This window comes from Laceyella sacchari (assembly GCF_024927925.1).
In the GTDB taxonomy this organism is placed as follows: Bacteria; Bacillota; Bacilli; order Thermoactinomycetales; family Thermoactinomycetaceae; genus Laceyella; species Laceyella sacchari.
In genome coordinates this window covers 352501-410171 of record NZ_CP103866.1, presented here as the reverse complement: position 1 = coordinate 410171, position 57671 = coordinate 352501, and the positions used below count along the sequence as shown (strand labels likewise).

Annotated in this window: 50 protein-coding genes, 2 rRNA genes and 2 pseudogenes (2 of these 54 only partly in view); 10 read left to right on the top strand and 44 right to left on the bottom strand. The window is 49.8% G+C overall.

The window, feature by feature from the left end:
- Nucleotides 1-280 carry the beginning of a coiled-coil domain-containing protein gene (locus tag NYR52_RS02205; RefSeq protein ID WP_259436191.1) on the bottom strand. 1538 nt of this gene lie to the left of the window's left edge, so 280 of the gene's 1818 nt are visible here — the first part of the coding sequence; the start codon lies at nt 278-280; its stop codon lies off the left edge, out of view.
- Between the two features lie 193 nt (nt 281-473).
- On the opposite strand from NYR52_RS02205, the gene NYR52_RS02200 reads away from it, so the two are divergent.
- The 4 genes from NYR52_RS02200 (at nt 474) to NYR52_RS02185 (ending at nt 4253) form a co-directional block, all read left to right on the top strand.
- On the top strand, nt 474-1778 hold the full coding sequence (locus NYR52_RS02200) for a glutamate-1-semialdehyde 2,1-aminomutase (protein ID WP_211341941.1): 1305 nt from the start codon (nt 474-476) through the stop codon (nt 1776-1778).
- Between the two features lie 86 nt (nt 1779-1864).
- On the top strand, nt 1865-2251 hold the full coding sequence (locus NYR52_RS02195; protein WP_029071690.1) for a globin domain-containing protein: 387 nt from the start codon (nt 1865-1867) through the stop codon (nt 2249-2251).
- A 245-nt stretch (nt 2252-2496) separates the two neighbouring features.
- Nucleotides 2497-3546 carry an alpha/beta fold hydrolase gene (locus NYR52_RS02190; protein ID WP_259436190.1) on the top strand — a complete coding sequence of 350 codons (1050 nt, stop codon included), beginning with the start codon at nt 2497-2499 and terminating at the stop codon, nt 3544-3546.
- A 479-nt stretch (nt 3547-4025) separates the two neighbouring features.
- Entirely contained in the window at nt 4026-4253 is a 228-nt protein-coding gene (locus NYR52_RS02185) for a hypothetical protein (protein ID WP_259436189.1), read from the top strand.
- Nucleotides 4254-4303: 50 nt separating this feature from the next.
- On the opposite strand, the gene NYR52_RS02180 is transcribed toward NYR52_RS02185, so the two are convergent.
- The 16 genes from NYR52_RS02180 to pabB form a co-directional block, all read right to left on the bottom strand.
- Nucleotides 4304-5017 (bottom strand): hypothetical protein, encoded by a 714-nt coding sequence (locus tag NYR52_RS02180; protein ID WP_259436188.1) that lies wholly within the window; start codon nt 5015-5017, stop codon nt 4304-4306.
- Nucleotides 5018-5365: 348 nt separating this feature from the next.
- Nucleotides 5366-5671 carry a cytochrome C oxidase subunit IV family protein gene (locus tag NYR52_RS02175; RefSeq protein ID WP_022735668.1) on the bottom strand — a complete coding sequence of 102 codons (306 nt, stop codon included), beginning with the start codon at nt 5669-5671 and terminating at the stop codon, nt 5366-5368.
- Nucleotides 5672-5674: 3 nt separating this feature from the next.
- Nucleotides 5675-6298, bottom strand: a complete 624-nt coding sequence (locus NYR52_RS02170) for a cytochrome (ubi)quinol oxidase subunit III (RefSeq protein ID WP_259436187.1) — start codon at nt 6296-6298, stop codon at nt 5675-5677.
- Nucleotides 6298-8217, bottom strand: a complete 1920-nt coding sequence (gene ctaD, locus NYR52_RS02165) for a cytochrome c oxidase subunit I (RefSeq protein WP_259436186.1) — start codon at nt 8215-8217, stop codon at nt 6298-6300. Before ctaD ends, NYR52_RS02170 begins: the two co-directional genes overlap by 1 nt.
- A gap of 65 nt (nt 8218-8282) precedes the next feature.
- Nucleotides 8283-9284, bottom strand: a complete 1002-nt coding sequence (gene coxB, locus NYR52_RS02160) for a cytochrome c oxidase subunit II (RefSeq protein ID WP_310795328.1) — start codon at nt 9282-9284, stop codon at nt 8283-8285.
- Nucleotides 9285-9394: 110 nt separating this feature from the next.
- Nucleotides 9395-10354 (bottom strand): heme o synthase, encoded by a 960-nt coding sequence (gene cyoE, locus NYR52_RS02155; RefSeq protein WP_132223376.1) that lies wholly within the window; start codon nt 10352-10354, stop codon nt 9395-9397.
- Between the two features lie 544 nt (nt 10355-10898).
- On the bottom strand, nt 10899-11300 hold the full coding sequence (locus tag NYR52_RS02150) for an ATP-binding protein (RefSeq protein WP_022735663.1): 402 nt from the start codon (nt 11298-11300) through the stop codon (nt 10899-10901).
- Entirely contained in the window at nt 11293-13101 is a 1809-nt protein-coding gene (locus NYR52_RS02145) for an ABC transporter ATP-binding protein (RefSeq protein WP_259436185.1), read from the bottom strand. The genes NYR52_RS02150 and NYR52_RS02145 overlap by 8 nt, the downstream gene beginning before the upstream one ends.
- Nucleotides 13102-13622: 521 nt before the next feature.
- Nucleotides 13623-14402: a GTP-sensing pleiotropic transcriptional regulator CodY gene (gene codY / locus NYR52_RS02140; protein WP_022735660.1), complete on the bottom strand. Its 780-nt coding sequence runs from the start codon at nt 14400-14402 to the stop codon at nt 13623-13625.
- Nucleotides 14403-14621: 219 nt separating this feature from the next.
- Nucleotides 14622-15146 (bottom strand): signal peptidase I, encoded by a 525-nt coding sequence (gene lepB, locus NYR52_RS02135; protein ID WP_158283402.1) that lies wholly within the window; start codon nt 15144-15146, stop codon nt 14622-14624.
- A gap of 64 nt (nt 15147-15210) precedes the next feature.
- Entirely contained in the window at nt 15211-15486 is a 276-nt protein-coding gene (locus tag NYR52_RS02130) for a hypothetical protein (protein WP_259436184.1), read from the bottom strand.
- Between the two features lie 407 nt (nt 15487-15893).
- Complete coding sequence (proC, locus tag NYR52_RS02125; RefSeq protein ID WP_132223364.1) at nt 15894-16721, bottom strand: pyrroline-5-carboxylate reductase; 828 nt, start codon at nt 16719-16721, stop codon at nt 15894-15896.
- 722 nt (nt 16722-17443) lie between these two features.
- On the bottom strand, nt 17444-17890 hold the full coding sequence (locus tag NYR52_RS02120; RefSeq protein WP_132223361.1) for a GNAT family N-acetyltransferase: 447 nt from the start codon (nt 17888-17890) through the stop codon (nt 17444-17446).
- Between the two features lie 96 nt (nt 17891-17986).
- Nucleotides 17987-18703, bottom strand: coding sequence for a hypothetical protein (locus tag NYR52_RS02115; protein ID WP_132223358.1), 717 nt, complete (start codon nt 18701-18703; stop codon nt 17987-17989).
- A gap of 99 nt (nt 18704-18802) precedes the next feature.
- The gene (uvsE, locus tag NYR52_RS02110; protein WP_132223355.1) at nt 18803-19762 is read right to left on the bottom strand and encodes a UV DNA damage repair endonuclease UvsE; all 960 of its coding nucleotides are present in this window, start codon (nt 19760-19762) and stop codon (nt 18803-18805) included.
- Between the two features lie 66 nt (nt 19763-19828).
- Nucleotides 19829-21271, bottom strand: coding sequence for an aminodeoxychorismate synthase component I (gene pabB, locus NYR52_RS02105; RefSeq protein ID WP_132223352.1), 1443 nt, complete (start codon nt 21269-21271; stop codon nt 19829-19831).
- 81 nt (nt 21272-21352) lie between these two features.
- Here pabB and yfhS point away from each other — a divergent pair, with 81 nt between their 5' ends.
- Nucleotides 21353-21559, top strand: coding sequence for a mother cell protein YfhS (gene yfhS / locus NYR52_RS02100; RefSeq protein WP_022735652.1), 207 nt, complete (start codon nt 21353-21355; stop codon nt 21557-21559).
- A gap of 62 nt (nt 21560-21621) precedes the next feature.
- On the opposite strand, the gene NYR52_RS02095 is transcribed toward yfhS, so the two are convergent.
- From NYR52_RS02095 to NYR52_RS02085, 3 genes are all read right to left on the bottom strand, one after another.
- Nucleotides 21622-23334, bottom strand: a complete 1713-nt coding sequence (locus NYR52_RS02095; protein ID WP_259436183.1) for a VanW family protein — start codon at nt 23332-23334, stop codon at nt 21622-21624.
- An 84-nt stretch (nt 23335-23418) separates the two neighbouring features.
- On the bottom strand, nt 23419-24501 hold the full coding sequence (gene mutY, locus NYR52_RS02090) for an A/G-specific adenine glycosylase (RefSeq protein WP_259436182.1): 1083 nt from the start codon (nt 24499-24501) through the stop codon (nt 23419-23421).
- Between the two features lie 284 nt (nt 24502-24785).
- Complete coding sequence (locus tag NYR52_RS02085) at nt 24786-25127, bottom strand: hypothetical protein (protein ID WP_259436181.1); 342 nt, start codon at nt 25125-25127, stop codon at nt 24786-24788.
- Between the two features lie 359 nt (nt 25128-25486).
- On the opposite strand from NYR52_RS02085, the gene NYR52_RS02080 reads away from it, so the two are divergent.
- Both NYR52_RS02080 and NYR52_RS02075 read left to right on the top strand, forming a co-directional pair.
- On the top strand, nt 25487-26470 hold the full coding sequence (locus NYR52_RS02080; protein WP_259436180.1) for a metal-dependent hydrolase: 984 nt from the start codon (nt 25487-25489) through the stop codon (nt 26468-26470).
- A gap of 104 nt (nt 26471-26574) precedes the next feature.
- Entirely contained in the window at nt 26575-27516 is a 942-nt protein-coding gene (locus NYR52_RS02075) for a mechanosensitive ion channel family protein (RefSeq protein WP_132223337.1), read from the top strand.
- A gap of 87 nt (nt 27517-27603) precedes the next feature.
- Here the strand turns inward: NYR52_RS02075 and NYR52_RS02070 are convergent, their stop codons facing one another.
- The 4 genes from NYR52_RS02070 to NYR52_RS02055 all read right to left on the bottom strand — a co-directional run bounded on the left by NYR52_RS02070 (nt 27604) and on the right by NYR52_RS02055 (nt 31200).
- The gene (locus tag NYR52_RS02070) at nt 27604-27753 is read right to left on the bottom strand and encodes a hypothetical protein (protein WP_022735646.1); all 150 of its coding nucleotides are present in this window, start codon (nt 27751-27753) and stop codon (nt 27604-27606) included.
- Nucleotides 27754-27815: 62 nt separating this feature from the next.
- On the bottom strand, nt 27816-28706 hold the full coding sequence (locus NYR52_RS02065; RefSeq protein WP_158283400.1) for a DNA-3-methyladenine glycosylase family protein: 891 nt from the start codon (nt 28704-28706) through the stop codon (nt 27816-27818).
- Between the two features lie 434 nt (nt 28707-29140).
- The gene (locus NYR52_RS02060; protein ID WP_132223330.1) at nt 29141-29770 is read right to left on the bottom strand and encodes a 3D domain-containing protein; all 630 of its coding nucleotides are present in this window, start codon (nt 29768-29770) and stop codon (nt 29141-29143) included.
- A 92-nt stretch (nt 29771-29862) separates the two neighbouring features.
- Nucleotides 29863-31200 (bottom strand): O-antigen ligase family protein, encoded by a 1338-nt coding sequence (locus tag NYR52_RS02055; RefSeq protein WP_246026968.1) that lies wholly within the window; start codon nt 31198-31200, stop codon nt 29863-29865.
- 393 nt (nt 31201-31593) lie between these two features.
- Here NYR52_RS02055 and NYR52_RS02050 point away from each other — a divergent pair, with 393 nt between their 5' ends.
- Entirely contained in the window at nt 31594-32433 is an 840-nt protein-coding gene (locus tag NYR52_RS02050; protein WP_029071684.1) for an ABC transporter ATP-binding protein, read from the top strand.
- Nucleotides 32434-32510: 77 nt separating this feature from the next.
- On the opposite strand, the pseudogene NYR52_RS02045 reads toward NYR52_RS02050, so the two are convergent.
- Nucleotides 32511-32651: pseudogene (locus NYR52_RS02045) on the bottom strand (peptidase E); the annotation flags it as partial.
- On the bottom strand, nt 32652-34415 hold the full coding sequence (locus tag NYR52_RS02040) for an adenine deaminase C-terminal domain-containing protein (protein ID WP_132223327.1): 1764 nt from the start codon (nt 34413-34415) through the stop codon (nt 32652-32654).
- Between the two features lie 134 nt (nt 34416-34549).
- Between NYR52_RS02040 and NYR52_RS02035 the strand changes: the two genes are divergently transcribed.
- Nucleotides 34550-34741 (top strand): YgaP family membrane protein, encoded by a 192-nt coding sequence (locus NYR52_RS02035; RefSeq protein WP_022735639.1) that lies wholly within the window; start codon nt 34550-34552, stop codon nt 34739-34741.
- 1021 nt (nt 34742-35762) lie between these two features.
- Nucleotides 35763-35975 carry a hypothetical protein gene (locus NYR52_RS02030; protein WP_132223324.1) on the top strand — a complete coding sequence of 71 codons (213 nt, stop codon included), beginning with the start codon at nt 35763-35765 and terminating at the stop codon, nt 35973-35975.
- Between the two features lie 101 nt (nt 35976-36076).
- Here NYR52_RS02030 and purD read toward each other — a convergent pair whose 3' ends face one another.
- From purD to NYR52_RS01945, 18 genes and pseudogenes are all read right to left on the bottom strand, one after another.
- A complete protein-coding gene (gene purD, locus NYR52_RS02025) occupies nt 36077-37336 on the bottom strand; it encodes a phosphoribosylamine--glycine ligase (RefSeq protein WP_259436179.1) in 1260 nt (419 codons plus the stop codon).
- 62 nt (nt 37337-37398) lie between these two features.
- Entirely contained in the window at nt 37399-37677 is a 279-nt protein-coding gene (locus NYR52_RS02020) for a hypothetical protein (protein ID WP_132223318.1), read from the bottom strand.
- 75 nt (nt 37678-37752) lie between these two features.
- Nucleotides 37753-39297: a bifunctional phosphoribosylaminoimidazolecarboxamide formyltransferase/IMP cyclohydrolase gene (gene purH / locus NYR52_RS02015; RefSeq protein WP_259436178.1), complete on the bottom strand. Its 1545-nt coding sequence runs from the start codon at nt 39295-39297 to the stop codon at nt 37753-37755.
- Between the two features lie 48 nt (nt 39298-39345).
- Nucleotides 39346-39936, bottom strand: a complete 591-nt coding sequence (gene purN, locus NYR52_RS02010; RefSeq protein WP_132223312.1) for a phosphoribosylglycinamide formyltransferase — start codon at nt 39934-39936, stop codon at nt 39346-39348.
- Entirely contained in the window at nt 39933-40955 is a 1023-nt protein-coding gene (gene purM / locus NYR52_RS02005) for a phosphoribosylformylglycinamidine cyclo-ligase (RefSeq protein ID WP_132223309.1), read from the bottom strand. Before purM ends, purN begins: the two co-directional genes overlap by 4 nt.
- Nucleotides 40952-42373: an amidophosphoribosyltransferase gene (gene purF, locus NYR52_RS02000; protein WP_132223306.1), complete on the bottom strand. Its 1422-nt coding sequence runs from the start codon at nt 42371-42373 to the stop codon at nt 40952-40954. Before purF ends, purM begins: the two co-directional genes overlap by 4 nt.
- Nucleotides 42337-44622, bottom strand: a complete 2286-nt coding sequence (gene purL, locus NYR52_RS01995; RefSeq protein WP_259436177.1) for a phosphoribosylformylglycinamidine synthase subunit PurL — start codon at nt 44620-44622, stop codon at nt 42337-42339. Before purL ends, purF begins: the two co-directional genes overlap by 37 nt.
- On the bottom strand, nt 44612-45295 hold the full coding sequence (gene purQ, locus NYR52_RS01990; RefSeq protein WP_132223301.1) for a phosphoribosylformylglycinamidine synthase subunit PurQ: 684 nt from the start codon (nt 45293-45295) through the stop codon (nt 44612-44614). Before purQ ends, purL begins: the two co-directional genes overlap by 11 nt.
- Entirely contained in the window at nt 45296-45547 is a 252-nt protein-coding gene (gene purS, locus NYR52_RS01985) for a phosphoribosylformylglycinamidine synthase subunit PurS (protein WP_022735629.1), read from the bottom strand.
- A gap of 1 nt (nt 45548) precedes the next feature.
- Nucleotides 45549-46259, bottom strand: coding sequence for a phosphoribosylaminoimidazolesuccinocarboxamide synthase (gene purC, locus NYR52_RS01980; RefSeq protein WP_259436176.1), 711 nt, complete (start codon nt 46257-46259; stop codon nt 45549-45551).
- A gap of 129 nt (nt 46260-46388) precedes the next feature.
- Nucleotides 46389-47684 (bottom strand): adenylosuccinate lyase, encoded by a 1296-nt coding sequence (purB, locus tag NYR52_RS01975; protein WP_132223294.1) that lies wholly within the window; start codon nt 47682-47684, stop codon nt 46389-46391.
- Nucleotides 47685-47768: 84 nt separating this feature from the next.
- On the bottom strand, nt 47769-48959 hold the full coding sequence (gene purK / locus NYR52_RS01970; protein ID WP_259436175.1) for a 5-(carboxyamino)imidazole ribonucleotide synthase: 1191 nt from the start codon (nt 48957-48959) through the stop codon (nt 47769-47771).
- Nucleotides 48956-49444, bottom strand: a complete 489-nt coding sequence (gene purE / locus NYR52_RS01965; RefSeq protein WP_054095606.1) for a 5-(carboxyamino)imidazole ribonucleotide mutase — start codon at nt 49442-49444, stop codon at nt 48956-48958. The genes purK and purE overlap by 4 nt, the downstream gene beginning before the upstream one ends.
- Before the next feature lie 447 nt (nt 49445-49891).
- Nucleotides 49892-51586, bottom strand: a complete 1695-nt coding sequence (gene ggt, locus NYR52_RS01960) for a gamma-glutamyltransferase (RefSeq protein ID WP_259436712.1) — start codon at nt 51584-51586, stop codon at nt 49892-49894.
- Between the two features lie 721 nt (nt 51587-52307).
- A protein-coding gene (locus NYR52_RS01955; protein WP_375163159.1) for an IS5 family transposase occupies nt 52308-53148 on the bottom strand; the annotation gives its coding sequence in 2 pieces (ribosomal slippage) (nt 52308-52811 and nt 52813-53148; 840 coding nt in all).
- A gap of 401 nt (nt 53149-53549) precedes the next feature.
- A pseudogene (locus tag NYR52_RS16690) lies at nt 53550-53783 on the bottom strand (hypothetical protein); the annotation flags it as partial.
- An 867-nt stretch (nt 53784-54650) separates the two neighbouring features.
- Nucleotides 54651-54765 (bottom strand): 5S ribosomal RNA (rrf, locus tag NYR52_RS01950).
- A gap of 82 nt (nt 54766-54847) precedes the next feature.
- Nucleotides 54848-57671: ribosomal RNA gene (locus NYR52_RS01945) — 23S ribosomal RNA — on the bottom strand (it continues 214 nt past the right edge of the window).

The window sequence follows — 57671 nt, the reverse complement described above, 5'->3', positions numbered from 1 at the left end:
TCACTTCACGTAGCGGGTGAATCGCCTCATAAGGTCGAATGAATACGATGGAGCGCTCTTCTGTATAAACTTCTTCATACGGAAGCACAAGCGGATGGTGCAAAGTGCGGTATTGTTGAATCGCCCGTGAAGGGGCTTGCTTCTGTAACATTGCGGATTGCAAATAATACCGTTGGTCGTCTTTGCGAGCCACCGCGAGTTCCCCATCAAAAAATTTTACGACATGTTCTACCCGATAACCATTTCGGTATATTTCACCCACTCCAAAAAACGACAACATTCTTCGCCTCCAAACATTTCTTCCCAATTCCAACAACCAAGTTATATTCTTACAATCCGTAAAAAGCGTATATATTCCCAATCTGAGAATATCACAGGTGCAAACGTTGAGACAACAACAAGTCTTGCGCCTCGAAGCCTAGGCAGTACGAGAAAACAGCGTTACAATTGACAAAGATGGAATAAAGGAGGAAGTGCTATTGAAAATCGACCGTTCTATTCAATTATATAATGAAGCGTGCGATGTGATCGTGGGCGGTGTGAACAGTCCATCACGGTCTTTTCGTGCTGTGGGCAACGGCACGCCCATTTTTATGAAAAAAGCGCAAGGACCCTACTTCTGGGATGAGGATGGAAACCGATACATCGATTATTTGGCCGCATTCGGTCCGATCATCTTGGGTCACGCTCATCCTGTCGTGACTGCCGCCATCATCGAAACGGCTTCTGCCGGCGTATTGTATGGCACACCTACAGAAAAAGAAGTGCGGTTTGCCACCATGCTCCGTGAAGCGATCCCGACCATGGAACAGATTCGTTTTGTCAACAGTGGCACTGAAGCGGTGATGACCACTATCCGCTTGGCCCGCGCCTACACCGGCCGCACCAAGATCCTGAAGTTCGCCGGTTGCTATCACGGGCACTCCGACTTGGTACTGGTTGCTGCCGGTTCGGGTCCTTCCACACTCGGTACACCCGACAGTGCAGGGGTTCCCGCCAGCATTGCGCAAGAAGTGATTACCGTCCCGTACAATCGAATCGACACCTTGCAAGAAGCGCTCGACCATTGGGGCGATGAAATCGCGGCGGTTTTGGTAGAACCTTTGGTTGGCAACTTCGGCATCGTTCCGCCTAACCCTGGCTTTTTGCAAACAGTGAACAAGCTGGCTCATGAGGCGGGCGCGCTTGTGATCTATGATGAAGTGATCACTGGCTTCCGCTTCCACTACGGCGGCGTCCAAACCATGTTCGGTGTCGAGCCCGACTTGACCGCTCTCGGCAAAATCATCGGCGGCGGCCTGCCCATCGGCGCCTATGGCGGCAAACGGCACATCATGGAAAAAGTCTCACCGATGGGACCGATGTACCAAGCAGGAACCATGGCTGGCAATCCCCTCTCCATTGCCGCCGGAATCGCCTGTGTTGAAACCCTCAGACAACCCGGGACTTACGAACGGTTGGATCAAATGGGCAAAACCTTGGCAGATGAGATTAAGCGTTTGGCCAAGAAACATGGCATCACGATCAGCCTAAACCGGGTAGGGGGCGCGTTCACCGTCTACTTCACCGAAGAGCAAGTGACGGATTATGAAGGCGCGAAGCGGGCTGATGGTGAGCTGTTCGGCCAGTTTTTCCGATTGATGCTTGAAGAAGGCGTCTATTTGGCCCCATCCAAATATGAAGCTTGGTTCCTCACTACCGCCCATAGCGAAGAAGACATCCAATTCACCGTGCGCGCTGTAGAACGGGCTTTCAAAAAGATGAAACCCTCTCAATGAGAGGAGTTGCGGTGATGCAAACACACTAGCAAATAATGCAATCTAGGTTTAGGGCCAGCTCTGGAGCGCCCTGTTAGGAGGTGTACATAATGGATCAAACGAAAACACCCTACGAAGCCATCGGCGGCGCAAAAACGGTGCGCGCGATTGTAGAGGCATTCTACCCACGAGTGCAGGCACATCCCTTGCTGAAGCCGATTTTCCCTGAGGACATCACACCCGTGATGGAAAAACAGCGATTATTTCTCACGCAGTTTTTAGGTGGCCCTCCCCTGTATTCGGAGAAATACGGCCATCCAATGCTTAGAGCACGGCACCTCCCCTTCCCTATCACCCCCGCCCGTGCAGAAGCTTGGTTAGCTTGCATGAGCGAAGCATTGGACGAAGCTGGAGTTCAGGGAGCTGTCCGCGAGTCACTATGGGCACGGCTGGTTATGGCAGCGCATCATATGGTCAACACAGAAGATCAATAACCCTTGGGGACACGCACGCAGCCATCCGCGGCGTGTTCCCTTTTTATTTTCCCGCTGTTCGGCGTACGCACACCACCATGCGACGTTTTTTCTCCTATTATCCTCCCTCTGCGCTATTGCTTTTCGCACATTTCTCGGCAAGCAGGCAAAATTTATCCAGTTCTTGAAGGAAATAAGTAGAAAACAGAGAATATCTTATCCCCAAACCAAACTTCTGCAAAATCGCTCAAAAAGGTGGGAAATTCATGTTTAAAAGTAGAACCCCCCAATTTTTCGACTTGAAGAAAAGAAAAATTGAGGGCAGTGTTGCTACAATTGAAAAAATCATACTGGGTGGGCAGGAGCAAACCATCATGGTTCGCGGACGGGATCAAAGCCATCCGTTGCTGTTGTTTCTGCACGGGGGTCCCGGGTTTGCCCAGATTGGTTTTGCCCGCCATTATCAACAAGAGCTGGAAAAACATTTTTTGGTTGTGAACTGGGACATGCGCGGCACGGGAAAATCATTCTCCCCACGGCTGTTAAAAGCGGACATGACCATTCAGCAACATATTGACGATATATATGAATTGATTCAATACTTGCTGACTCGCTTCAACCAGAAACGCGTCTTTTTGGCTGGCCATTCTTGGGGTAGCATCCTCGGGATCTTGTTTGCCCAAATACATCCAGAACTTCTCCACGCCTATATCGGCATTGGCCAGTTGAGCAATGTGGAAAAAGGGGAACTCATCTCCTATCAGCATGTGCTGATCCACGCGCGGCAATTGGAAAAACGGCGGGCCATATCCGCATTGCAACGGCTGGGGTACCCTCCTTACAAGCGCACACGTGACCTGTATGCACACCACAAATGGGTCTCCCGTTTCGGTGGAGATGTGAGAAAAGGGAGCATTTTCCGTTTCTTGTTACGCGGCTTCTTTTCCACGGAGTACACACTTCTCGATTGGTGGCGCTATTATAAAGGGATGCGCCTGCACATGCGCAGTATCGGCCGAGAGATTATGCGCATCAACCTCTTTGACGACGTGCAAACGGTTGCAATCCCTGTCTATTTATGCGTGGGCAAATATGACTATCTCTCTCCCCATGAATTACAACAGCGTTTTTTTGACCACCTATCCGCGCCTGCCAAGGACTTAATTTGGTTTGAAAACTCAGCGCACTGCCCCCATCTGGAGGAACCATCGTCATTTTTGATCACCATGTTGCGGATCAAGGAAGAATTGCTTATCCATAAGCAAAAGGATCTGTTGCGGCTGAAGAGCCCCCTTGGCATTGCCCAGTCAGGATAACTCGTTTCAACACTCGCTCGCCGCAATAGAGAGAATATTCAAATCATTGCGGCGAGCCGGGTGAAACGGCTCGAGCACCACATCCTGAGAGTTCCATCATCACCATAATGTTCCCGTCACGCTCTCTCCATGTACTGCTTCCACCCCATTTTCACCACTTCCAAACATCTCCCTGTCTGCTTCTTTTTTTATGACTGAAAACCATCTTTCATCATCCTAATTAATCTCAAAAAGGTACTCGTGATGGTTCCAGGGATTCATCCAAAAGGACAAATATGGAAAAAACCAGCGCAAACCCCTGCCATTTCAACGTCTGTACAACCATTTTTTTAAAAACGAAGCATAATTAGATGGAAATAGACTTTAGAAATGCAAGATTTTATGAGAAAATAGTTAGTAGAAACATGAACATATTCACGTTTCTCCTCTTTTGCAGGTTATGGATGACTGCACCACCATACTGGAAAGGAGAGAATGATTTGGAACCAATCAAATCTTTGCAAACAGAAGACTTGCTCGTTCCTGCAGTCGAGACCGCTCCTTGTTCCATCTGTGGCAATGAAGCACGATATGTGGAGATCAGTTTTGAATCGCCGATCTGTTCGACCGACTGCGCCAAACGGATGTGGAAGCAATATGTTGACACCCAAGTGTCTCGCAAATATCGAACCATCGAAAGCTCGGCTTTTTTCCCTGAAACCAAATAAAACAGCGGACAGCCGATTTTGCGCAAATCCAGGCTGTGCGCTGTATTTTTTCATTGCTCGAGTGTCAATGGACCGATTCTCTTCTTTTGCAATTGCATGGCCGCTTGTAGCTCCGTCTTGTGATCGATAAAAAGATACTCTGGCTTGACGGTGCGTTTTTTGAGATCAACTGGCATCAACACCAGCGACTCTTTATACACATCCACCACCGCGTAGGTGGCGTTTCCTTTGCGCACAACCAAATATTCCACTTGGTTGGAAGCTACCAAATATCCGCTGGCGCTGGAGACGGTCATCACGATTACAATGAATAAAGCCCCTGCCGAAACCCACTGTTTGTACACTGCCAAGATAAACAACGCCGCCATAAAAAGAATGAACAAGAGCAGATAAAAAACGATCAGCAACAAAGATTGTTCCACTCGGAAATCCAGTTTTAATCCCAACATGAACCCGACAGAAAGCGGTAGCAATACCGGCAACAAATACTGGCCGGTTCGTCGCAAGTGATCATGTTGTGTGAACACCCAAAACAACAAACCCACCACCACAATGCAAGACATCGCTAAAACAATAGCATTCAAGCTGATGTCGGCATAAAGCGAAGGTAACCCGAAATAAGCTTTGTAGGCACTTTCCGACAAATAAGCCGCAAAGTATCCCAATCCGGTTACCGCACCCAGCCCCAGACCTTCAGACAATTCAAACTTCCTAACCAAAGAAACGTCATTTCGCTCTCTCTTACCAAACCAGGTTGACAACATGGTGTACATCCCTCAATTGTTGGATCAAAGTGATAAGATTCACCATTTATGATAACGGGTAAATCATACAAAATAAACGAGATTACAAAACAGATTGCAATTATTTTTAAATATAAGTATTCCTATGCCTCTACTCAAAGACGTAGGTTGGTTGATTACTAGGCTAACGCACAACCGCATATCAAGAATGCGTAACACAAGGGGCTGTTTTGACAAGTAAAGCAGCAGATACTAAAGCGTCCCTCCATCCCGTCACGCAAGATAAACGAAGTGACACGAAAAACACCGACTGCCACAATCAAAACAAAAAGCCCTTCTCGTCCGCTTTGGACGGAAGGGCCTTGATCGCTACATCAAGATGATTCCCACAGCAGAAACCACCGCAATCAAAATGCCTGTAACCATAAAGATCGTGTAAAACGCGGTTCCTTTTTGATTCAAGTGCATAAAGGTGAAAAGTTGCAAGAACACTTGAATCGTAGCCAAGACAAGGATCAGCGGCAGAATCATGTTCGTTGGAACAATATCATACATCACAAGAGCAAACGCTACTACCGTCAGGGCAATCATCAGCAAAAACGACAAGACGTGTTTTGTCGCGCTCTCAGAACTACCCGATGCAGCATGGTTGGATGTGTTAGGTTGCTGTGCCACCGCTTAACCCACCTTTCCGAGCAAGTATACCAAACTGAAAATGAAAACCCAGACTACGTCGATAAAGTGCCAATACAGGCTGGAGACAAACAGCTTGGGAGCTGTCTCCTTGGTGATGCCCCGTTTGGCCGCTTGAATCATCAGCGTGGAGATCCAAACGATCCCGAAGGTAACGTGCGCACCGTGCGTGCCGACCAGCGCATAGAACGAAGAACCGAACGCGCTGCTCATAAACGTGTGCCCTTCATGGACATAGTGAATAAACTCGTAAATCTCCAGACCCAAGAACGAAGCACCGAGCAACACGGTGATGCCCAACCACAATTGCATCGCTTTGTAATTCAGCTGGTTCATCTTCATCATGGCCAACACGCTGGTCAAGCTACTGGTCAACAGAATGGCCGTTGCTGCGGCAACCAATTTCAAGTCAAACAACTCTTGTCCGTTCGGGCCGCCCAGCGTTTGATTGCGCAGAGCGAGATACGTCCCGAACAAGCAAGCGAACAACACGGTCTCTGCTCCCAAGAAGAGCCAAAAACCAAGTACTTTATTCTTGCCGTCCAAGGTTGCCGTTTCCAGATGGTTAGGCATATTGGGGTTTGCCTTCACTTCGGTTTGTGCTGCCATTATGCCTTAACCCCCTTATTCGCTTCTTCGATTTCATGCGGTTCGATATGATAGCCGTGATCTTGATCAAACGAGCGCATAAACATAGCGATGAACACAATGATCAAGCCCAGAATCCCCATCGAATAGTCGCCGCGGGCCACGAAACCAAACCCAGCCACAAAGAATCCGATCGACATCAATAGCGGAATGAAAGATGGAGATGGCATATGAATCGAACCGAGTGGTTCAGCCGCCGGCATTTCTTTATTGCCCGCTTGCTTCTCCATAAACCATGCGTCATAACCACGAACCAATGGCAATTGTGCGAAGTTGTACTCTGGAGCTGGCGAAGAGATCGACCATTCCAACGTACGTCCATCCCATGGATCAGCCGGAGCTTTCGTACCTTTCTTGAAGGTGATCACAATGTTGAAGATGAACGCCAACGTACCAATTACCATACCGATCGTCCCGATGGTGCTAAGCAGGTTCAACTGTTCCAGACCCACATTGGCTTGGTAGGTGAACACCCGACGTGGCATCCCGAACAATCCCAAGAAGTGTTGCGGGAAGAAGGTGAGATGGAAGCCGATCAGGAACGTCCAGAAATGGATTTTACCCAACGTCTCATTCAACATCTTACCGAACATTTTCGGCCACCAGTAATAGGCACCTGCAAAGATACCCATGACCGTACCACCAACGAGCACGTAGTGGAAGTGCGCAACAACGAAGTAACTGTCTTGATACTGGAAGTCAGCAGGTGGCAACGCCAGCATGACCCCTGTCATCCCACCCATTACGAAGGTGGGGATAAACCCTACGGCAAACAGCATGGCTGTCTTAAACCGGATCTGTCCGCCCCACATGGTAAACAGCCAGTTGAACACCTTGATCCCCGTTGGCACGGCGATGGTCATCGTCGCTACCGCGAACACCGAGTTGGACCATGGACCCAAGCCCACTGTGAACATATGGTGTACCCAAACCATGAAGCCCAAGAAGCCGATTACCACAGTTGCGAAAACCATGGAGGTGTAACCGAACAAACGCTTTTTGGAGAACGTGCTGATAACTTCCGACATGATACCGAAAGCCGGCAAAATCACGATATATACTTCCGGGTGACCGAAGATCCAGAACAAGTGCTCCCAGATCACGGAGCTACCGCCCATGGCGTGATCAAAGAAGTTGGCTCCGAACAACCGGTCGAACATCAACAGCAACAGACCCACTGTCAGCGCCGGGAAGGCGAACAGGATCAGTGCTGAAGAAATAAACGAAGTCCATGTGAACATCGGCATTCTCAAGAAAGTCATACCCGGTGCACGCATGTTGATGACGGTGACAATGAAGTTCAAACCACCAATCAACGTACCAATACCGGAAATCTGCAAGCCCAACACATAATAGTCTATCCCAGGTCCAGGGCTATAATCATTCAATGCGAGTGTGGTATAAGACGTCCACCCAGCATCAGGCGCTCCGCCAAAGATCCAGCTCAGGTTGAGAAGAAGTCCCCCTGCTGTAAACAGCCAGAAACCAAGTGAGTTCAAAAACGGAAACGCAACGTCGCGCGCCCCGATTTGCAACGGAATCACGGCATTCATCAGACCGAAAAGCAACGGCATCGCTGCCAAGAAAATCATGGTTGTGCCGTGCATGGTCAACAGCTGGTTAAAGGTATCCCCCACAAACAGGTCGTTATGCGGAACAATCAACTGCATCCGCATGAAGATTGCTTCGATACCACCGATGAGGAAGAAGAAGAAACCCGAGATGAAATACATTATCCCAATCTTTTTATGGTCCACCGTGGTGAGCCAATCCCATGCTTTGCTCTTCTTGAATTTTTCGATGGCCTCCTTGTTATAGCCACCCGTTAAAATCGCCGTGATGAACAAAGCAAAGACGATTAGCACGATAAGCGTCCCCATGGTGTTCCCTCCTTCTTAAACGAGATGTTCAAAATGATTTGTTGTCATGGCCATAAGTCAAAAAATTACTTACGGTTCATCAGGTAATCAACCAACGCGTCCATTTCTTTTGGCTCCAAGTAGTCAATTTTCGGCATGAGTGTGCCAGGTTTGACACTTGTCGGATCTTTGAGCCATTTTTTCAAGTTCTGCTCATCATGCGGCAAAATACCAGCAATGGTCGTGCGTGTACCAAACTTGTTCAAGTCCGGGCCGATGATGCGTGGGTTGTTGCCAGCGTGGCAACCCAAACAGTTTTGCATGAAGATTTTTTCGCCTTCTTTTTGGGATGCCGTTTGCGCTACGGCAGGCTTTTGCATTTGCGCTACCCATTTGTCGAAGTCAGCCTGTTCTTCGGCAATGACTTTGAAATCCATCAGAGCATGTCCTGCACCACACAACTCCGCACATTTTCCTTGGTATACACCCGGTTTTTTCGCGTCCAGCCACATCGTGTTAACACGACCGGGAATTACGTCCATTTTACCGCCAAGTGCAGGCACCCAGAAAGAGTGCAATACATCTTTACCGTGAATTTCCAAATGAACTTTTTTGCCCACAGGAATATGTAATTCCTGAGCGGTTTTGATGTTCATTCCTTCATATTGGAACTCCCACCAATATTGATAGCCAGTCACTTTTACCTTGATGGAATCATCTTCGCGAGGCATATCCGCCAAATCAAAGGTGTATGTCACCGTTGGTACCGCCAACACCGCCAACAAGATGATCGGTATGACAGTCCAAATGATCTCAAGGGTGTTGCTACCATGAGTCTGTTCCGGTATCACATCTATGCCTTTGCGTTTTCTGAAGCGGATAAGAACATAAATAAAGATCGTAATTACCACTGCAAAAACCCCACACATGAGGAAGAAACTCCACTTGATGAGGTCAAGTTGCTTTTGTCCCGCAGAACCGGATGGGTCCAAAACGTTTAAACTGTCATGGCCTTGGCATCCAGAGAGGACCAAAGTCGCGAGCAACAGCACTGTCAATACTCGCCACATTCCTTGTCGACTCACCACGATCAAACCTCACTTTCTGTTAACTTGACCCGCCCCAATGTAACCAGCGGGACGGATCACTGAATTCACAGTGCAAAAGATCTATATCAAGCTATTTATAAGCACTGTTTCTATTTTGTCAGCATTGCGATGCCTTCTGTAATGACCACATCCAACATCATGACCAACAGAATCGTTGTTAAATAAATCAAGGAGTAGAAAAACATCTGCTTTGACCATTTTACTTGATCATCTGTATAAAACCCCTTGACAGCCAAAGCGACATACACACCACCCAGCACCAGGGAACAGATCAGATAGAACCAACTGCCGGCACCGGTCACAAAGAGCAATACGGATGATGGGATCAATAATAGCGTAAAGATCAGCGTCTGTTTCTTGGTCTCCTTCAACCCTTTAACAACAGGAAGCATCGGAATGCCCGCTCGGCGATAGTCATCTTCTTTTAGTATCGCCAGCGCATAAAAGTGCGGAGGCTGCCACATAAACAGAATCAAAAAGAGCGCCCAGGCATTCAAATCAAGCGAATTGGTCACTGCGACCCAACCTAGCATCGGAGGGACGGAGCCGCACACACCACCAATGACTGTATTCCATGTGCTTGTGCGCTTCAACCACATGGTGTAGATGAATACATAAACCCCAAACCCGACCAATGCCAAGGCAGCGCTTAAGAGATTCACTCCAAAGGCGAGCGCGAGCGTCCCTAACACAGTTAATAGGGTTCCATACCACAGGACCGTCTTCGGTTTTAGCCTTCCATCCGGTACGGGCCTAGACTTGGTACGCTCCATTAATGGGTCGATGTCACGGTCGTAATAGTTATTGATCGCGCATCCGCCCGCTATGACCAATGCCGTGCCCAAGAGAGTGAACACCAGCGTGCTCCAGTCGAACAATGCAAACCTCGCCGCTAGCAAATAACCGGCAAAAGTAGCAAACAAATTGCTTTTATTGATGCCCGGTTTGGTCACTTCCACAAAGTCGCGCCAAGTTGCCCTTGAAGCCGCTTCGATCGATTCGAGGATCGGTTCAGCAGCTGATTGCTGAGGCACAGATCGTTCCACCATACAGACCTCCTTTCCCACCAAGAAACCTCGAAGCCAAGTTAAACGTTTTCACACGGACAAAAATGGTTTAAGCGCACCACTCCATGTTGTTCGTGCAGAATATAATTGGCTTTAACACACAAAAAAATGTAACCCCATAGGCTTATCGACCCTATGATATTACATTCCATTTCTCAATTATTGGGTTTGAGAAATGTCAATAGCCATGCTTAATACCATCATCATTTTAGTTGATCGCAAAGTGGGATGCAAGCGTGGGTAACAACGCGTTGAAGGCAACAAATCAATATTTACCAGTATTATTGCCTTCTTCTTGCGATTCTCTTCACAAACTTCCTTATTCAATAGTCTAATCGAAGCTCCCGGTAGAAAGTTGACATATATGTGAACAATTTTTGAGAAGCCGTCAAACGGGAGAGAAACCCGCCCTTCACTGCCGATTTCGACCCATTTTTTTCATATCCATCCAAGTTAAGCCAGTCCATTTGGTGAAAAAAGCTGCTCTCCATCAAAGAAAGCAGCCTGGATACATCTATTTTTCATTTTAATGCTTACATGTATTCAGCCATTTGATCACTTCCACACAAGTGCCTGAATCTACGGGAATCTGCTTCATTTCATCCATCAGCATGCCCACATGTTGCAACCCCGATGTCTCACCGAAGGTTTGCTTCTTCCCTTTGGTGATTTCATCGAAGTTGGCGATGCCGGGCCCCGCGTCCTGCACCTGCACCTTGATTCCCCGTCGCTCTTCCTCTTCTACAGCCTCAACCCAAATATTACCATGGTCGGCATATTGAATCACATTGCGCGCCAGCTCCGAAACCGATTGGACGATGCGCGCTTGATCCAATTCATCAAAACCCATTTCACGTGCCATTTCTCGTACTTCGCTACGAATGTGCACAATATCCCACTCATAATTGATCTGGAATGTTTTACGCATGTTTTCCCTCCATCAAACCGCTTACGTCCTGTTCTGCATTGCCATTCTCCTCCGGTTTGTTTCCCAAATGCTGTACATTGAACAGCTGGGCATAGAGGCCGTTTTCTCTCAGTAGTTCTTCATGCGTCCCTCGTTCAACCACACGCCCTTGATCGACAACCAGAATTTGGTCGGCGTGGGTAATGGTTGAGAGGCGATGAGCCACAATGATGGTTGTTCGGTCTTTCACCAGTCGATCGAGCGACTCCTGCACAAGGTGTTCAGATTGTAAATCAAGAGCCGATGTCGCTTCGTCTAGAATCAGTATGGCAGGATTTTTTAAAAAGACCCTTGCCAAGGCGATCCGCTGTTTTTGCCCCCCAGACAACTTCACACCTCGTTCGCCAATCTCTGTCTGGTACCCTTCCGGCAACCCTTCTATAAATTCATGGGCATTGGCGGCGCGGGCGGCGGCCCGAATTTCCTCCTCCGTGGCGTTGATGTTGCCCATGCGGATGTTTTCAGCGACGGAACCACTAAACAATATGTTCTCCTGCAACACCAACCCTATTTGCCCCCGCAAACTTTTTAAAGTGACATCGCGAATATTGTGGCCGTCAATTAGAATCTCGCCCTCAGCGGTATCATAAAACCGAGGAATGAGCGAGATGAGGGAGGATTTTCCACCCCCACTTGGCCCGACAAGCGCCACTGTCTGTCCTGGTTCGATCGTCAAATCGATCCCATCCAAGATCCAATCCTGCTCTTTGTGATATCGAAACCGCACCCCGCGAAACTCAATTCTCCCCTTCACCCTGGAGATCGGTTTTGCTCCCGGTTGATCCGTGATTTCATATGGTTCATCCATGAATTCAAATACACGGTCCATCGAGGCGAAAGCTTGTGTCAATGTGGTTGATGAATTGACTAGGCGCCGAATCGGATTATAAATCAGCCCCATATATCCATAAAAAGCGGTCATTTCACCAATCGTCATCGTTCCTTGAACCACAAAATAAGCGGACAGCGCGATCACGACAATCGGTGCCAAATCCGTCAAGGTGTTGATGGAAGCAAACGTTTTGGCCACCCATTTCGTATGCGTCATCGCCTTGTCGAGAAAATGCCTGTTCCTTTTTTCAAACTGCCCCTGTTCGTATTCTTCCAAATGAAAAGCTCGAATCACAGAAACGCCTTGGAGCCGCTCATGCAAATGGCCTTGCAAGTCCGCCAGCGCTTGGGAACGCTCTTTTGTAAACCGGCGCAAATTCTGGAAAAAATACTTTACGGCTACCCCATAAAACGGAAAAATGACGAGGGAGATCAGTGTCATCAAGGGATCCATGTACAGCATCATCCCGATCGCGATCAAAAGGGTCGCCGAATCGAGCCAGATATTCATCATTCCCGTGATCACAAACTCTTTGGTCTGCTCCACATCATTGATCACGCGTGATATAATTTGGCCCAATTTTTGGTTTTGGTAATACCGCAATGAAAGTTTTTGAATATGGTCAAACAGTTGATTGCGGATGTCGTACAACACCCTGCTCGCCGTCCACTGGGCAAAATATTGCCGATAATATTCCACCGGCACACGCACAACGGTAAACAAAAAGAAGGCCCCGGCGATGACCCAGGCGAGTTTTTCCAACTTGTCTTGATCGGACAAATGAGAAAGCAGCAGATCATCCACCACATATTTCAAAAGCAACGGCATCAACAACGGGATGCCGAACTTGATCATCCCGATCACCATGGTAAGCGCAATCTCTTTCCAGTATGGCTTGACAAACCGGAGATAGCGCCGCATACTCTCCATCTGATTCAACTCCCGCACAATGAACATGGACACGGTACTCATTATAACAAAGGAATGGTCGTGCATGTGAACAATGGCGGGAATGCCTACTCCTCTGCATGAACTTGTCCGTGTCGCGCAAGGTCATTGACCATTTTGTGACAAATCGACAAACAATGCCTTCGCTTCTTTTTAGTGTAAAAAGACGTATGAATATCTTCCGCCGCATGAAATGTGCTTGTCCATCCATCTTCGTAAGCGATGCAAAAAACATCACCAATAATGACTTTTGTGACCGGCTGGACCGCCAATGCTTTTACATGCGAGCACAACGGACAGCGCGATCCACAACATCGCGATCCCCATCCGCCCTATCTCTTTTGGTTCATTCCGTCGCTTGATTCCCCCTCGTCTTCAGACCATATAAACGGCCTGAAGACGCTTTCCCTTTCCCTGCAATTACTCACATTATACCGCAACATTCCTGAATTTTCATTCAAAAAAGAAGGCCCAAAGCTCTATATTGAGCTCGGGCCTTTCTTTTAGTGACGGGCTTTTTCCAGCGCCGGGAGCAATTTGGGGTTAAGAATTTTGATATAGGTACCTTTCATCCCCAAAGAGCGGGATTCCACGACACCAGCCGATTCCAATTTACGCAGAGCGTTTACGATCACCGAACGGGTAATACCCACGCGATCGGCGATTTTGCTCGCAACCAGAAGCCCTTCCAGACCATCCAATTCATTGAAGATGTGCTCAGCTGCTTCCAACTCACTGAAGGAAAGGGAGTTGATAGCCAATTGCACCACCGCACGGCTGCGTGCTTCCTCTTCCACTTTCCCGGCACGTTCGCGCAGGATTTCCATCCCGACGACCGTCGCGCCGTATTCACCCAGAATGAGATCATCTTCGCCAAACTCCGTGTTCAGGCGGGACAGCACCAATGTGCCCAAGTGATCCCCGCCACCGATAATGGGTACCAAAGTGGTGTACCCTTGGCGGAAAAAGTCGCTCATTTCCGTTGGGTAAGCGGTGTAAGGGCTATCGACACCCACGTTCGGCATCGTTTTGTCTACTTCCATCAGCAGTCTAGCATAATCGGTTGGGAATTCGCGGGTTTTGATGTATTGCGTAATCCGTTCGCTTTCTACCTCATGGTTGATGGCCAAACCCAGCATTTTCCCTTCCGGGCTGACGATGAAGGTGTTTGCGCCGATGATGTCACACAAGGCTTGAGCGACTTCATCAAAATCTACCAAGTGATGCCCTACGTTTCTTTGAAGAATTTTCGAGATGCGGCGTGTTTTCGTTAACAGATCCATTGCTAAATGCCTCCTAGAAATTTTGATACACTTTGTATGTTTATTGAGCCGTCCACATTAACGTCCGATTGGGCTCCAGGACGATCTTGTTAGGGATTCGTTAGGAAAAGCATAACAACACTTACCTATTATGCGTCATTTCATTTGGAACGCAATTTGATTTTTGTGAACAATTTTTGACTTTTATACCTATTTTAAATTATTCCCTTCAGCTTGGGATTACAGCGATACAGCCAATGAAGGGCGCCACAAAATCAATTCCACTTTTCCATCAATCAAGGCATAGGGAACCATCCCCACGCCGCTGTACCGGCTGTCTCTAGACGCATAGCGGTGACGGTTGTCCCCCATGACAAATACGGTTTCTTGCTTTACCTTGACCGGGCCAAAATCCCCATCTTCGATCATGCTATCGATATACGGTTCTTGCACCCGTTTCCCGTTGCGGTACAAAAGGCCGTCGCGTATCTCAATGATGTCTCCCGGCTCCCCAATCACTCGTTTCACCAGATACCGATCTGGGTCGGACGGATCACGGAAGGTGATGACGTCACCAACCGTCGGCTTTTCCAATAAAAATTGGAATTTGTTGATCAACAAATGATCCCCATCGTGCAAAGTCGGCTGCATGGACGTTCCGCTCACCACGGAGAGCGCAATTCCGTAGTGATTGACGGTCCAAGCAAATAGGCAGGCATATATTAACACCATCGCCCAACTGTATAGCCGTCTCACTTGCAACATTTCATTCACTCCATCAACCATCATCTGAAGAGTCAGGTAGTGGTGACACCATATGGAGCGAATGCTAGAGTAAATGGTTCCGCACGGCGATGAACTGCATTTTTCGAATGTTCCTTCGCTCTGGCCACCTGTTCCACACTTGTTGCAGGATCATGATGCGTGGGCCGTTGAGAAAGCTGCCCTCCACCAGCCCGCGGAAGCGACCCTTTCGGTTCCAATCGCGATTATGCATCGCACGCAGCGTGTCAGGGACAGTGACGCTCCCGCCCAACCGCATGGAACCAATCAAGTTTGGAAAAGTGACAAACTGCTGATCCAGACGTCTTCCACACATCCCCATTTTTTTCTACCACTTCTGTATGATAGTTGGCAAGTATGCGTGGGACAACTTTCGGCAAAATGACGGATTTTTACCTAACTTTTCCATCGGACTCCCGCGCCATCACGCTTCACACAATGGCATCACCAACATGCGTGTGGTTTGACCCACAGTTTTGCACTCCTATTTTCCTTTATTTCCAAAAAAAGAAAAAGATAAAACACCCAAAACTCAGAATTTATCATAGAGGGCTAACATCGTTTTTCTAAAGGTATCACAATCCGCACCGAAAAGAAAAAGAAAACCGGGATCATTGCCCGGTTTTTTGTGACAATTATGTGCAGGATAGAATTGGGTCCTATTCACTTCACGCGTGACAGGCGTTCCTCATTCGCATAATTTACCATACATATCCTCGTCGCACACGGTCAACATCCGCCACGCTTCCCCATTTCTCCGGCGCGCTCTTTCGCCCGCAATACCGCCATCTTCATCGCTTCAGCCACATCAAATCGGCGCAACACTTCTAACCCCGCCATCGTCGTTCCACCCGGTGAAGTGACTTCACGGCGCAACTGCTCGGCTTCTTTGCCGCTTTCCATCAACATGTGGGCTGCCCCCAATAAGGTTTGCACCGTCAGTTGACGGGCTGTTTCAGCCGGCAAGCCAGCATGCATCCCCGCCGTTTGGAGAGCTTCGGCCATGTAGTAAATATAAGCCGGTCCGCTCCCGGATAAGCCGGTGACAGCATCCATGGCGCTTTCATCCACCCGCACCACGGAACCGACACTCATAAATATGCGCTCAGCCATGGCGAATTGCTGTTCAGTCACCGCTCGCCCCCCACAAAGGGCAGTGGCGGACAGGCCCACCGCACAGGAAGTGTTCGGCATGGCTCTGACGACAGCCACTCCGTTTTGAACAAATTCCTCAATGGTTTGTGTCGTGATTCCGGCAACAACCGAGATCACCAACTGCCCCGGGCGAAGGCGATTCTGCCAAAAGGTGAGCGCCTCCTCCGCATCTTTTGGCTTCACCGCCAAGATCACAACGTCCGCAAGTGCCACATGATCTATGGTTTGCTTCGCCACCTCCAATCCGTATCGCTTCACCAACGTTGTCATACGATCACGGTCACCGCGATTAACCATGGAAACTTGGTTGCTGGTAATTTCACGTCGTTTAAGCAGTCCCTCCAAAATCGCCTCTGCCATCGCTCCCGCTCCAATAAACCCGATTGCACATTTTTTTAACATCTCAACCCCTCCTTAAAAAAATAAACAACCCTCTTATGTCCCCAAAGGACGAAAGAGGGTTGTTCTTCCGCGGTACCACCTTTGTTGGCGCACGGCTTCCATGAATGCGCCCAACTCCTGCGATTCACATCGCATCCTGATAACGGGATGGCTCCCGATCCGGCTCTTCACCGGCAGCATCGGAGGATGGGTTCGAACAACCGGACTGGCAAGGCCTTTCAACCGGTGGGCCTCGCTCTCTGTGCAGCCGGATCTGCTCTACTGGTCCTCGTCATCGCGTTTAACCGAAGTAATTTTTTAATATTATGCGAAATGAACCGCTGAAAGTCAAGCAAAAACTCGGCCTATCTGCTCTCGAATAATCATGCAATCCTGCGGATAATCCATGCAAAATCGATTCTTCGTTTGTCTTCTCTTTGCACACATGACCTCTTCATTTTTATCGATGAATCCATTCAGCCCTGCAGTAAAATTTTATATCCTCTTTAATCCATCAAAGGCGAAAATGGGCTAATTTACAATACAGATACGGTTTCATATAAAATAAAAAATCGGATGTTTAATGAATTTTAAATTGAAAGCGCATTCAAAGTGTAGTATTCTTAATCCTATATAGGTATCATTAAAATGTGAAAGGGTTTGGATCCAAAAAAAATCTGCCTATGCTTGTAGGCAGACAACACATGTATTTCATTCCCTTACTACAATAAAAAAAGAAAAGCTTAACCCGTTTGTCCATGTGAACAGGATGAAAAAGCGTAAAGTTCCTTTTCCAAACGTGTAGAACAGCCATTGGTGTAACCAAGGTGCTGGTAAAATGGAAATAACTTTTCCGTTCCTTCATCCACCGTGATCCAAATCCTTTTAACACCTTTTTGCAGAAAGCGTTGCTCCAATTCGCGCACCAACATGGTACCGACTTTGCGCTTTTGGTAATCGGGATGAACCGCCAAGCAATAAAAGAATCCCGTATGACCATCGATGGTGCCCACTATGGCCCCTACTACTCTTCCATTCGGCGCTTCCGCTACGATGACCAAATCTCGGTCATAACCCAATTGCTCAGTCAACACTTGCAACGTGTCTTTTTCTTGTTCATGAGATGCGGTCATTTGCCAGATTTGAGAGACGTCATGGGCATCGGCAAGTTGAAAAGACCGTAGGCGCATAAAGTTTCTCCTCCAATGGGGAATTATACATCTTTTTGGCTTTTCTATTGTAACTCAAGATTGATTTCCTTTTCAATCCGAGCCATGATGGAAGGATTATCTAGAGCAAGACAGCATCAGCTCTTTGGCCGCCTTCCACAGCCAGGGAACATAACAAACCAAAGTCAAACCCAATAAGACTGAAAATGTCGACAATGACCAGTGAACGACAACCGAGCCAGCTAAAAGCAGACTCCATACCAACAGAAACCACCAACTCAACCAACGGGAAAAGCCTGGGGTGTAAAACATGGCAGCGGTATAGATCAACCCGCCAATCGCCAAACATGATGGGGCAAACACGGTGGCAAGGTGCAAGAGCAAGTCGTCCCACTTATTGATATGGCTTAACAACGCGAAGGTCGGCATGTGAACAAAATACTTCATCAATGCAGGATACAACACCATCTGAATCACATAATGGAGCGCAAGTGCCGAACTGCCGATCAACTGAATCAACCAAGCCCAATGCAGAATAAAGCGAAATTGTTTGTTCAACGCGAAAGTCAAAATGCCGAAAGAGCAAACCAAACCCAAGCTGGACAACAGCATACTGGACCAAGAGACCGTCACTAGCCATTCATTTTGCACCACAAACTGGGTGCGCATGAGCCAATCGCCCCGCAGTACGTGTACCAGCACAAACAACATGAAGAACCCTGCCAGACCATGCAAGCAGGCCGAACTTCTCAACACCCAAGCAAACCACATGCACCTTGTGTTTTGGGAAGTTGCCGCCAGCACGCTATTCATCTGTGGGAGTCGCCCTGCCATGTATTCCCCCCTCCTCACCCCTACCAAGGCCCATCCTCTTTTTTATTTTAACCTACACCTACGAACGTTTAATCATTTCACCCTAAATTTTTTCATTTTTTAGATTCGTATCGTGGCTTGATTCATCACGGAAACGCCCTCTTTTTGCCTTAATTGTTCCATCAACTCAAACAGGGCTCCATCTTTCTGTTTTGCTTCGATCATGACATCCACCTGATCCGTGTAAGGTGCGATAGCCTTCAGAAAAGGATACAAATCATCTACTTCCACATAATCAGCATGTCCTCGTGCATCCGTCTCACTTTTGGGGCTGGAAATGTGGATCTTGGGAGGAAATGGCTCTTTGGCCCAAGTGGCCGCAATCCTCGGCCACAAGTCTTCTGCTTTTTCCCCATGATGGTTGAGACGGTGGTGGTGAAGGTCCAGCACCATGGGCACACCCGCTGTTTCAGCGAGTTGCAGCGTCTCTGCCGCCGTGTAAGTCGTGTCATCATTCTCCAAACAGAGGTGCGCTTGGATCCGAGCATCCAGTCGCTTAAAGTTACTGAGAAACCGCTCCATTGAATCCTCCTTGTTTCCGTACACTCCCCCCACATGGATGTTGCATTTGTGCCCGCTATGTAAACCCATTGCCGCCAGCATCTTAACATGGCGGATCAAATCCTTGTATGAAGCGGCAAACACCTCATTGTTTGGTGTGTTGAGGACGGTGTAGTGTTCAGGATGAAATCCGACCCGCATCTGATAATCCTGCACCAACTGCCCGATCTCTTTCAACTCCGGCAACAGCACCCGAACAAAATCCCGTCCTCCGACCAATGCATGTCCTGCCAGCGGAATCAAGCGGGACGAAAATCGGTAAAACTTGATGTCATGCGCCAAGGCGTGATACAAAATCCGCTTCGTGTTAGCAAGATTTTCTTTGGCGATCCGAATGATTTTCTTCATTGCCAATTGCGGCTGCCCTATCTGCTGAAATGCCTTCACCGTCATGGTTTTGGAAGGTGAAGCGTTTGGCACCTGACTACTCATGGCCACAAAGCCAAATCGCACAATCATTTGTTATCACCCATCATAGTATGTCCCTTCTGCCCTTTTGCCACGCGCCGGGACGTGAAACAGGCCTTAACCGGGATGGGTGGCAACCGTTTTTGTGGCGTTCGCCAAAGATAATGCTTTTTTCAGCGCCAACGCTTTGTCCAATGTCTCTTGGTATTCGCCATCTGGATCGGAATCGGCGACGATGCCCCCGCCCACATGAAAAAAAGCCTTCCCTTGATGACATACGATGGTTCGGATCACCATGCTCAGATCAAATGTGCCCCGCGCATCCAGATAGCCAAGCCCTCCGGAGTAAATGCCGCGTGCTCCCATTTCCAATTCAAACAAGATTTCCATGGCTCTGATTTTGGGCGCCCCCGTCATTGAACCGCCAGGAAAAGCGGCTTCAATCACATCCACGGGCGAACGTCCATCCGGCAAGATGCCCTCAACGGTAGACACCAGCTGATGCACGGTGGCATACGACTCCACTTGTAGCAACTTGGGGACGCAAACCGAACCTGTCTCACAGACGCGCCCTAAGTCATTGCGCACCAAATCGACGATCATCACATTTTCGGCGCGGTCTTTGGGATGGGTTGCTAGATCACGAACCAACTTTCTGTCTTCTTCCATATCCTTGGCACGGGGACGGGTTCCTTTGATCGGCCTGCTTTCCACAACTCGGTGCTCATCCATTCGCAAGAAGCGCTCCGGCGATGAAGAGACTACCGCCCACTCCCCCAAACGTAAATAAGCAGAAAACGGAGCGGGATTAACCCTGCGCAAGATGGTGTAAAGGTAGTATGGATCTCCTGAAAAATCCGTTTCCCATTGATAGGTATAACAGGCTTGATATATTTCACCGCGCCCAATATACTCCTTGATCTTCCGAATCCGTTCACGATATTCCTCCGGTGTAACTGCACTGTGAAACGCTCCCATTTGCCCACCCTTGGTCATTTCGGGTACGGTTGGGGAGTGAAACGGCTCCTGCATTATTTTGCGCAATTTGGCAATCCATGCTGTCACCCTGCGCTTGGCCACAACTGGATCCCCTTCATACAGGAGACTAACCACTGCTTTTTTCTCCAGATGATCGTATATAAGCACCTGGTCGACAAACATCCAAAACATCTCAGGCGCTTGAGTGGGATCATTTCGATGAATGGGCACTCGCTCCACATAGCGATTGCACTCATAACCCACATACCCAACCCAACCACCGACAAAAGGGAAGGGGCAATCCATTTTAGGGGCGCTTTGTTGCTCCAAGACGCGCCGCAACGTGGCAAAAGGTGACTCCTCGCTAAACCGTTCTTCTCCCTCGGCATGACGCCATTCGGTTAGTCCATCCACAGTGGAAAGGATTTGGCGCGGGCGCCCCCCCATCATGGAATAACGACTCAGTCCCTCAATGAAGCGGGAACTGTCCAGCCAAAACGCATATGGCTCATCTCGATACATTTTTGTGAAGACTTGTTCCAAATCAATCGAAAAAGGAATTTCTTCCATCAGCCAGTTCATTTCATTTCACACGCCTTTCTGCACAGCCTTCTGCGTATGTTTTGCGTTTTCCCTCCCATACTAAGCGGGAGGTGATACCTTGTGTATTATGGTAGAACGTTTGACGAATTAAGCATGGTTCCGTTGTCGCAATGGACGATGGAAGAATTGACCTACCATCATTTCGTGATGTCCCAATTGTCCCCGTTGATGAACGTCCAAGGAACCAGCCTACACCATGATCTAATCAGGGAAATCGAGCAACGCGGAGGTCTGGCCGCGATTCAGCCGGAAGACCCTCTCGCTTGAACGCATGAAAAAACACCCGGATTGACCGGGTGTTTCACATTAAAGCACAGTAAAAAGGGCGATCAGTTTCCCGTTTTAGACGATGGTTCGGTCTGTTGGGTCGGGTTTACTTTCACTTGGGTAAATGTTTCCGGGGGAGCTTGCACTTTCTTCTTGGTTACCTTCGCTCCCGGTGCCGTGTAAGTGTAAACGGTCAGATAAGGGCCGGCCATTTTGATCTTGATCATCACAGGTTTGTTGAGATTGTTTCTGAATTTGAAATCAGGTCCGCCCCAAGAAACGGTCGCATCCCGGCCTTTAGGCACATAGGTGACTTCCGCACTGTGATGGTTCACTTGCAACATTTTCAAGCCCGCCTCATCCACGCTGTTGTACAAGGTGGATGACACTTGACAAATGCCGCCCCCGATCCCTTCTGTGAATTCGCCCTTTACGATGACGCCAGCGGTTTTGTAGCCGCGCGCCGTGGTGCGTTCACCGACGACTTGGTTGAAGGAGAACTTCTCACCAGGCATGAGGATAATGCCGCTGATCGCTTGGGAAGCGAGTCGCATGTTGGTCGTCCGGTTCACATTTCCGGGATCAAACTTCGTCCCATATTTGCCGATCAGTTTTTTGTCGACATTTTTAATGTCCTGTGTTGTCACCAGCGGTTTAAGGGTGACCATCGGAATAGGCTGCGGCTTGTTAATCAAAGGTTTCAGATTCTTTAACCACTCTTCCACCTTTTTCACATCAACCTTGCGCCCGTCTTGCTCTGGGGTGATCTTGCCCCCAAACCGGCTAGCTTTGGCGTTTTTCGGCTCCACATTTACTTTTTTCTGCACCGAGTCCAGCCACGTCCGCAATTGATGCTGATCGATCGTGTTTTCATTTTCGCCGTCATAGCCAATGGTGTTCAAATCAAGCTTAAACGATTGCCCATCCAAGGTTAATTCAAAGTAATTGGGCTTTTGAACCGGCTGTTCCGCTTTGGGATGATTGGTTCCTGCAGAAGTCTGCTGTTCGTAGGCAAAAGCGCTAAACCCAACTACTCCGGCAATCACCATCGAGGAAACGATACCCATTACCAACAATTTCTTGGGTCGTGGTGTGGTGCGGATTTCGCGCTTCACCGATTTGAACACGCCTGTGTCATCCGACACAGCGGCAGCTGCATCGGCTGAAGCGGGTTCAGGTTGGCGCTTATCTTCGACCTTTTGCGACTCTTCTTTCTCCAGATTGGCGATTTCCTCACTGAAGTCCACCTTCACGGACGCCAGGGTATGCGGTTCTTGCTTAGGAGCGGTTTCGACCTTGGGTGCTTCCGCTACCGGAGCGTCGTTTTCCGGCTTCCCTTCCTTTGCTGGTTGCATGGGCTCCTCCACCGTCACCGCTTGGGTCGTTTCCTCCGGTTGATCGGGCTTTATTTCTTGTGCCTCTGGTGCACTTTCCTGATTTAGCTCCAATATCGGCGTTGCCTTGTTCTCCGTGTCCCACTGGCCAAAAATCTTAAGCTCCATCGTGTCAAAGGCACGGTCGCGGTCAATCTCTTTGTCTTCTGCCGGTTTTGCCTCATCTTTGGCGGCGGGTTGGAAAGCAGTTTCGTCCCCTGTCACCTCGGGTTTTTGCTCTATCTCGGCATCCTTCGGTGTCGCTTGTTTCACTTCCGCATCACATTCGGGAGATGCGGCTTTTCGCTTGTCACTTTCTTGACCTGCCGGCGATTGCAATTCTTCTGCCGCGTCCTTCTTTCCCTCAGGCAACTGCTCTTCGATCGGTTTTTTACCTTCCACAGACACTCTCTCCCTATCTGATGTGTAAATCAATATAAGAAACATCGTTTTGAGGCGCCAAACGGTTGCCCATTCATTTGGAAATCATATGAATAATTGCAATGCTTTACGGTAAACGTTTGAAAAAGGTTTATCTTTGATTTGTTGGGCTGACATCCATGTAAGCGCTGAGGATGTGGAATCATCTGCTCGCTTCACATCTCCGCGTAACACAGTCACCTTCCAATGCTGATGGCTAAAGATGTGCTCAAACTTCCCCACTATCGTTACATTCGTAACGTCCAGACCATTTTTGTCACAATACCGGCGGGCTTCATCTAAGGAATCCTTCGCTTCGGCTAAGTGAATGGTGGGCAAGCCCCACATACCCGCAAGCAGTCCTTCATCCGGCCGTTTCTCAACCAAGGCTCGCTCATCCTGCGTCAACCATAACATCACCATGTCCATTCGCTTAGGCGGTTTGGCTTTCTTCTTGCGCGGCAGTTCTTCCTCAATTCCCTCTGCATATGCATTACAGACAGACTGCAGAGGGCAGAATAGACATTGTGGCGAAGACGGCGTACAAATAAGCGCTCCCAACTCCATCAAAGCTTGGTTGAAGTCGCCGGGAGCATCTTCTGGAATCAGTTGCAAAGCAATGTGCTCCATTTTTTTGCGGGTAGAAGCCAGCGCGATATCGTCAGTCAATACAAACAAGCGAGAGAAGACGCGCATGACATTGCCGTCTACCGCCGCCGCTTTTTTATTGTAAGCGATGCTCAACACGGCACCGGCAGTATAAGGGCCAATACCCTTCAGCTTGGAAATGGTCTCCAGATCATCGGGCACACGGCTTCCATAATGGGCGGATACTTCCTTCACCGCCGCATGCAAATTTTTCACGCGCGAGTAATACCCCAACCCTTCCCAGGCTTTGATCACCTGCTCTTCCGGTGCTTCAGCCAAATCGTCCAGCGTCGGGAACTGTTCAATAAAACGCTGAAAATAGGGGATAACTGTATCGACACGAGTTTGTTGGAGCATGATTTCAGAAACCCATATCTTATATGGATCCTGATCTTTCCTCCATGGCAGATCTCTCCGATTGCGGTTGTACCAATCAAGAAGCTCCCGCCCAATAATCTGAACCACTTCCCCATCTATGGTGAAAACATCTTTTTTTGCCAATACCTTTGCCTCCTTAATACTTGTTCACCGGCAAAGTCTAAGGAAGTGTAAGCGTCAATCTCTTATTTAAAAGATTGGTTATATACATCATACACTGTTATTCCAACCAAAGGATATAGACAGATTTTAAACATTGCTCATGATAATGGGCTTATCGAAAAGAAAAGGAGAAACGGGCGACAGGAGACAGGGATGAAATTGATATGAATGAGCTTCCAACAGCGAAAAGCCCCGCCTCCGTCGCATGAAGAGGCAGTCCATTTTGAAAATGCCAACCGCTGGGGTTAGATGTCTTGACGGGGAGATGCGGAAAGCGAACGATCATCAAACAGGCGGAAAATCCACGAGCGAACTTTGCCGCGTCCACCTTTAATCCAAGGGTCCATCGCATGGCCCCAGCCATGTTCCAGTGCAGTGCGCATGCGCTTGACATGATTGGCCTGTTCCCATGATGGCACTTGGATCATTTCAACAATGAGGCCCGGCTGATCACAACTTTCCCCTCCGTGGTATGACACAATTGGCATCTGGTCCTTGATCTCTTCACACAGCATGCTCAACGCTTGAGTCACTTCATCCATGGCTTGATTATCAACGGCATATTCGACAAAAACGATATACATCATCTTCACTCCTTTTCAAGGAAGTTTTCACCCATTGATTCGTAAAATCTGTTAGACTTTTGTAGAAGTCTCTGTCAGTCATACTGACGATCCACCATGCCCAGCCATTGCGCACCAAACGGTTTTCCAGCCAACAACCCGAGGTGAAAGCTTCATTACCGGGAACAGCCTATCAAGCGGGAACCGAACCAAAGCAATTGAACCGGGCATGTCAAAAGGAATGGCATGGTACCTGGCTCCATCCGTTCCCATCGCTTCTTGATCAACCCGTCAAGGATGCAAGCCGCAACCTTTTTCAATGAGAAAGGGTTGCTGTTCCCGACGACAGCATGTCAATCCATTTTCTAAAAGGGGGATGGTGAATGGATACGGTCACGCACTTTGTCATGGGTATCGGCCTCTTTGGCTTGGCCCACCTCGATCCCGCCATCGGCGCCAATCCAGACACCTCGCAAGCGGTTCTCTTGGGGACTGTCATCGGCTCGCAAATGCCTGACTCCGACACGATCTTTCGCTTCCGAGGCAATGCCACCTACATTCGCCAGCATCGCGGCTTCAGCCACTCGCTCCCGATGCTGTCCATCTGGCCCAGCTTCATCACCGCCGGCCTGCATTTATTTTGGCCCAACGCCGATATGGTTCACCTGTGGTGGTGGACATTTCTGGCTGTCTTCATCCATATATTTATCGACCTGTTCAACTCATACGGCACACAAGCAGGGCGGCCTTTCACAAATAAGTGGATCGCTTTTCACACATTGGCTATTTTCGACCCCTTCATCTTTGCCATCCACTTGATCGGTTTTCTTCTGTGGTGGCTGTTTCCAAACCAAGTCGGTTTTCACTTTCTCACTATCTATGTAGCGATCGCGGTCTATATTGCCATCCGGATATGGATCCGCCGAAGATTGACCCTTGCTGTTCAGCGTGATCGCAACCGCAACGGGCGCTACACGTTGATTCCCACCGGTAATTGGTTTCACTGGAAAGTGATCGCTGAATTTGCAGAAGAAGTCCATCTGGGGGAAATCCGCAACCAACAATTATTATGGATCGGCAGGATCTCCACCAAAGGATTACAGCATCCGGCGACCCTCCATTCGAAAAAAGCGGAACCAATCAAAGCCTTTTTGGATTTCACTTCATATGGCTATCCCGAAGTTCGCAAACGCGCTTATGGGTATGAAGTGAGATGGCTGGATGTTCGTTACCACTCCAAAAAACATTTTCCTTTCTTGGCCGTCGCTTTGCTTGACCACGAGTATAACATTATTTACTCTTTTGTGGGATGGATCAATCAAGAGCAGTTAGACAAAAAAGTTAAACAATCCTTGCAGTCTAGTTGAGGCGTGTCCGACGGGCCGGGGCGGTTTGCCGCCCCCCTTTGCCGGAAGGAACGGTGGAAAATAAAGCGCGCCCTAAACCTTGGCATAACATCATCGGAGGTGCAATGCTTTTGATTTGGGAACAAGCAACCTCAACAGCCTTGGAGCAAAAAGTCTCAACTGTGAGCAACCTCGCCGCAGAGACGAAAACCCTGTTCACCAAAATCATTGAAGATCCTGTGCAATACATTCTGTTGCCTGTTGGGGAAATCACACTTATCATCGTACTTACGATCGTTGCTTTGCGCTTTATCGATCGACTGATCGACAAGGTGTTTGAATTAAGCCGCATTGAGAGCAAAAAAGCTGATACCTTGCGCAAACTGATCAAATCGATCGCGCGGTACGGCATCTATTTCATGTCCGCTTTGACAATTTTAATCAATCTCGGCTTTGATCCCCTGCCGGTGTTGGCGGGTGCCGGAATCCTGGGCTTGGCCATCGGGTTCGGTGCCCAAAATCTGGTGCGCGACATCATCACCGGATTTTTCCTCATTTTCGAAAGCCAATTGGAAGTCGGGGATTTCGTGGAGATCAACGGCCAGATCAGCGGCAGAGTCGAAGAAGTGGGCTTAAGGGTGACCAAAGTCCGCGAATTCAACCAACGTCTTCATTACATCGCCAATGGAAACATCACGCAGGTAACCAACTACAACCGCGATCAGATGCGGGCCATTGTGACAGTCACAGTGCCATATGAATCAGATTTGACCGTGGTTAACCAGGCCTTGGAGAAAATGTGCAGTACCATCGCCGAGCGCTACGCGTCCCATCTGATCCAACCACCCGAGATCATGGGCATCACGCGTATTGACCAGACCGGGGTGGAATTTACCGTCACTGCGCTGAGCGAACCAGAACAACACTGGTCCCTTGAGCGGGAAATGCGCAAAGAAGCGGTGATCAGCCTTCATCAGCAAGGGATTTCGATCGCCTATCCGCGTAGCGTGATCTACAACCCTGAACAGCAAATGCAGGCGCAAGTCCCCGCCAAAGTGAATAGATGACCTTCTCCCGGCTTGATCGGGACAGGCGGCAATGATTGACACGACAAAACCCCGGTCAAATAAACGACCGGGGTTTTCAAATGTGCATTAAAAGATTGTCCGCTCCATGAGCGCCAGAACCGCGACAACACCCATAGAGATAATGATCCACAAGGCCGTGGATTTGAGATCGCGCATCAGCACGCCATGCTCATCCACCGCGGCAACCCGTTTTTCTTTGACTCTCTTCTTAGCCAACCGGGAGCGCCTCCTTTTCATCTGCATTCATTCATGATGATTCTAACACATTTTGTACAACCCTATTTCACATTATCCAACGAATCCCACAAATAAAATGTCACATAACTCCGATAAGGTGCCCAGCTTTCCCCCCATTGCCGCACTTCTTCTTCCCCCGGTTGCTGATCGAGGCCGTAAACGCGTTTCAACGCATTGCGCAAACCGATATCTGCCGCCGGTAACAAATCGGGCCGCCCCAACCCGAACAACAAAACGCATTCTACCGTCCACCGCCCGACTCCCCTAATCGGCAACAAGGTGTGCAAAACCTCTTCATCACTGAGGGACCACAAAGCGTCCAACGACAATTCCCCATTTACCACTTTGCGAGAAAAATCAATGATATATTCTGCTTTGCGCCGATTAAATTGCAACGCTTGCAACTCCTCATATTCCAAGCGGGCCACTTGTTCCGGCGTCGGAAACAACACCCACTCCCGCCCCCGGAACACCGCTTTGCTGCCGGCCAGTTCCTGAAACCGCTGAATCAGCGTCGCCGCAAAAGAGACATTGAGCTGCTGGCCGATAATCGTTTTGACCACGCACTCATACAGGCTGGGCTCCAACACAAAGTGCAACCCTTCCCGTTCGGCGATAACGGGAGCCAAGGCAGGATGCTCCCTCATCTGCTCGTAAAACGGCGTCAAATCGACTTGGGTGCTGAACATCCGGGCCACCTTACGCTTTATTTCCTCCGCTTCTCCTTCAGCCAGATTCCCCTCGATTTCTACCTGTAACGCTTTTTCCCCGACAAGCGGCCCTACCGTGCACAGGAGCGGGCCGCACGAGCCGTGCATGGTGCGGGACAACTTATCCCCGTCTGCTACGAAACTAGTTTTCTCAAACGTGCGCAACCGCTTGGTGGTCAGTTCGTAAGAATAGGGATAGATCAATGGCAATTGGAATTGCATTAGGAATAACCCCTTTCCACACTGAATCGGACCCACCACAGTGCTGTAAATTCGTTTATCCGATATGCACAGCATTTGCCATCACAACTCAGCCCAACCTACATCCAGACCTTTGCATGTGCCTCATCCATTTTACCATTTTCACATGATTTCAAAATCATCGTCACTTATTGTTCAGAACACGCCCCTTTCCAACTGGGAGAAGCACGCTATAATTTTCTCATAAATAACAGCCTGGACAGCTCCAGGCTATACACCAAATCCACAGCGGACGCTGAAGTTGCTTCATCGATTGACCAGGATGTGTCTGGCAAATCAAGTTGGTAGGAAAAAACCTTTTCTCGAGGAGCGCCTAGTACCGCGTAAAGCGAATGAGAAAATGGTTTTGAAGCCGCTGGCCTATTCATCAGACACGTCTAGTCAGGCCTTCCATTTTACTCAACCAATTCGACACGGACATTCCGCTTGACGCCAAACGCTCGCGCTTCAGCCACGCTGTTCATATATAAATCAATCCGCTTGCCTTTGATCTTAGAACCGGTATCCTGCGCGATCCGGTAACCAATCCCTTCAATGTATACACGTGAGCCGATCGGGATGACTTCCGGGTCCACCGCAATTGTCACACCTTCATTGACGGGTTGGCCGCTGGAAGTAATCCCGTATCCAGGCTCGCCTACATGTTTGCCTGTTGACTCAGGTCCCGCTGTGTAAGCGGTGATCATAAATGAACCTAACCCTTGGCCCCGCTTTAACACCGGCATGTCTGGGACAGGGGCCTTATCTTCATTTTGTGGACGTTCAGACATCGTGGGAGGTGTCTCCGGAATGCGCAACACTTGGCCAATTCGAATCAAATCCGGGTTCGCCAAGCGATTGGCGCGTTGAATGGCGGCAACCTCCACCCCATGTTTTTTCGCCAATTTGGTCAGTGTGTCACCCCGTTTGACTGTGACTTCGATGAACGAATTGGCAGCTTCTACTTGTGGCCCTGCCATCCACGGCAACACGGCCATGAGCAAGCACAAGGTCAACCCGCTAGTCACTTTAAAAGACTTTTGCATACGTCACGATACCCCTCTCGCTTTCATAGATTGCTAGAGTTGGTATCCAGTGTGGACGGAACCCTTCGGTTTTATACAAAAAAAGCAGGCTGTTAAGCCCGCTTTCGATAACCCCCTGAGGCCAAATTGATCAACACCCTCAAGGGGCCGCTTTTTAACCACACCACCGCGGCGGTAATCACCTTTTTCAGCATCGCCCATTCGGACACCTGTGCTTTGCTTCCTTCATCCCAAACTGGCTTGCACAGGCAACGGCGTTCATATTGAGTATGAATCATGATTACGCTCAACATGAACATCAACCCGACTTGAGGAGCGATGATCGGATAATCATACATGCCGTGGCCCAGCAAGGCGATAACCAAAGAAAGCAACATCCCCGCCAACCGCTTTTCTTCTTTTTGATTGGCTTGTTTGCGCCAGCGGCGGGCCCGGCGAATCGTCATGAAAATAAGGATTAAAAACAGGCCCAACCCCATGATCCCATATTCACTGGCTATCCCCAAGAAGATATTATGGGCATGCCATACGTAAAATCCAGCTATTTTTGCAAACAACTGCCCAAAATGCAGGGGCAAAACACCAAACAACCAATTTTCCTTGAAAATCTCAAGCGCGGTTGACCATACTTTTAGACGGACTTCAATCGTGGCGTAAAGAGATTCTTTTCGGGGGATAAATTGTGGACACAAATAGACAAATAACAGGATAGCCAATGTGATGGATACCGTCCGTTTGCGATGCCCCGTCATCCACAGTTGGACGATCATGCCGATCACCAAGCCCACCCATGCTCCGCGCGATCCGGTGCACCATATTGCCGCGCAATACAGGATAAACACTGCAAAAGCACCAACTTTTTGCCACGGCTTCTTTAGTACGGACATTGCATAAATGCTCATGAGGGCAAAACAAATCAACAACGCCGCAGCCAAGTTGGAATTCCCCGATGTACCTACACTCCGCACCGAATGCTCCGATTCCCACCGATGTTCACGATAAAAATCCATCAGTGGCCCCAACGAATTGTTGATCACATGCCAATCAATCTGTTGGATGATGACAATCAAGGCCACATATAGACCGGCCAACCAGAAAAACAAGTACGCCCGTTGCACCTCTGGCCAAGACCATTTCACAACATGACGAACCCACAATGATAGAGAATAATAAAGGCCAAACATGGCAATGGGAATGATGCCAATCGGAACCCAATAAAACCAAGATGGATTGTAAACCCAACTGATGCAGGAGAGAATGATAAAGCCAAGGAACGCTTTCTCTGGCCATTCATTCGCCGTCCACCTGTCCCGGTAGACGAACACCATCAATATCCCCACGACCGCCAGCATGACCGGCGGCAAGTACGTGGACAAAACAATGGATAAAAACAACCCCATCATCAATCCGTTTATTGTCGTTCTATTCATCACCTTCAAAAGTATAAACTCCCTTGTTCAGAAGTTTTCACCCCGTTGAAACCCCAACCTCACCCTATTGTTCTCCGCTCCATCCTTCTTATTCCTTGGGCGTGGGGAAAGGTAAACCTATTTTATTCAAATTCGATTCCATCCTTTTTCTTTCCCTCTTTTTTCTACAAAAAAAGGAAATGCCCATAGAAAAGGCAGGGGTACTGGGACAAAATACGAAGCCTGTATCACCCTACCATAGAGTCTAATATAACCAATGCGCCGACAGGGGTCAAATTGTGAAGATGGGAAATGCCCTTTAATTGAAAAGAAATTTCATTTTCATTGACGATTGAAAAACATTCTCATAGAATGGAAACAGAAATATCTGCACGGTTTCGGCTATTTTTTGAAATGGAGGCGATCCTCTTGTCTCAAGGATTAAAAACCCAAAATTTAACACTGTCTTACGGTTCATCCATCATCATCAACGATCTGGATCTCACCATTCCCCACGGCAAAATCACCGTGCTTGTCGGCAGCAATGGTTGCGGCAAATCCACTTTGCTCCGTTCGTTGGCACGGCTACTCAAACCACGGGCCGGACACATCCTCTTAAACGGAAAAGAGATTCACATGTTATCCACCAGAGAGGTCGCCAAACAACTGGCCATTCTGCCACAAGGCCCTGAAGCACCGGAAGGGCTAACCGTCCATCAATTGGTCAAGCAGGGACGCTACCCGTATCAATCATGGGCCCGCCAATGGTCAAAAGAAGATGAAGCCAAAGTAAACTGGGCGCTTGAGAAGACACAACTCACATCCCTCGCCCATCGTTCGGTGGATGACCTGTCTGGTGGACAACGCCAACGCGCTTGGATCGCGATGACGCTAGCGCAAGATACGGACATCATCTTGTTGGATGAACCAACCACATATCTGGATTTGACCCATCAAATTGAAATCCTCGACTTGCTGTATGAATTGAACGAAAAAGAGAATCGAACCATCGTCATGGTGTTGCACGACCTCAATCTTTCTTGCCGTTATGCACACCACATGATCGCCGTACAGAATAAACAGGTTTATGCGCAAGGGGCGCCTGAACAAATTGTAACAGAAAAATTGGTGCAAGACGTCTTCCATTTGCGGTGCAAAGTGATGACTGACCCGATCGCCGGCACCCCCCACTGTATTCCGTACGGCAAAGGCAGGGATTTGTCCGCTCCCCCCTCCTTGGCACTGACTAATTAATCCGCCTAAAACACGCTACCCACAGCTTCCCAAGCAGTTAGACTCCGTTAACTGGCGGAGTCTCCTCCATTTCCCAAAAAGAAACGTTTAAAACGATGGATATAGGGGCGGGAATCACCGCTCGCTTGCGCCAAAACATAACGGTCAAACAAAGGATTTCTCGGCTCCATGCAGAACCTGCCTCCGCCCATGGCGATAATCTGCCTTGCGCGCCGCATTTACTCCTTCCTTCCAAGCGGGGGAGTAATGATTTTATTTTTCTTCACACTCATCACGCCCGCGTTCGTTAAACGCACTTGGGGCAGATGGGTAGATGTGAGGAATTGCATAGTGTAGATGGGGTCGAGGTGGGTATAGCCGGCCTCCTGAAGCCGTTCCGCCAAGGCTTGGCAGCGTGGGATCAGCTCTTCCAAGTCGAGATCGCTCATCGTCCCCAAAATGGGCAATGGCAAATGAAACCGCTCTTCTCCCCCTTGCAGCCAATAAATGCCCCCGTTTTGCTCTAACACATTATTGGCTGCCCGCGCCATCGCTTCGGCATCCTGGCCGATCACCAGCAGGTCGTGCGTGCAGGTGTAGCTGGAAGCAAGTCCGTCAATTCCTTGCGCAAACCCGCGTAAATAGGCGCCCGTCTTCCAATTTCCATTACGATCAACCAAGAATACCGCTAACCGGTCGTCCTCTTCAGGAACCAAGCGGGAGTCGACAGGAGAAGGGGCTGCCTCCATCGTTAATTTGGTTATCACGGCATTAAGCAAGTTTATGACAGGAACCGTCCCCTCTTCTGTATGCGGAACCCGCCACTCATCCGGCGTCAACTGAAACCGTCCTCCCCATGCACGGTAACCCGCTGGAAGCACTGGTGGTTCATCTCCCAGCGGCGATGACGAATCCACCCACTTCCCTTCATTTAACACCTTGATCGGTGTCGGCGCATCCAAAGAGGAGAGCACATTGATATCCGCCAAGCGTCCCGGGGAGATACTGCCCAACCGTTCGTCCAGACGGTAATACACAGCCGGGTTGACAGTGACCATTCTGTACGCTTGCACAGGATCAACCCCTTGCTCCAAGGCCAACTTTAGCAGATAATCAGTAAACCCTTCAGCCAAATAAGGCGGGGTAGCTCCATCCGTCGTCATCATCAACCGGTGCCAAGGAACATCGCCATGCGCCAACAATCCCGCCAGCAATTCAGGCAAGTCAGGCCGAATGGAACTGTGGCGCAAAGTAACCATGTATCCTAATTCCAGCCGGCGCCAAACCTCCTCAGGGGTGATGCTTTCATGATCGCCTGTTACCCCCAACGCGGCTAAGCGGGAAAGCGTACGGAATGAAGCACCCGGAGCATGTCCTTCGATACGCTTACCCCGACCCCAAGCATCAAGCAGACATGCGTTTTTCTCTTTGTCCCCGGCCAACAGCGCCATCCAATCCGACAGCTCCCCCGCTTGTGCAACATGAGGTGAACGCAAGATCGATTGCATCCGCTCCATGGAGAACAGCTTTGCCGATTCCGCCTCACTCAGGTGGGTTTGCGAATCGAGCCGTCCCCACCACAAGAGTTTTACCGGCAAAGATTGCAATCCATCAAACAGAGTCAACAATTCAAACGCTTCTAATTGCATGAAGAAGGGAAGCGTATCACAAACCATCGTCGTCGTCCCGCGCTGAACAACATGAGATGCCAACGTCAACGGATGATAGATCTGGCATGGATGAGCGTGCGGTTCTATATACCCCGGAACCAACACGCAGCCTGACACATCATCTTCGCAACCCACTCCCTCCAATAACAGCCCGCTTCCTTCCAGTGGCCCGACATATGCAATCCAGCGTCCGGCCAAGGCGATGTCTTTCTCCTCCAGCCTTCCCGTATGCACATTGAGAATTTGACCCCCGCGAATAATACGAGAAGGGGCTTTGCGGCCCATCACCACATCCAACAGGTTTTGATGCTCAGCCATTGTTCTAGTAATCACAATGATAACCTCCTTTGATGTGCAAATCCGTACTCATCCAGTCAAAACATGGCAATCCCCAGTCGTATAGAAACATCGGCAAGGCAGCAAACTAACTCCCAAGCTACGGAAAAGCGAAAGGAGGAAGTCGGTTGATGAAGCAAAACGTGGGCACCGTTGACGCCATCATCCGCATCACCTGCGGGTTGCTCGGATTGACTTGGTGCGTGGTCAAGGGCCGGCGAAACTTCCCCTACATGATCGCGCTGATGTCGGCGCTAAAAGTGGCAGAAGGAATCACTCGCTATTGTCCGATGTTGGATATGTTAAACAAACGAACAACATAAAATCGCTCACTTGTCGAAGTTTGCGCACAGGGAGATCGACGACCATTTATTTGCAAAAAAAACGATTTCCCTGTCAAAGCGCCTTGACACAAGCATTCAATATACAAGTAGAATAAAAATATAAAAAAACAAATACAAATCCCTTGCCTATATTCAGACTTTTTTGTATAATAGTTTCCAAGAATACCAAGTGGAAAGTTGGTTCAAATCAAGATATTTTCAGATTATTGGATTACTTTCGACACCCGTCTTCTCCTCCCTCCCATATTTCGCACAAATCGCAGTGGAGGAATGGACTTGTGCTCCAAACATCATGAACCAGCACTGACAAAAGACAACACTCCCGTGCCATCCGTTGAAACCTCATGCAATGCCCACACCCGGATGGCCGTTTCATAACGTCAAATAGGTGCACAAGGCAATACACGCCGATGCGCTTAACACTGCCAAAAGGTATTACGCTGGCGGATGCCATGAAACCAATTAGTCGGAGGGGGTGCGGGATCCGGTCCCGATTCGCCGTTCGTCGTTCACGGCTAAGGCCGCACGCAAAATGAGCCAAAAGGTGACAACTTCAAGCCAATTGACCATCTGTCAACCCGCAATGTGCAGTTGGTTGTTGATTAAATTTCGTCTATGCCTTAGAATCAAACTTAGAAATTTACTTAACTGAAAGAGTTGTTCACCTTTTTCTTGCAACGATTCGTCATACCCTAGATGAAATTTTAGCCCAATTGATTGAACAAGCGCAAACTGCAACATATTAGATCAGACACCGTCTCTTCAAGTTAGCGTATTGAATCGACAAAAATCGAATATTAACAATCTTGCATACAAAATTCGTCATTTTTTATCGAAAAAAGCAGGACATCATGTAACATGGCGTCGAAAAAAGAATTACAGATTTTCCTGAAGAGAGTAGTGGCAAATGCAATGGATCATGATAAAATGATTGCAAGAGGATGCGAACATATGATCGGCACATAAGAACGACACAACACCATTAAGGAGCGTGAGTGCAATGTCTCTTAGCGAAATGGAAAAAGAAACCGTGATTCAATTTGACGAATCCACAAACCTTGCTACTGTTTACACTGCTAGCTGGACAGTTGCTCGTTCCTTGAAAAAAGCTGGGTACCAACCAACAAAGAAATCCCAAGGTGGTTGGTGGTTTAAAATCCCCGTCAATGGCATCAGCATTCAAGGTGAAAAAGAGACAACGAAAATCGGTTGACTCAAAACCGATGAAGAACAACGAGCCCAAGAGGATGACTAGGCTCGTTTTTTTATAAGCTATTTCAAAAGAAGCCGACCACATCCGTGATCGGCTTTTTATTATAACGCTTTGGCCGCAATATCAGTGCGATAATGCATATCCTTGAAAGAAATTTTGGCCAACTCCTGATAAGCTTTTTCTCGCGCTTTCCCAATATCGGCTCCTGTCGCAGTCACGCCCAGCACGCGTCCGCCAGCAGTAACGACTCCATCTTCTTGCTGTTTGGTTCCGGCGTGGAATACCATCGTGTCTTCCCCCACCTCATCCAAACCGGTAATCGGCAACCCTTTTTCATATGAACCGGGATAACCACCCGCTGCCAAAATCACACAGACAGCAGCCTGCTCACTCCATTGTAGGGATAGCTCGTCCAATGTGCCAGCAATGACCGCTTCCATCACCTCAACCAAGTCGGTCTTAAGCCGCGGCAACACAACTTGTGTTTCCGGATCACCAAATCGGGCGTTGAATTCTATGACTTTGGGCCCATCCGCGGTAATCATCAGACCGGCATACAATACCCCTTTATACTCTATCCCTTCATTACAAAAAGCTTCATGCATCGGCCAAATAATGGTGTCGATCGCTTCTTGCACCACTTTTTCCGGGATTTGCGGAACAGGTGAATACGTGCCCATGCCTCCGGTGTTCGGTCCTTGGTCGTTGTCATACACCGGCTTGTGATCTTGCGCGACCACCATCGGCTTCACTGTCTTCCCGTCTAAGAAAGCCATCAGCGAAACTTCCTGCCCGCTTAAAAACTCCTCAATGACCACTTCGTTCCCCGCTTCACCAAACACCTTCTCTTCCATCGCATCGGCAATCGCCTGTTCTGCCTCGGCCACCGTCTGCGCTACGACTACCCCTTTGCCCGCAGCCAAGCCATCGGCTTTAATCACGATGGGAGCACCTTGCTTACGCACATAAGCCTTCGCTTTCTCTGCATCAGTGAAGGAAGCAAACGCGGCTGTGGGAATGTGATATTTTTGCATCAATTCTTTCGCAAACCGTTTGCTCCCCTCGATCAACGCGGCTTGCTTGCGTGGGCCGAACACTTTGAGACCTTCCTGTTCAAACCGATCAACCACACCTAGCAACAGAGGCACTTCAGGCCCCACGACTGTCAGATCCACTCGCTTTTCTTGCGCGAAAGCGACCAAACCGTCCACATCTTCCACTGCAATCGGTACGCATGTGGCCAGTCCGGCAATGCCTCCATTGCCCGGTGCACAATAAATCTCCGTCACTTTGGGACTCTGCTTCAACTTCCATACAATGGCGTGCTCCCGTCCGCCATTGCCGATCACCAGGATTCGCATTGCTTGTCCCCTCCCATCTCTCTTTTATCACCCCGAACCCCGCATCTAAAGCCAGGAACGCATCAGGACAAGATCAAACTTAATCCGAACAATCCCACTGTCACCAACAAACAGATGAAGGACCACTCTTCCCGGTAAAAAAACCGTTTTCGACTGCGGTAGGCCGCATCAGTGGTCAACACCCCGCCAACGATCAGCGCGATCATAAAGAAAATGCCGCTGGCTGTGCGCAGATGCGCTTGCCAAATCTGTAAATTAAAATCGTATGTCAAATACGATGTGATGCCCGTCAAACATACTGCAAAAACCATCCAACCAAAGGCCCAAGCAAATATCCGCATAGGGTAACCCTCCGTCAGTGTTTTTGTCATAGTATACGCATCAGAAGGGTCCCTCGATACATGGCAAGAAGGTTCTTAGTGTTTGAAATGGCGCATGCCGGTGAAAACCATGGTGATGCCGTGTTTGTTCGCTTCATCGATCGACTCTTGATCCCGAATCGAACCACCTGGCTGGATGATCGCCGTGATTCCTGCTTTCGCGGCTTGTTCTACCGTATCTTTCATCGGGAAAAAGGCATCGGACGCCAGTACGGCACCTTTTGCTTCTGCTCCAGCTTGGTTGAGCGCGATCACTGCCGAACCAACACGATTCATCTGACCTGCGCCCACTCCCAAAGTGCGGGAATCTTTGGCGACCACAATCGCATTGGATTTCACGTGTTTAACCACTTTCCAAGCGAAGAGCAACTGTTTCCACTCTTCTTCACTCGGCGCACGCTCTGTAACTGTCTCACACTGTTCCTGCGTCACTTGCCCCAGATCAGCTTCTTGCACCAAGGCTCCCCCGCCCACCGTCTGCACTTTGAGGCCAGCCGCCGGTTCAGTCAGCGAGCTGTCACCCCATTCCAGCAACCGCAAATTCTTTTTCGTGCTTAACAGCTCTAGTGCCTCTGGTGTGAAGGAAGGAGCAAGAATGATTTCAAGGAAGATTCCTTTCATTTGTTCCGCCGTCTCTTTGTCGATGGGACGGTTTGCCGCCACAATGCCCCCGAAAATCGACACCGGATCGGCTTCATACGCTTTTAGGTAAGCGGCCGAGATGGTCTCACCGATCCCCACTCCACATGGGTTCATGTGCTTCACCGCCACGACAGCCGGTTCGCTGAATTCGCGAACCAATTCCAAAGCAGCGTTGGCATCATTGATATTGTTATAAGACAACTCTTTGCCGTGCAATTGTTTGGCGGAGGCGATGGTACCTGCTGCCGCCCGCGGTTCGCGATAAAAAGCGGCTTGCTGATGCGGATTTTCACCATACCGCAACGCCTGCTGTTTGTTGTAGGTGACAGTCAACTGCTCTGGGAAGGTGATGCCGAGCAATTCGTTGAAATAATTGGCAATCAACGCATCGTATGCCGCCGTGTGCCCAAATGCCTTAGCAGCCAACCGGCGACGTGTCTCCAAGCTCGTGCTGCCATCCTTTTGCAATTGCGCGATCACTTCTTCATAATCCGCAGGATCGACCACAACGGTGACATATTGATGGTTCTTGGCGGCGGAACGAACCATGGATGGACCGCCGATATCAATATTTTCAATGGCTTCTTCCACTGTGACGCCCGGCTTTTGAATCGTCTGCTGGAATGGATATAGATTGACCACAACGAGGTCAATTGCTTCAATCCCGTTTTCCTCCATCGCAGAGAGATGCGAAGGCAAATCGCGGATCGCCAAGAGTCCGCCATGAATTTTCGGATGCAACGTTTTAACTCGCCCATCCATGATCTCCGGAAAATGAGTCACTTCCGAAATACCCGTAACCGGAACGCCCGCCTCTTCCAGCACACGGTGCGTACCTCCGGTGGAGATGATTTCGATCCCCAGTTCAGCCAACTGTTTGGCGAATGAGACAATCCCGGTTTTATCTGAAACGCTGATCAACGCGCGACGAATACCCACCTGCAAATCCTCCCCATCCCTCATGTCAGAGGGTTTTTGAAATGACTGTTAGCCTTTCATGTCCGGCGTTTTAATGGCGCCGGTGATCCATCGATAAACCACTTCCGGATAAAGACGGTGCTCAGCCTGATGAATCTTGGTAGTAAAACTCTCCAAATCATCATCTTCTTCCAGCAAAACAGGAACCTGCGCCAGAAGCGGTCCGGTGTCCATCTCCTCATCGACCAAATGGACACTTACACCTGAGACCTTCACTCCGTAAGCAAACGCCTGCCCGATCGCATCCTTGCCTGGAAAGGCCGGCAGCAGAGATGGATGGATATTCACAATCCGCCATGGATACGCATCAAGCAAAGTGGAACCGATCAACCGCATGTAACCCGCCAGCACAATCCACTCGATACCATGCTTGTCCAGTTCAGCAAGCACAAACGTTTCATAAGCCGCTTTATCAGCAAATGTCTTGGGGCTGACACAAACAGCGGGAATACCCAGCCGCTCGGCCCGCTCCAACACCTTCGCCCCCGGCTTGTCGCATACCAACAACCGGATGGGCACCGGCCACTTTTGGTCTCGCGAGACCTCTACCAATCTCTCAAAATTGCTGCCACTACCTGAAGCAAACACAGCGATGCTCATGCCCAGACCACTTCCCGCGCTCCCTCTGCCACCCGACCGATAACAAACGCTTGCTCGCCGAGCTCCTGCGCCACACGTACCGCTTCTTCTGCTTCCTCGGCCGGCACCGCGATAACCATACCCACACCCATGTTAAAGGTGCGGAACATATCTTCTTCAGACACTTGGCCTGCTTCCTCGATCCAACGGAAAATCCCCGGCACTTCCCAAGAAGACTTGTCAAGCTGCGCCTGGCATCCTTCAGGCAACATGCGCGGCACGTTCTCTATCAACCCGCCGCCGGTGATGTGGGCACCACCCTTGACTTGGAACTGTTGCATCAGCTCAAGGAATGTTTTCACGTAGATTCTTGTCGGAGCCAACATCGCCTCGCCCAATGTTTGCTCAGTTCCCGGTACTTCCGTCGCAAACGGGTAGCGACCATCATCCAGCAACACTTTGCGCGCCAGCGAATAGCCATTGCTGTGCAAGCCATTGGATGCCAAACCGATTAACGCATCCCCAGGGCGAATGGCAGCACCCGTCAACACGCGATCGCGTTCAACGACACCGACGCAAAAGCCAGCAACATCATACTCGCCTTTGGCGTACATGCCCGGCATCTCCGCCGTCTCACCGCCGATGAGCGCGCATCCGGCTTCGACGCACCCGTCGGCAATCCCTTTGACCACCGCTTCCGCTTGTGCTGGAGCCAATTTTCCCGTTGCCAGGTAGTCGAGGAAAAAGAGCGGCTCTGCGCCTTGTACCACCAAGTCATTTACACACATGGCCACGCAATCAATCCCGATCGTATCGTGGCGATCTAGCGCAAAAGCCACTTTCAACTTGGTACCAACGCCATCGGTCGCAGCCACGAGCACTGGCTCCTTGTATGATTTGAGGGCAAACAAGCCGCCAAACCCGCCCAATCCTCCCAGTACCTCATCCCTCATGGTACGGGCGACATGCTTTTTAATGCGATCCACGGTTTCATTGCCGGCATCGATATCGACACCAGCCGCTTTATACGCCTCACTCATCGTTTCCCCTCCAATACCAACTCATCTTCAAGCACAGTGGGGTATTCCCCGGTGAAGCAAGCGATGCAGTGGCCACGGTTTCGCTCACTCGCCGGACGGCCGATCGCACGCAACATGCCTTCCACACTGATAAAAGTGAGGGAGTCGGCCCCAATCTCCTGCCGAATCTCTTCCACTGTTTTTTGGGCGGCGATCAGTTGCTCCCGATCTGGTGTGTCGATGCCATAGAAACACGGATTTTTGACCGGGGGTGAGCTGATGCGCACATGCACTTCCGTCGCGCCAGCTTCGCGCAACATGTTGACAATGCGGCGGCTGGTCGTTCCGCGTACGATGGAATCATCCACCATCACTACGCGTTTGCCGGCCACAACCCCGCGCACGGCGCTTAACTTCATCTTAACCCCTTGCTCGCGCAATTCTTGGCTCGGCTGAATAAACGTCCGGCCCACATAACGGTTCTTGATCAACCCTAACTCATACGGGATACCGGTTGCTTCAGCAAAACCGATTGCCGCTGAAGTGCTGGAATCGGGCACACCCGTAACCACATCTGCTTCAACCGGTGCTTCCTCAGCCAAGATTCGGCCCATTCGTTTACGAGCCGCATGAACATTGACACCGCCGACATTGCTGTCCGGGCGAGCGAAATAAACGTGCTCAAACGAGCAAATAGCCCGCTCCGCTTTGGGTGCGAAGGTCGTCGTCCGCATCCCCTCCGCGTCAAAAACCAGCATTTCACCCGGCTCGATGTCGCGTACAAACTCCGCCCCGATCACGTCAAACGCGCAAGTCTCCGAAGAGAAAACGGTCGCCTCCCCCATCTTGGCCATTGACAAGGGGCGCAAACCATGAGGATCTTCCGCCACAATCAAAGTATCATTGGTCATGATCATCAGCGCATATGCTCCCACCAACTGATTCAACGCCTCTTTAGCCGCCTCCACGATGTTGGGGGCCGAAGATCGGGCGATCAGGTGCGCGATCACTTCCGTGTCAGTCGTCGTTTGAAAAATGGAACCCGACTCTTCCAATTCACGACGCAACTTTTTGGCGTTAACCAAATTCCCGTTGGTCGCAATCGCCAATTCCCCTTTGGCGTATTTAAACACCAAGGGTTGTGCGTTGGCAAGGCCGGTGCCGCCCGTGGTCGAATAACGCACGTGACCAATTCCGGTGGACCCAAGCAGTTGCTTGATATTGTTGTTATTAAACACTTCCGTCACCAAGCCGGTGCCCCTTTGCACCGAAAACTTATGGCCGTCAGTCGTCACAATGCCTGCGCTCTCTTGGCCGCGATGTTGCAAAGCGTGCAAACCGTAATATGTGAGTTGAGCGGCGTCAGCATGGCCGATAATTCCAAAGACGCCGCACTCTTCATTCAGTTCGTCGAGGTCGAAGATGCTTTCATCGCGCATGGAATAGCTTCCTCCCACTGTTTGCTTAAATATGCAACATCCTGCTGAATCACCCGCTCACCATTGATGTGGATGATGAGCTCTTCTTTTTCCGTCACGGTGCCCATCTGCTGGCAAGCTACACCTTTGGCTTCAGCCAGCTTCATCACATCTGCCACAGCGTCCGCCTTTACGCTCAAGATGACGCGGGATTGGCTTTCGCTGAAGAGATGGACAACCGGAGCCAAATCCGTTTCCAGGCTGACCGCCGCTCCTCGGTTGCCGCTGATGCAGCTTTCTGCCAGAGCCACAGCGATACCGCCTTCGCTAACATCGTGCGCCGATTTTACCCAACCGCTGCGAATCGCTGCCAAGACCGTCTGTTGCACAGCCAATTCCTTTTGCAAATCGCAGACAGGCGGGCGGCCGCTAATTTGTCCAGTCACTACATGTTGCAATTCACTTCCGCCCAATTCGGCATAGGTGTCACCCAACAGCAGAATGACATCCCCATCTTCTTTGAATGCTTGCGTGGTGATGTGTTCACGCTTTTGTACCAAACCGACCATACCCACAACCGGGGTGGGGTATATCGGATTGCCTTTCGTTTCGTTATACAAGCTGACGTTTCCGCCAACGACAGGCGTTTCCAATACCCGGCACGCTTCCGCCATGCCATCGATCGCCTTGGAAAGTTGCCAATAAACTTCTGGCTTCTCGGGGCTACCAAAATTGAGACAGTCCGTGATACCAAGCGGCTCCGCTCCGGAACACACGACGTTGCGGGCAGATTCCGCCACGGCGATGCGTCCCCCTTGCACCGGATCAAGATAAACATAACGGCCGTTTCCGTCCGTGGACATCGCCAACCCCTTCTCTGTACCACGAATCACCACTACCGCCGCATCCGAACCGGGACGAACCGCGGTGCTGGTGCGAACCATATGGTCATACTGCTCATACACCCAGCGTTTGGAACCGATGTTGACCGAAGACATCACTTTCGTCAACGCAGCTTGCGGATCAACATCTGCCAGCTCCTCCTCAGGGCGTCGTTTTGCGTTTTCCTCATAATATTGAGGGACGCGTTCTTCACGCACATAAACTGGCGCATCATCCACCAGCGTATTAACCGGGATGTCTGCCACCAATTTGCCTTGATGGAACAAGCGATACCGGTTGCCTTCGGTTACGCGGCCTACTACAGCCGATTGCAAGCCCCATTTGTCGCAAATGGTTTTGATTTCATCCTCCCGGCCAGCTTCTACCACCAAGAGCATGCGTTCTTGCGACTCGGACAGCATGATCTCGTAAGGGGTCATGCCCTCTTCGCGCTGCGGAACCAAATCGAGGTTCATCTCAAGACCGTGCTCACCTTTTTGCGCCATCTCCGCGCTGGAACAGGTAAGCCCTGCCGCACCCATGTCCTGAATCCCGATCAAAATGCCTTTTTGCACCATTTCCAAACAAGCTTCCAGCAAGAGCTTCTCCATAAAGGGATCGCCCACTTGCACAGCCGGACGCTTCTCTTCGGATGACTCATTAAGTTCTTCTGATGCAAACGTGGCTCCGTGAATCCCATCCCGACCGGTGCTTGCGCCTACATAAATCACAGGGTTTCCTACGCCGATCGCAACGCCTTTTTGCAATTCATCATGGTTGAGTATACCCACACACATCGCATTCACCAACGGATTGCCCTCATAGCTGTCTCCATCGAAAACCACTTCACCGCCAACCGTGGGAATCCCGATGCAATTGCCGTAATGAGCAATTCCAGCCACGACTTGTTCAAACAGGTAACGCACCCGCGGATTGCGCAAATCGCCAAAACGCAAGGAATTCAACAAAGCTACCGGGCGCGCACCCATGGAAAACACGTCACGAATAATCCCGCCAACGCCTGTGGCTGCTCCTTGGAAAGGCTCGATCGCTGAAGGATGGTTGTGACTCTCGATCTTGAAGACCACCGCTTGCCCGTCACCGATATCAATGACGCCGGCTCCTTCGCCCGGACCTTGCAACACCCGCGGCCCTTCCGTCGGAAACTTCTTCAACAGCGGTTTGGAATTCTTATAACTACAGTGCTCCGACCACATTACGCTGTAGATGCCCACTTCCGTCCAGTTCGGCAGACGGTTCAAATGACCGCATACCTGGTCGTATTCTGCATCAGTCAAGCCCATTTCTCGATATAACTTTTGCTCGCGAATGATCTCCGGTGTAGGCTCCAAGCCCACACGCTCGACTACTGTTTGTTCAGACCGCACGGCTATTCTCCTTCCAGTATTGAAGCATGGATTTGAAGAGATACTTTCCATCGTCCGAGCCCATCCAGTCAAAAATGGCCCGTTCCGGATGCGGCATCATGCCCAACACATTGCCAGCTTTGTTGCAAATTCCGGCAATGTCGTCCACAGACCCATTGGGATTTTCCCCCGCATAGCGGAATACGATTTGGTTGTTCGCTTTCAGTTCAGCCAATGTCGCTTCATCACAGTAGTAGTTGCCTTCGCCATGGGCGATCGGAATGCGGATCACCTGACCGTCTTCATAAGCGCACGTAAACGGCGTTTGGTTGTTCTCAATCCGAATCGGTTGGATGTCGCAACGGAATTTCAGGTGGTTGTTGCGCATAAGCGCGCCTGGCAGAAGCCCTGATTCACATAACACTTGAAACCCGTTGCAAATCCCGATGACCAGCTTACCCGCCGCAGCCGCATCCTTCACCGCCGCCATCACGGGAGAAAAACGGGCGATCGCCCCGCAACGCAGATAATCACCATAGGAGAACCCTCCCGGCAGGATGACTGCGTCAAAGGAGGACAGATCCGTGTCATGGTGCCAAACCGGGGCTACCGGTTCACCCAAAATGTCTTCAACGGCGTGGATGCAATCATAATCACAGTTGGAACCCGGAAAAATAGGAACGGCAAACCGCACTTACGCCACCTCTTCCAATTCAAATGTGAAATTCTCGATCACTGGATTGGACAGCACTTTTTCGCTCAGCTCTTTGATTTGTTTCTCCGCCTCTGCGCGGCTTTCGCATTCCAAGAGCACTTCCACCCGCTTGCCGATCCGCACATCACGCACGCCTTCAAATCCCAGTGTGTGTAATGAACCTTTGACCGCAACCCCTTGTGGGTCCAATACGCTATCCTTCAAGGTGACATAAATCGTCGCTTTAAACATATTATTTTCCTCCCAAACGATTCCAGATTTCGTGATAAGCTTCCACAACTTGTCCCATGTCGCGGCGGAAACGGTCTTTATCCAACCGTTCGCCGGTTTCCTTTTCCCAAAAACGGCAGGTGTCTGGAGAAATTTCGTCAGCGAGCAAAACATTTCCATCCCCATCCACACCAAACTCCAGCTTGAAATCGACGAGGATGATATTTAGTTCCAACAGAAACGCGGACAGCACTTCATTCACTCGTAGCGCCTGTTCACGAAGTTGGGCCACTTGCTCTGGCGTCGCCAACTCCAGAACGGAGATATGCTCTTCCGTAATCAACGGATCGCCCAGCGCGTCATCCTTGTAATAAAATTCGACAATCGTGTGTTTCAGTTTGGTTCCTTCAGCAATTCCCAATCGTTTCGCCATGGTTCCCGCCGCAATATTGCGAACAACCACCTCAATTGGGATGATTTCTACTCTTTTTACCAATTGCTCAAGTGGCGAAATTGCCTTGATAAAATGGTTAGCAATCCCTTTTTTATTCAGCAACTCGAAGAAAAACGTGCTGATGCGGTTGTTCATTTCCCCCTTGCCTTCCAAGGTGGCCCGTTTCTGATTGTTGAAGGCAGTGGCCGAATCTTTGTATTTCACCCGCAACACCGCACTGTCTTCCGTCAAAAACAGTTGTTTCGCCTTTCCTTCGTACAGCATATCTCCTGGTCTCACAGCTGGTCGCCCCTTTAGCAGAAAAGTGGATGCTGAGGAGAAGAGCACAGTGTGCGTCTCCCCCCATGCACCTTGATAAGAGCTGATTGTAAATCATGCGGTTTTATGCCCGCACCATGAAACAGATGGTCACTTCAAGCCCAGACGCGCAAAAATGGTATCCACCTGCGACAAATGGTAGCTGTAATCAAAGCATTGTTCGATCTCTTCCGGAGACAACGTCTTGGAAATCAACTCATCGCTTTCAACAAGCGGTTTGAACGGTCGTTGCTCTTCCCACGCTTGCATGGCAAGGCGTTGCACACGGTCGTAAGCCTCTTCCCGTTTCAACCCTTTGTTGATCAGACTGAGAAGCACGCGTTGCGAATAAATCAACCCGAAGGTGCGCTCCATGTTCCGTTTCATATTCTCCGGGAAGACGGTGAGATCGCGCACGATGTTGGCAAACCGGTTAAGCAGGTAGTTGAGCAGAATCGTTGCGTCAGGGAGAATTACCCGTTCAACCGACGAATGCGAGATATCCCGTTCATGCCACAGCGGTACGTTTTCATAAGCAGAAACCATGTGTCCACGGATTACGCGGGCCAATCCGCTGATATTTTCGCAACCGATTGGGTTTCGCTTATGCGGCATCGCCGAAGATCCTTTTTGTCCTTTTCTGAAGGGCTCTTCCACTTCGCGGGTCTCACTCTTCTGCAAGCCCCGGATTTCCGTCGCAAACTTATCAAGCGATGTGGCGATCAGTGCCAAGGTCGCCATGTATTCGGCGTGACGGTCGCGTTGCAGGGTTTGTGTGGAAATCGGCGAAGCCTCAAGACCCAGCTTCTCGCACACATACTTTTCTACAAACGGATCAATGTTGGCGTACGTCCCTACCGCGCCGGAGATTTTGCCCACACGCACCGTTTCCATCGCCCGTACGAAGCGTTCCCGATTGCGCTTCATCTCCGCATACCACAGCGCCATCTTGAGCCCGAAAGTCGTCGGTTCCGCGTGTACGCCGTGCGTCCGGCCCATCATCACCGTCGTTTTGTGTTCTTCCGCTTTCGCTTTGATCACTTCGATTAAGTTATCAATATCTTTGAGCAGGATTTCGTTGGCTTGTTTGAGCAGATAAGAAAGCGCCGTGTCGACGACGTCCGTCGAAGTCAGACCGTAGTGGACCCATTTGGATTCCGGCCCAAGCGTTTCTGACACCGCACGGGTGAAGGCAACCACATCATGCCGGGTATCTTGTTCAATCTCATGCACCCGATCAATGTTCACCTTGGCGTTCTTACGGATCTGCGCCACATCTTCCTTGGGGATGACGCCGAGCTCCGCCCATGCTTCACAGGCCAGGATTTCTACTTCCAACCAAGCCTCAAATTTGTTTTGTTCCGTCCAGATCTTTGCCATCTCTGGGCGTGAATAACGTTCGATCATTTGCTTGTCCCACCTTTTTAAGAAAACCTCATTGCTTACTAACAACCATTTCACCGTCGGCACGTATACCGACTGCAAAAATGATTATCTATCATAAATAACCTTTTTTTCTTGTTCCGTCAAAGGTGGCCAGATTCCCGACGCGTCGATCCACGCGATTGCGCTCTCCAAATCATCCACCACCGTGACATGCCCCATCTTGCGTCCTTTTTTCGCTATCTCCTTGCCATACCAGTGCACTTTCACCTGTCCGGGCAACGAGCCGTATGCTTGGTTAAATGCTTCGCCATGCTCCCCCAGAATATTCACCATCACCGCCGGGGAAGTAAGCGTAGTCGGCCCTAACGGCAATCCGACGACAGCTCGTACAAATTGCTCAAATTGGGACGTGAGGCAAGCGTCAAACGTATAATGGCCGGAATTGTGCGGACGCGGTGCCAGCTCATTGACGAGCAATTCGCCAGACGCGAGCACAAACATTTCTACAGCCACCAATCCCACTACCCCAAGCGAGTCAGCCACCTGCTCAGCTAGGCGCACAGCCCGTTCAGCCACGCCTTCAGCCAGAGGGGCGGGAGCCACCGACATATGCAGGATATGATGACGGTGCAAATTGACAGAGGGCGGAAAAGCTTTCACTTCACCGTGAACACTTCGTGCCACCACGACCGAACATTCTTTTTGGAAAGGGATGAATTGCTCCAAAACCAAGGTTTTCCCTTGCTGAAACAGCTCAGCTGGCAATGCGGCCACGTCTTGGTCTGTTTTTAGCATCCACTGGCCTTTGCCATCATATCCGCCTGTCGCTGTTTTCAACACAGCCGGAAGCCCCAACTCAGCCAAAGCTTGCCGCAAGTCGGCTTCTGTTTCAACGGCAACATATGGTGCCACCGGAACGCCAGCCCGAGTGAGCGCTTGCTTCTCCATGAGGCGATGTCGCGTCAATTCAAGCAAGCGGCTACCTTGCGGAACCAGCGTTTGCTGTTCCAGCTTTTTAACGATCTCCGGGTCGATGTTTTCAAATTCATACACGATCAGATCAGCGGCTTCTGCCAAGCGGCGTGCTGCCTCCTGATCATCGTAAGGGGCGCTTACATGCCGGTCGGACACTTGGCCTCCGGGGCAGTCAGCCGCTGGGTCCAATGTGACGAAGCGGTATCCCAACTTTCGCCCCTCGAGAATCACCATGCGCCCCAGTTGCCCGCCTCCCAAAATGCCGATCGTCTGGCCGGGCTTGATTAAGCCCGCTGTCTTTTGCTTCATCGTCTCAATCATTTCAATTCACTTTCCTTTAGCACACGACTACGGATTTGTTCACGCCGTTTGGCTAAACGCTCGCGCAGCGCTTTGTCTTGAATGCCCAACATTTCCGCCGCGAGCAATCCGGCGTTGACCGCCCCGGCATCGCCGATGGCCACGGTTGCAACCGGAACACCCCCTGGCATCTGCACAATTGAAAGCAAAGAATCCATCCCGTTTAGAGCGGATGTCTTGATCGGTACTCCGATCACCGGCAAAACCGTTTTTGAAGCGACCATGCCTGGCAGATGCGCCGCACCACCCGCACCAGCGACAATTACTTCAATGCCGCGCTCTTCCGCCGTTTCCGCGTATTGAAACATCTCATCCGGTGTCCGGTGAGCGGAAACGACTTTCGCCTCGTGCGGAATTTCTAACTCGGCTAATACGTCGCATGCCTTTTGCATCGTCGGCCAATCTGAAGTGCTCCCCATTATGACTCCAACTTTTGGTTTCACCATGATCCGTCTCCTTCTATCTATTCTTGATGAAGACAAGCCTAATCAACAGCCTTTCTTAGATGCGAGTGATAGAAGTCTACTACTTAGGCTTAGCTTCATCCAACTTTCTACAGACGATGATGTGGATGTGAGATTTCCTCCTCAACCACATATCCAGTGTAACAATGAACCTGTGAAAAAGTCAACGGTAAAAACGAACATTAACCAATCATCAACAACCAGTGTTCGTGTTTATATGTGATTTTCTGTTGTATATCGGCCATGAAAGCGTTAAGCTAAATAAATTCATGAACATTCCCCAATGAAACGAAAATGATCGATAAAGGTTTTCCTGTTAATGCATGTCAATCAGATGATCCCCTCTGGTTAGCGGCCATGTCATTTTCGGAACTCCGGGTGCCAAAAAACCCCCCCTCCCCACAAGCGTACTTGCGGAAGGGGGACTTTTTACCGATTTAGTCCAATGGCTGTGCTATCGCGCGATGAATCTCCAGCTCCATAATACCGTTTTTTTCTCCAGTCAATCCAAATCGCGTTTACATTGCCTATCTCCGTTGGCTCGCTTTCAAAGCGGTGGCCCATTCGCGTCAACTCTTCCCGCGCTTGATCAGGAACCCCTTTTTCCCAACGGATGGTGGGATAACGAGCGCTGTAGATGCGTGGCTCTTCAATTGCCTGCTTCAAATCCAACCCCTTGCCCAGCTTATTAAATATCACCTGATAGACAGACGCGATAATTGTCGCTCCTCCAGGTGACCCCACCGTCATCAGCGGTTTTCCGTTTTGAAATATTATGGTGGGAGCCATGCTGCTCCGCGGTCGTTTATTCGGTCGCACTTCGTTGGGGCCTCCCGGCTTAGCGTCGAAATCGGTCAGCTCATTGTTTAGGAAAAAACCATATCCCGGAACCATGATGCCCGTACCGAATTCCTGTTCAATCGTGGTGGTGTAAGACACCAGATTTCCCCAACGGTCAGCCACCGTAAAATGGGTGGTCTGTCCGTTTTCGTGATCCTCCCATACGTTCGACCTCATCCCCTTTTCTTTTTCATACTTCCAAGGGTCACCCGGTTTCACATCCTTGTTAGCTTGCTCCCTGTTGATCAGTGCGGCTCTCTCGGCGATATAACGCGAATCCAGCATTCCTTTGATAGGAACATCGACAAATTCGGGATCTCCCAGATAAGCGGCCCGATCGGCATAAGCTAGATGCATTGCTTCGGCGAACAGATGGTACTTCTCTGCAGAACGCAAATCCACATCCTTGGCATCCACTTGTTCCAACAGCTTTAAGATATGAAGAACTGCCACACCTCCTGAACTTGGCGGAGGCATGGTAGCCACTTTTACCCCATGCAACGATCCCCAGAGCGGTTTGTCCATGGTTACTTCATATCGCACCAAATCGGATAACGCCATTGCTCCGTTCCGCTTGTTCACTTCCTTAACAAGTGCTTTTCCAATCGGCCCACCATAAAACGCATCAATCCCTCGCGCTTTAATCAAGCGAAACGTGCGGGCCAAGTCGCGTTGCACCAACCAATCCCCTTCTTGTAAGGGTTTCCCATCAGGCACAAATAAATCGCGTGCAGCGGTGCGGGACAGCCATTCCTGATTCTCAGCGATGGATCGGGCCAGCGTTCGGTTCACCCTAACTCCTTTTTCCGCCAACCGGATCGCCGGATCGATCAACTCCTCCAGAGAACGGGTACCCCATCGGTTAAGCGCTACATCAAGCCCTTTCAATGTGCCGGGAACGCCGACAGCATACCCTTCATGCGCACGGACGGAGAAGGGGATTTCCTTTCCATTTTCGTCCAGAAACATCCGGGGGTGGGCCGACATAGGTGCCCGTTCACGGCTGTCGACAATGCTTACCTGTCTCCTATCTGCATTATAAACCATCATAAATCCGCCACCGCCGATGCCAGACATCATTGGCTCCACCACATTAAGAGCAAATTGAATGGCTACTGCCGCGTCCACTGCATTGCCCCCATTGCGCAACACATCTGCCCCCACCTTTGATGCTAAAGGATGGGCTGTCACCACCATTCCGGTTTTGCCAGTTGCTATCCCGTCTCCCGCCGTTAAGTCCTGTCCATCCCGTTTCATTGACTTGGCTGGCGATTCGACAGTCATACCCAAGACGAGAAGTAGACTTAACCCAATGGCAAAGCACACTTTCCGAAGCCGCAAATAAATCCCTCCTCGTGTTTGGTCGATGGCTCCACCATAGAGGTTCACGTGTGGATGACGAAAAAAGCGACGGCGTGCCTGCCGTTCATTCACAGCCAAGTTGGCAGCACCCCTTACAAGAAAGAACACAAAAGCGTGATCACCGCATTTCTGTGCATGACAAAGTGGGGATAAGATGTGTCTGATGTATGAGCCAACTGCTCCAAGCCGGTTATCGCATCGTATTACTTGCCCATCAGCGTGTTAGATTTTTATCAGCATCCCCATCCATCAGCCTAATTTGTCAGATACACACAAGGGATAGCCAACAACGTCGCCATTTCGTTCATCCACCTTATAATCCATCTATTATAAAAATTTTATTCTAAATTTACAGATAATAATTCCTTCTTGATTTTTTAATTGTTATCTTCATCCTTATTCCTAAACAATCTTACAAATGGCCGGCATTCACGTCCATTTTTTCCTCAAACCACACCTCAATCCAATCAAAAAAGCATGGCTCCTCATTTTTAAAACATCCATAGCAACTGACTGTGCCGGCACTTATAAGGACTGGTCTCACCATCTCTCATCTCGCTAAACATCCATCCTCTTCTGCCAACTTGACTGGCTTTCCCAATCTGTTGGCTGACTAGATGACTAGGGCGTGTCTGGTGAATGATTAATTGAGCCACATGATCAAGGAAATCAAGGTAATGGCGGCACAAAAATAAACCGCCCGTTTTTCATAACGAGTGGCGAAGCCACGCCATTGCTTCAGGCGGTTAATACAGCGTCCAATCACGTTTCGGCGTGAATATTGTTCTTTGTTGAAGGTCAGAGGACGCCCCGGCTTTTTGGCCCGACGCTCCGCCTGATCTCTGCGTTCGGGGATGGTATGGGAAATCCCACGTTTTTGAAGAAATCGACGACAAGACGGATAACTGTAGCCGCGATCGGCAATCAGATGATCCGGCCTCTTGCGAGGCCTTCCTTTTCCCAAACAGGGAACGGAAATGGAATCGAGTAATGCTTGTAATTGGGTACAGTCATGCTGTTGACCGGGAGTGATTGTAAAAGCAAGCGGTCGACCTTTTCCGTCACAAGCAAGATGGATTTTGGTCGTCAGACCTCCGCGGCTTCGTCCGAGTGCCTCATTCTGGAAGCGAGGGTCCCCCTTTTTTCGGCGCGCCTGCGGCGTGCTGATGAGCTCGGACAATCGTGCTGTCAACGAAAACAACCCAATCGACATCGGAAACGGCGTGGGAGTAAGTCTGAACATGCTTAAGCAAGCGATCCCACGTCCCATCCTTTTGCCAACGTGTAAAACGATAGTAGCAAGTTTTCCAAGAACCATAACGTGCAGGCAGATCCCGCCAGGGAGCTCCCGTCCCAAACTTCCACAGGATTCCGTTCAAAATGGTTCGGTGGTCTTTCCACTGTCCGCCTCGTTTCCCATTCGAAGGCAATAAAGGCTCGATCTTTTCCCAAGCCTCATCTGTAATCTCATAACGCCGTCTCATCATGATGTCTCCTTGCTTTTGTTGTTATGAACATTCTAACAGGAAATCATGATGGATTCACCAGACACGCCCTAGCTGGGTTGCCCACAGCTCGCATCAATCATCCATGCTTGCATCAGCAATACCACCCGATCATGACCACGAACAAAGCAAACATCTTAGACTGGCTGTGTGTTATTTTGGGATGCAGAAAAGCTGCTACAACTAGATATCAATCATTCCGCTCTTACTTCCTTGTCCGACTACATATAGGTTTGGTCAGCAAGATATTTTGTATCTAGTTAACGATCTATCATCACCTAGATCCCCTGTGGGTTGAGAGATCATTCGGCGAGTGATAGGGAGCAAAGCAAAATGAAAAAGCCCTGTGAGTGAATAACCCCAGAGCGAATTCCCCATTCTTATATTTGATAATATGCAAGAAACAACATAAGAATGATCAGGCAGATACCAAGTAAAATGAAATAAATTCCCGTAAAAATAGGAGGCAACTTTACAACCAGGAAATATCCAATCATCTTGAAAAAGCTAGTTGGATTAAGGTCGAATTTCATCATTTCTCTCACTTCTTCTACCTTTTTTCGGCGCATAAATATTCCCAAACCTATTAAAATCATTCCAATGATGATAAATACCCACTCATCTTACACCTCGAAAAGATTTATTACTTCCGTCATATGCAGATTAAACACCTTGTCACTTGCTCTCAAAATGACTCTAGCCATTGAACCATCGATTGCACTCATAATAAAACCCGTAACTAAGATAGTCGTAGCCCTTTCATAGAGAATTTCTCAATATCCGTCCAAAATCTACTTTTTATACCAGATTGTTAGTGACATTAATCTCCTTTTATTATGTTAGTAGCTAGTATGATCTTTGAACAATCTTTCGGATTTAAATGATCAAATCCACTCTATAGATAACTCCATCCAGTTTCCTAAATGAACGCCAGTGCCTATAGGGGTTTACGTCAGTACCCGATTGGTTGACTTGATTCCCGAACACGCCATTACACTACATCAGCGTTATCAGTCAGTACCACAACATCTCCATGTCTATTTCAGTGATTAAAATAGGTCGTTCCACTACAAATCATGCTTATTGTTTTTTGCACCATAGGTATGGTTCGCTAGAACGAATTTATTTTTGATCCGTTTCATAGATGAGATGTGGAAAATATGTAAATATGTGTCTTTGCATGATCTCGGCGATACGATGAGCTTCGGCACCTCAATGATTAGCTCAACGCCTAGATACGGGAAACGAAGCAACTCCAAATTTATCCACCCATGCAACGAAGTTATGTACATGAGACCATTTCTCTTCCTTGTCCTAAGGCTCCGAATGGTAACCAATGAGCTGGGTATTGCTGAATGAACAAGAATGACCTTGTTTCCGAACAACTCTGCCCCTTGGCACTGGCAATGCCACATGATGAAGCCATTTACCAATGCAAAACAAAGCAAAAACCCCACTTCATTCTGAAGTGGGGGTTGGTAGCCTGGCAACGACCTACTCTCCCAGGGCTTAAGCCCAAGTACCATCGGCGCTGGAGGGCTTAACTTCCGTGTTCGGTATGGGAACGGGTGGATCCCCTCCGCCATCATCACCAGACGTTATGTTGTTGTTTCAAGGTGTGAACCACACCCTGAAAATTAGATTGGAATAAAGCGTGTTGCAAGATGAAGAGATGAAGTAGGATAAGCCCTCGACCGATTCGTATCCGTCAGCTAAACGCATTGCTACGCTTACACCCCGGACCGATCAACCTCGTCATCTACAAGGGGTCTTACTTCCACAGGGGAATGGGAAATCTCATCTTGAGGGGGGCTTCGCGCTTAGATGCTTTCAGCGCTTATCCCGTCCGCACTTGGCTACCCAGCGGTGCTCCTGGCGGAACAACTGGTACACCAGAGGTGCGTCCATCCCGGTCCTCTCGTACTAAGGACAGCTCCTCTCAAATTTCCTACGCCCACGACAGATAGGGACCGAACTGTCTCACGACGTTCTGAACCCAGCTCGCGTACCGCTTTAATGGGCGAACAGCCCAACCCTTGGGACCTACTACAGCCCCAGGATGCGATGAGCCGACATCGAGGTGCCAAACCTCCCCGTCGATGTGGACTCTTGGGGGAGATAAGCCTGTTATCCCCGGGGTAGCTTTTATCCGTTGAGCGATGGCCCTTCCACTCGGAACCACCGGATCACTAAGTCCGACTTTCGTCCCTGCTCGACTTGTAGGTCTCGCAGTCAAGCTCCCTTCTGCCTTTGCACTCTGGAGCGCGATTTCCGACCGCGCTGAGGGAACCTTAGAGCGCCTCCGTTACTTTTTAGGAGGCGACCGCCCCAGTCAAACTGCCCACCTGACACGGTCCTCCCGCCGGGTGACGGCGGCGAGTTAGAACCCCGATACGACCAGAGTGGTATCCCACCGGCGTCTCCACCGAAGCTGGCGCTCCGGCTTCTCAGACTCCCACCTATCCTGTACAAGTCGTACCTAGATTCAATATCAGGCTACAGTAAAGCTCCACGGGGTCTTTCCGTCTTGTCGCGGGTAGCCAGCATCTTCACTGGCAGTACAATTTCACCGGGTCTCTCGTTGAGACAGCGTCCAGATCGTTACGCCTTTCGTGCGGGTCGGAACTTACCCGACAAGGAATTTCGCTACCTTAGGACCGTTATAGTTACGGCCGCCGTTTACTGGGGCTTCGGTTCAGAGCTTCGCTTGCGCTAACCCTTCCCCTTAACCTTCCAGCACCGGGCAGGCGTCAGCCCCTATACATCGCCTTGCGGCTTAGCAGAGACCTGTGTTTTTGCTAAACAGTCGCCTGGACCTCTTCACTGCGGCCCCCTCGGGCTTTCACCCTACCGGGGCACCCCTTCTCCCGAAGTTACGGGGTCATTTTGCCGAGTTCCTTAACGAGAGTTTTCCCGAGCACCTTAGGATTCTCTCCTCGCCTACCTGTGTCGGTTTGCGGTACGGGCACCTATTTTCTCCTAGAGGCTTTTCTTGGCAGTGTGAGATCAGGAACTTCGGTACTGATGATTTCCCTCGCCATCACAGCCCAGCCTGTAGAAAGGACGGATTTGCCTATCCTTTCGGCCTCACTGCTTGGACGCGCACTTCCAGTCGCGCGATTCCCTACCCTCCTGCGTCCCCCCATCGTACAAACGAAAATAGGTGGTACAGGAATATCAACCTGTTGTCCATCGCCTACGCCTTTCGGCCTCAGCTTAGGTCCCGACTAACCCTGAGCGGACGAACCTTCCTCAGGAAACCTTAGGCTTACGGTGGAGGGGATTCTCACCCCTCTTTTCGCTACTCATACCGGCATTCTCACTTCCAAGCGCTCCACCACTTCTCACGAAGCAGCTTCGCTGCTGCTTGGAACGCTCCCCTACCATGCCACCGCATTCACTCCAGCTTCCACACATCGTTTCGCTATGGCATTTAGCCGAAAAGATGTTTTCGGCAAATGTCCTTCGCCGACGATCATGAAAGACAGAGTGAATGTGGCGGCATCCACAGCTTCGGTGAATCGTTTAGCCCCGTTACATTTTCGGCGCAGAGTCACTTGACCAGTGAGCTATTACGCACTCTTTGAATGGTGGCTGCTTCTAAGCCAACATCCTGGTTGTCTGGGCAACTCCACATCCTTTGCCACTTAACGATTACTTGGGGACCTTAGCTGGTGGTCTGGGCTGTTTCCCTCTTGACTACGGATCTTAGCACTCGCAGTCTGACTCCCGGACATGAGTCGATGGCATTCGGAGTTTAACTGAGTTCGGTAACCCTGTGGGGGCCCCTAGCCCAATCAGTGCTCTACCTCCATGACTCTTGATCCGAGGCTAGCCCTAAAGCTATTTCGGGGAGAACCAGCTATCTCCGGGTTCGATTGGCATTTCACCCCTACCCACACCTCATCCTATGGTTTTTCAACACCAACAGGTTCGGACCTCCATTCCGTGTTACCGGAACTTCATCCTGGACATGGGTAGATCACCCGGTTTCGGGTCAACGACTACGTACTGAAGCGCCCTGTTCAGACTCGCTTTCGCTGCGGCTCCAGCTTTTCACCTTAACCTTGCACGCAACCGTTACTCGCCGGTTCATTCTACAAAAGGCACGCCGTCATCCCTCAAGGGGACTCCGACTGGTTGTAAGCACACGGTTTCAGGTTCTCTTTCACTCCCCTCCCGGGGTGCTTTTCACCTTTCCCTCACGGTACTGGTTCACTATCGGTCGCTAGGGAGTATTTAGCCTTGGGAGGTGGTCCTCCCAGCTTCCCACGGGGTTTCACGTGTCCCGCGGTACTCAGGATCCGTCTCGGAGGGGAACGAATTTCGGTTACAGGGCTGTTACCTTATATTGCCGGCCTTTCCAGGACCAGTTCACCTATTCGCTCCCTTTGTGACTCCGTGTGAGACGTCCTACAACCCCGATGGCACAAGGCCATCGGTTTGGGCTGTTCCCGTTTCGCTCGCCGCTACTCAGGGAATCGCGTTTGCTTTCTCTTCCT

Coding starts and splice junctions, on each gene's coding strand:
- NYR52_RS02190 (WP_259436190.1), top strand. CDS start 2,497: ATGTTTAAAAGTAGAACCCCCCAATTTTTCGACTTGAAGAAAAGAAAA.
- purM (WP_132223309.1), bottom strand. CDS start 40,955: ATGAGTGAGGCGTATAAAGCGGCTGGTGTCGATATCGATGCCGGCAAT.
- NYR52_RS02120 (WP_132223361.1), bottom strand. CDS start 17,890: ATGCGCCTACGGTCTTTTCAACTTGCCGATGCCCATGACGTCTCTCAA.
- purS (WP_022735629.1), bottom strand. CDS start 45,547: ATGTTTAAAGCGACGATTTATGTCACCTTGAAGGATAGCGTATTGGAC.
- ggt (WP_259436712.1), bottom strand. CDS start 51,586: ATGACTGTCGAATCGCCAGCCAAGTCAATGAAACGGGATGGACAGGAC.
- proC (WP_132223364.1), bottom strand. CDS start 16,721: ATGTTAAAAAAATGTGCAATCGGGTTTATTGGAGCGGGAGCGATGGCA.
- NYR52_RS02115 (WP_132223358.1), bottom strand. CDS start 18,703: ATGGCAGGGCGACTCCCACAGATGAATAGCGTGCTGGCGGCAACTTCC.
- NYR52_RS02080 (WP_259436180.1), top strand. CDS start 25,487: ATGGATACGGTCACGCACTTTGTCATGGGTATCGGCCTCTTTGGCTTG.
- NYR52_RS02030 (WP_132223324.1), top strand. CDS start 35,763: ATGTCTCTTAGCGAAATGGAAAAAGAAACCGTGATTCAATTTGACGAA.
- cyoE (WP_132223376.1), bottom strand. CDS start 10,354: ATGGTGGAACGATCTGTGCCTCAGCAATCAGCTGCTGAACCGATCCTC.
- purE (WP_054095606.1), bottom strand. CDS start 49,444: ATGGTGAAACCAAAAGTTGGAGTCATAATGGGGAGCACTTCAGATTGG.
- codY (WP_022735660.1), bottom strand. CDS start 14,402: ATGGATCTGTTAACGAAAACACGCCGCATCTCGAAAATTCTTCAAAGA.
- NYR52_RS02075 (WP_132223337.1), top strand. CDS start 26,575: ATGCTTTTGATTTGGGAACAAGCAACCTCAACAGCCTTGGAGCAAAAA.
- NYR52_RS02065 (WP_158283400.1), bottom strand. CDS start 28,706: ATGCAATTCCAATTGCCATTGATCTATCCCTATTCTTACGAACTGACC.
- NYR52_RS02085 (WP_259436181.1), bottom strand. CDS start 25,127: ATGATGTATATCGTTTTTGTCGAATATGCCGTTGATAATCAAGCCATG.
- purB (WP_132223294.1), bottom strand. CDS start 47,684: ATGATCGAACGTTATTCACGCCCAGAGATGGCAAAGATCTGGACGGAA.
- purN (WP_132223312.1), bottom strand. CDS start 39,936: ATGAGCATCGCTGTGTTTGCTTCAGGTAGTGGCAGCAATTTTGAGAGA.
- NYR52_RS02055 (WP_246026968.1), bottom strand. CDS start 31,200: ATGAATAGAACGACAATAAACGGATTGATGATGGGGTTGTTTTTATCC.
- purD (WP_259436179.1), bottom strand. CDS start 37,336: ATGCGAATCCTGGTGATCGGCAATGGCGGACGGGAGCACGCCATTGTA.
- NYR52_RS02150 (WP_022735663.1), bottom strand. CDS start 11,300: ATGCGTAAAACATTCCAGATCAATTATGAGTGGGATATTGTGCACATT.
- NYR52_RS02050 (WP_029071684.1), top strand. CDS start 31,594: ATGGAGGCGATCCTCTTGTCTCAAGGATTAAAAACCCAAAATTTAACA.
- purK (WP_259436175.1), bottom strand. CDS start 48,959: ATGATTGAGACGATGAAGCAAAAGACAGCGGGCTTAATCAAGCCCGGC.
- NYR52_RS02170 (WP_259436187.1), bottom strand. CDS start 6,298: ATGGCAGCACAAACCGAAGTGAAGGCAAACCCCAATATGCCTAACCAT.
- NYR52_RS02035 (WP_022735639.1), top strand. CDS start 34,550: ATGAAGCAAAACGTGGGCACCGTTGACGCCATCATCCGCATCACCTGC.
- ctaD (WP_259436186.1), bottom strand. CDS start 8,217: ATGGGGACGCTTATCGTGCTAATCGTCTTTGCTTTGTTCATCACGGCG.
- NYR52_RS02180 (WP_259436188.1), bottom strand. CDS start 5,017: ATGTTGTCAACCTGGTTTGGTAAGAGAGAGCGAAATGACGTTTCTTTG.
- pabB (WP_132223352.1), bottom strand. CDS start 21,271: ATGAACTGGCTGATGGAAGAAATTCCTTTTTCGATTGATTTGGAACAA.
- NYR52_RS02130 (WP_259436184.1), bottom strand. CDS start 15,486: ATGGGGATGTGTGGAAGACGTCTGGATCAGCAGTTTGTCACTTTTCCA.
- NYR52_RS02020 (WP_132223318.1), bottom strand. CDS start 37,677: ATGCGGATATTTGCTTGGGCCTTTGGTTGGATGGTTTTTGCAGTATGT.
- NYR52_RS02060 (WP_132223330.1), bottom strand. CDS start 29,770: ATGCAAAAGTCTTTTAAAGTGACTAGCGGGTTGACCTTGTGCTTGCTC.
- NYR52_RS02145 (WP_259436185.1), bottom strand. CDS start 13,101: ATGGAGAGTATGCGGCGCTATCTCCGGTTTGTCAAGCCATACTGGAAA.
- uvsE (WP_132223355.1), bottom strand. CDS start 19,762: ATGATTGTGCGATTTGGCTTTGTGGCCATGAGTAGTCAGGTGCCAAAC.
- purF (WP_132223306.1), bottom strand. CDS start 42,373: ATGCGCGATGAAAGCATCTTCGACCTCGACGAACTGAATGAAGAGTGC.
- lepB (WP_158283402.1), bottom strand. CDS start 15,146: ATGTTGCAAGTGAGACGGCTATACAGTTGGGCGATGGTGTTAATATAT.